Source organism: Pseudomonas pohangensis, from assembly GCF_900105995.1.
In the GTDB taxonomy this organism is placed as follows: domain Bacteria; phylum Pseudomonadota; class Gammaproteobacteria; order Pseudomonadales; family Pseudomonadaceae; genus Aquipseudomonas; species Aquipseudomonas pohangensis.
Window position 1 is genome coordinate 2,275,593 of the sequence record NZ_LT629785.1, and the last position, 55,849, is coordinate 2,331,441.

Annotated in this window: 58 protein-coding genes and 1 pseudogene (2 of these 59 only partly in view); 21 read left to right on the forward strand and 38 right to left on the reverse strand. The window is 59.7% G+C overall.

Features of this window, described 5'->3' with window-relative positions:
- Nucleotides 1-88: the 3' end of a YciI family protein gene (locus BLT89_RS10645; RefSeq protein ID WP_090194868.1), read on the forward strand. Its footprint begins 212 nt before the window's first position; only the last 88 of its 300 coding nucleotides appear in the window; the start codon falls outside the window, past its left edge; the stop codon is at nt 86-88.
- A gap of 48 nt (nt 89-136) precedes the next feature.
- Nucleotides 137-553 (forward strand): hypothetical protein, encoded by a 417-nt coding sequence (locus BLT89_RS10650; protein ID WP_090194870.1) that lies wholly within the window; start codon nt 137-139, stop codon nt 551-553.
- Here the strand turns inward: BLT89_RS10650 and BLT89_RS10655 are convergent.
- Nucleotides 546-1,118, reverse strand: coding sequence for a nitroreductase family protein (locus BLT89_RS10655; RefSeq protein WP_090194872.1), 573 nt, complete (start codon nt 1,116-1,118; stop codon nt 546-548). The two genes, BLT89_RS10650 and BLT89_RS10655, sit on opposite strands and share 8 nt — an antisense overlap.
- A gap of 150 nt (nt 1,119-1,268) precedes the next feature.
- Between BLT89_RS10655 and BLT89_RS10660 the strand changes: the two genes are divergently transcribed.
- The 3 genes from BLT89_RS10660 to BLT89_RS10670 all read left to right on the forward strand — a co-directional run bounded on the left by BLT89_RS10660 (nt 1,269) and on the right by BLT89_RS10670 (nt 4,657).
- Complete coding sequence (locus tag BLT89_RS10660; protein WP_090194875.1) at nt 1,269-2,723, forward strand: TrkH family potassium uptake protein; 1,455 nt, start codon at nt 1,269-1,271, stop codon at nt 2,721-2,723.
- A gap of 111 nt (nt 2,724-2,834) precedes the next feature.
- Nucleotides 2,835-4,289: a TrkH family potassium uptake protein gene (locus BLT89_RS10665; RefSeq protein ID WP_090194877.1), complete on the forward strand. Its 1,455-nt coding sequence runs from the start codon at nt 2,835-2,837 to the stop codon at nt 4,287-4,289.
- Nucleotides 4,290-4,450: 161 nt separating this feature from the next.
- On the forward strand, nt 4,451-4,657 hold the full coding sequence (locus BLT89_RS10670) for a DUF6316 family protein (protein WP_090194880.1): 207 nt from the start codon (nt 4,451-4,453) through the stop codon (nt 4,655-4,657).
- A gap of 72 nt (nt 4,658-4,729) precedes the next feature.
- On the opposite strand, the gene pap is transcribed toward BLT89_RS10670, so the two are convergent.
- On the reverse strand, nt 4,730-6,223 hold the full coding sequence (gene pap, locus BLT89_RS10675; RefSeq protein ID WP_090194883.1) for a polyphosphate:AMP phosphotransferase: 1,494 nt from the start codon (nt 6,221-6,223) through the stop codon (nt 4,730-4,732).
- Nucleotides 6,224-6,347: 124 nt separating this feature from the next.
- Between pap and mnmC the strand changes: the two genes are divergently transcribed.
- From mnmC to rsuA, 3 genes are all read left to right on the forward strand, one after another.
- Nucleotides 6,348-8,309 (forward strand): bifunctional tRNA (5-methylaminomethyl-2-thiouridine)(34)-methyltransferase MnmD/FAD-dependent 5-carboxymethylaminomethyl-2-thiouridine(34) oxidoreductase MnmC, encoded by a 1,962-nt coding sequence (mnmC, locus tag BLT89_RS10680; RefSeq protein ID WP_090194885.1) that lies wholly within the window; start codon nt 6,348-6,350, stop codon nt 8,307-8,309.
- A 32-nt stretch (nt 8,310-8,341) separates the two neighbouring features.
- Nucleotides 8,342-8,581 carry a YheU family protein gene (locus tag BLT89_RS10685; RefSeq protein WP_090194888.1) on the forward strand — a complete coding sequence of 80 codons (240 nt, stop codon included), beginning with the start codon at nt 8,342-8,344 and terminating at the stop codon, nt 8,579-8,581.
- Between the two features lie 91 nt (nt 8,582-8,672).
- Complete coding sequence (gene rsuA, locus BLT89_RS10690) at nt 8,673-9,365, forward strand: 16S rRNA pseudouridine(516) synthase RsuA (RefSeq protein ID WP_090194891.1); 693 nt, start codon at nt 8,673-8,675, stop codon at nt 9,363-9,365.
- Between the two features lie 96 nt (nt 9,366-9,461).
- Here the strand turns inward: rsuA and BLT89_RS10695 are convergent, their stop codons facing one another.
- The 3 genes from BLT89_RS10695 to BLT89_RS10705 form a co-directional block, all read right to left on the reverse strand.
- Nucleotides 9,462-9,890: a hypothetical protein gene (locus BLT89_RS10695; RefSeq protein ID WP_090194894.1), complete on the reverse strand. Its 429-nt coding sequence runs from the start codon at nt 9,888-9,890 to the stop codon at nt 9,462-9,464.
- Nucleotides 9,891-9,959: 69 nt separating this feature from the next.
- Nucleotides 9,960-10,562 (reverse strand): glutathione S-transferase family protein, encoded by a 603-nt coding sequence (locus BLT89_RS10700; RefSeq protein ID WP_090194896.1) that lies wholly within the window; start codon nt 10,560-10,562, stop codon nt 9,960-9,962.
- Between the two features lie 18 nt (nt 10,563-10,580).
- Nucleotides 10,581-11,771, reverse strand: a complete 1,191-nt coding sequence (locus BLT89_RS10705; protein ID WP_090194899.1) for an aminotransferase-like domain-containing protein — start codon at nt 11,769-11,771, stop codon at nt 10,581-10,583.
- Nucleotides 11,772-11,853: 82 nt separating this feature from the next.
- Here BLT89_RS10705 and BLT89_RS10710 point away from each other — a divergent pair, with 82 nt between their 5' ends.
- A complete protein-coding gene (locus tag BLT89_RS10710; protein ID WP_090194904.1) occupies nt 11,854-12,294 on the forward strand; it encodes a MarR family transcriptional regulator in 441 nt (146 codons plus the stop codon).
- Here the strand turns inward: BLT89_RS10710 and BLT89_RS10715 are convergent.
- The 4 genes from BLT89_RS10715 to pyrF form a co-directional block, all read right to left on the reverse strand.
- Nucleotides 12,260-12,913, reverse strand: coding sequence for a hypothetical protein (locus tag BLT89_RS10715; protein ID WP_090194907.1), 654 nt, complete (start codon nt 12,911-12,913; stop codon nt 12,260-12,262). The two genes, BLT89_RS10710 and BLT89_RS10715, sit on opposite strands and share 35 nt — an antisense overlap.
- Before the next feature lie 60 nt (nt 12,914-12,973).
- Complete coding sequence (locus BLT89_RS10720; protein WP_090194910.1) at nt 12,974-13,858, reverse strand: bile acid:sodium symporter family protein; 885 nt, start codon at nt 13,856-13,858, stop codon at nt 12,974-12,976.
- Nucleotides 13,859-13,927: 69 nt separating this feature from the next.
- On the reverse strand, nt 13,928-14,686 hold the full coding sequence (locus tag BLT89_RS10725; RefSeq protein WP_090194913.1) for an SDR family oxidoreductase: 759 nt from the start codon (nt 14,684-14,686) through the stop codon (nt 13,928-13,930).
- A gap of 109 nt (nt 14,687-14,795) precedes the next feature.
- Complete coding sequence (gene pyrF / locus BLT89_RS10730; protein ID WP_090194916.1) at nt 14,796-15,491, reverse strand: orotidine-5'-phosphate decarboxylase; 696 nt, start codon at nt 15,489-15,491, stop codon at nt 14,796-14,798.
- Between the two features lie 151 nt (nt 15,492-15,642).
- On the opposite strand from pyrF, the gene BLT89_RS10735 reads away from it, so the two are divergent.
- The gene (locus BLT89_RS10735) at nt 15,643-15,810 is read left to right on the forward strand and encodes a DUF2897 family protein (RefSeq protein ID WP_090194922.1); all 168 of its coding nucleotides are present in this window, start codon (nt 15,643-15,645) and stop codon (nt 15,808-15,810) included.
- Between the two features lie 7 nt (nt 15,811-15,817).
- Here the strand turns inward: BLT89_RS10735 and BLT89_RS10740 are convergent, their stop codons facing one another.
- Nucleotides 15,818-16,591, reverse strand: coding sequence for a transporter substrate-binding domain-containing protein (locus BLT89_RS10740; protein ID WP_157718854.1), 774 nt, complete (start codon nt 16,589-16,591; stop codon nt 15,818-15,820).
- 82 nt (nt 16,592-16,673) lie between these two features.
- Nucleotides 16,674-17,297 carry a TetR/AcrR family transcriptional regulator gene (locus BLT89_RS10745; RefSeq protein WP_197673561.1) on the reverse strand — a complete coding sequence of 208 codons (624 nt, stop codon included), beginning with the start codon at nt 17,295-17,297 and terminating at the stop codon, nt 16,674-16,676.
- Nucleotides 17,298-17,479: 182 nt separating this feature from the next.
- Between BLT89_RS10745 and BLT89_RS10750 the strand changes: the two genes are divergently transcribed.
- From BLT89_RS10750 to BLT89_RS10780, 7 genes are all read left to right on the forward strand, one after another.
- A complete protein-coding gene (locus BLT89_RS10750) occupies nt 17,480-19,267 on the forward strand; it encodes an acyclic terpene utilization AtuA family protein (protein ID WP_090194928.1) in 1,788 nt (595 codons plus the stop codon).
- Between the two features lie 128 nt (nt 19,268-19,395).
- Nucleotides 19,396-20,268: an SDR family oxidoreductase gene (locus BLT89_RS10755; RefSeq protein WP_090194932.1), complete on the forward strand. Its 873-nt coding sequence runs from the start codon at nt 19,396-19,398 to the stop codon at nt 20,266-20,268.
- A gap of 5 nt (nt 20,269-20,273) precedes the next feature.
- Nucleotides 20,274-21,890, forward strand: a complete 1,617-nt coding sequence (gene atuC / locus BLT89_RS10760; protein ID WP_090194935.1) for a geranyl-CoA carboxylase subunit beta — start codon at nt 20,274-20,276, stop codon at nt 21,888-21,890.
- Between the two features lie 19 nt (nt 21,891-21,909).
- On the forward strand, nt 21,910-23,070 hold the full coding sequence (atuD, locus tag BLT89_RS10765) for a citronellyl-CoA dehydrogenase (protein WP_090194936.1): 1,161 nt from the start codon (nt 21,910-21,912) through the stop codon (nt 23,068-23,070).
- Between the two features lie 104 nt (nt 23,071-23,174).
- Nucleotides 23,175-23,969 carry an enoyl-CoA hydratase/isomerase family protein gene (locus BLT89_RS10770; RefSeq protein ID WP_090194939.1) on the forward strand — a complete coding sequence of 265 codons (795 nt, stop codon included), beginning with the start codon at nt 23,175-23,177 and terminating at the stop codon, nt 23,967-23,969.
- A gap of 115 nt (nt 23,970-24,084) precedes the next feature.
- On the forward strand, nt 24,085-26,073 hold the full coding sequence (locus BLT89_RS10775) for an acetyl/propionyl/methylcrotonyl-CoA carboxylase subunit alpha (RefSeq protein ID WP_090194942.1): 1,989 nt from the start codon (nt 24,085-24,087) through the stop codon (nt 26,071-26,073).
- An 84-nt stretch (nt 26,074-26,157) separates the two neighbouring features.
- Nucleotides 26,158-26,979, forward strand: a complete 822-nt coding sequence (locus BLT89_RS10780; protein ID WP_090194946.1) for an SDR family oxidoreductase — start codon at nt 26,158-26,160, stop codon at nt 26,977-26,979.
- A 42-nt stretch (nt 26,980-27,021) separates the two neighbouring features.
- Here BLT89_RS10780 and BLT89_RS10785 read toward each other — a convergent pair whose 3' ends face one another.
- The 7 genes from BLT89_RS10785 to BLT89_RS10815 form a co-directional block, all read right to left on the reverse strand.
- On the reverse strand, nt 27,022-28,659 hold the full coding sequence (locus tag BLT89_RS10785; protein WP_231975012.1) for a mechanosensitive ion channel family protein: 1,638 nt from the start codon (nt 28,657-28,659) through the stop codon (nt 27,022-27,024).
- Nucleotides 28,660-28,812: 153 nt separating this feature from the next.
- On the reverse strand, nt 28,813-29,250 hold the full coding sequence (locus tag BLT89_RS10790; RefSeq protein WP_090194949.1) for a hypothetical protein: 438 nt from the start codon (nt 29,248-29,250) through the stop codon (nt 28,813-28,815).
- Between the two features lie 58 nt (nt 29,251-29,308).
- Entirely contained in the window at nt 29,309-30,115 is an 807-nt protein-coding gene (locus tag BLT89_RS10795) for an OmpA family protein (protein ID WP_408003044.1), read from the reverse strand.
- Nucleotides 30,112-30,423 carry a DUF4398 domain-containing protein gene (locus BLT89_RS10800; RefSeq protein WP_090194954.1) on the reverse strand — a complete coding sequence of 104 codons (312 nt, stop codon included), beginning with the start codon at nt 30,421-30,423 and terminating at the stop codon, nt 30,112-30,114. Before BLT89_RS10800 ends, BLT89_RS10795 begins: the two co-directional genes overlap by 4 nt.
- Before the next feature lie 51 nt (nt 30,424-30,474).
- Complete coding sequence (locus BLT89_RS10805; RefSeq protein ID WP_231975013.1) at nt 30,475-31,290, reverse strand: substrate-binding periplasmic protein; 816 nt, start codon at nt 31,288-31,290, stop codon at nt 30,475-30,477.
- Between the two features lie 101 nt (nt 31,291-31,391).
- Nucleotides 31,392-32,321, reverse strand: a complete 930-nt coding sequence (locus tag BLT89_RS10810) for an electron transfer flavoprotein subunit alpha/FixB family protein (protein WP_090194960.1) — start codon at nt 32,319-32,321, stop codon at nt 31,392-31,394.
- On the reverse strand, nt 32,322-33,071 hold the full coding sequence (locus tag BLT89_RS10815; RefSeq protein WP_090194962.1) for an electron transfer flavoprotein subunit beta/FixA family protein: 750 nt from the start codon (nt 33,069-33,071) through the stop codon (nt 32,322-32,324). It lies immediately after the preceding gene.
- A gap of 319 nt (nt 33,072-33,390) precedes the next feature.
- Here BLT89_RS10815 and BLT89_RS10820 point away from each other — a divergent pair, with 319 nt between their 5' ends.
- The gene (locus BLT89_RS10820; RefSeq protein ID WP_090194965.1) at nt 33,391-35,055 is read left to right on the forward strand and encodes an electron transfer flavoprotein-ubiquinone oxidoreductase; all 1,665 of its coding nucleotides are present in this window, start codon (nt 33,391-33,393) and stop codon (nt 35,053-35,055) included.
- A 52-nt stretch (nt 35,056-35,107) separates the two neighbouring features.
- Here the strand turns inward: BLT89_RS10820 and BLT89_RS10825 are convergent, their stop codons facing one another.
- From BLT89_RS10825 to BLT89_RS10900, 16 genes and pseudogenes are all read right to left on the reverse strand, one after another.
- The gene (locus BLT89_RS10825) at nt 35,108-35,677 is read right to left on the reverse strand and encodes a DUF1285 domain-containing protein (protein WP_090194968.1); all 570 of its coding nucleotides are present in this window, start codon (nt 35,675-35,677) and stop codon (nt 35,108-35,110) included.
- Between the two features lie 16 nt (nt 35,678-35,693).
- A pseudogene (locus BLT89_RS10830) lies at nt 35,694-36,591 on the reverse strand (radical SAM protein).
- Nucleotides 36,592-36,751: 160 nt separating this feature from the next.
- Nucleotides 36,752-37,390: a TetR/AcrR family transcriptional regulator gene (locus BLT89_RS10835; RefSeq protein ID WP_090194972.1), complete on the reverse strand. Its 639-nt coding sequence runs from the start codon at nt 37,388-37,390 to the stop codon at nt 36,752-36,754.
- Nucleotides 37,391-37,808: 418 nt separating this feature from the next.
- On the reverse strand, nt 37,809-38,594 hold the full coding sequence (locus tag BLT89_RS10840; protein WP_090194974.1) for a TatD family hydrolase: 786 nt from the start codon (nt 38,592-38,594) through the stop codon (nt 37,809-37,811).
- Nucleotides 38,595-38,655: 61 nt separating this feature from the next.
- Entirely contained in the window at nt 38,656-39,012 is a 357-nt protein-coding gene (locus BLT89_RS10845; protein ID WP_090194977.1) for a PilZ domain-containing protein, read from the reverse strand.
- A gap of 35 nt (nt 39,013-39,047) precedes the next feature.
- Entirely contained in the window at nt 39,048-40,034 is a 987-nt protein-coding gene (locus BLT89_RS10850) for a DNA polymerase III subunit delta' (RefSeq protein WP_090194980.1), read from the reverse strand.
- Nucleotides 40,027-40,659, reverse strand: coding sequence for a dTMP kinase (tmk, locus tag BLT89_RS10855; protein ID WP_090194983.1), 633 nt, complete (start codon nt 40,657-40,659; stop codon nt 40,027-40,029). Before tmk ends, BLT89_RS10850 begins: the two co-directional genes overlap by 8 nt.
- The gene (gene mltG, locus BLT89_RS10860; protein WP_090198945.1) at nt 40,656-41,708 is read right to left on the reverse strand and encodes an endolytic transglycosylase MltG; all 1,053 of its coding nucleotides are present in this window, start codon (nt 41,706-41,708) and stop codon (nt 40,656-40,658) included. The genes tmk and mltG overlap by 4 nt, the downstream gene beginning before the upstream one ends.
- 6 nt (nt 41,709-41,714) lie before the next feature.
- On the reverse strand, nt 41,715-42,530 hold the full coding sequence (pabC, locus tag BLT89_RS10865; RefSeq protein WP_090194986.1) for an aminodeoxychorismate lyase: 816 nt from the start codon (nt 42,528-42,530) through the stop codon (nt 41,715-41,717).
- A complete protein-coding gene (fabF, locus tag BLT89_RS10870; RefSeq protein WP_090194989.1) occupies nt 42,530-43,774 on the reverse strand; it encodes a beta-ketoacyl-ACP synthase II in 1,245 nt (414 codons plus the stop codon). Before fabF ends, pabC begins: the two co-directional genes overlap by 1 nt.
- 94 nt (nt 43,775-43,868) lie before the next feature.
- On the reverse strand, nt 43,869-44,102 hold the full coding sequence (acpP, locus tag BLT89_RS10875) for an acyl carrier protein (RefSeq protein ID WP_090194993.1): 234 nt from the start codon (nt 44,100-44,102) through the stop codon (nt 43,869-43,871).
- A 194-nt stretch (nt 44,103-44,296) separates the two neighbouring features.
- Entirely contained in the window at nt 44,297-45,040 is a 744-nt protein-coding gene (gene fabG / locus BLT89_RS10880; RefSeq protein WP_090194996.1) for a 3-oxoacyl-ACP reductase FabG, read from the reverse strand.
- Nucleotides 45,041-45,054: 14 nt separating this feature from the next.
- Entirely contained in the window at nt 45,055-45,993 is a 939-nt protein-coding gene (fabD, locus tag BLT89_RS10885) for an ACP S-malonyltransferase (RefSeq protein WP_090194999.1), read from the reverse strand.
- Between the two features lie 107 nt (nt 45,994-46,100).
- Nucleotides 46,101-47,108 (reverse strand): phosphate acyltransferase PlsX, encoded by a 1,008-nt coding sequence (plsX, locus tag BLT89_RS10890; RefSeq protein WP_090195001.1) that lies wholly within the window; start codon nt 47,106-47,108, stop codon nt 46,101-46,103.
- 3 nt (nt 47,109-47,111) lie between these two features.
- A complete protein-coding gene (gene rpmF, locus BLT89_RS10895) occupies nt 47,112-47,294 on the reverse strand; it encodes a 50S ribosomal protein L32 (RefSeq protein WP_009406838.1) in 183 nt (60 codons plus the stop codon).
- 13 nt (nt 47,295-47,307) lie between these two features.
- Nucleotides 47,308-47,835, reverse strand: coding sequence for a YceD family protein (locus BLT89_RS10900; RefSeq protein ID WP_090195004.1), 528 nt, complete (start codon nt 47,833-47,835; stop codon nt 47,308-47,310).
- Nucleotides 47,836-47,935: 100 nt separating this feature from the next.
- On the opposite strand from BLT89_RS10900, the gene BLT89_RS10905 reads away from it, so the two are divergent.
- Complete coding sequence (locus tag BLT89_RS10905) at nt 47,936-48,514, forward strand: Maf family protein (RefSeq protein WP_090195006.1); 579 nt, start codon at nt 47,936-47,938, stop codon at nt 48,512-48,514.
- Between the two features lie 19 nt (nt 48,515-48,533).
- Here BLT89_RS10905 and BLT89_RS10910 read toward each other — a convergent pair whose 3' ends face one another.
- The 3 genes from BLT89_RS10910 to rluC are packed head-to-tail and all read right to left on the reverse strand — an operon-like array spanning nt 48,534 to nt 51,108.
- Entirely contained in the window at nt 48,534-49,481 is a 948-nt protein-coding gene (locus BLT89_RS10910; protein WP_090195008.1) for a S49 family peptidase, read from the reverse strand.
- A gap of 18 nt (nt 49,482-49,499) precedes the next feature.
- Entirely contained in the window at nt 49,500-50,162 is a 663-nt protein-coding gene (locus tag BLT89_RS10915) for an HAD-IA family hydrolase (RefSeq protein WP_090195011.1), read from the reverse strand.
- A complete protein-coding gene (rluC, locus tag BLT89_RS10920; RefSeq protein ID WP_090195013.1) occupies nt 50,155-51,108 on the reverse strand; it encodes a 23S rRNA pseudouridine(955/2504/2580) synthase RluC in 954 nt (317 codons plus the stop codon). Before rluC ends, BLT89_RS10915 begins: the two co-directional genes overlap by 8 nt.
- A 577-nt stretch (nt 51,109-51,685) precedes the next feature.
- Here rluC and rne point away from each other — a divergent pair.
- The gene (gene rne / locus BLT89_RS10925; RefSeq protein ID WP_090195016.1) at nt 51,686-54,607 is read left to right on the forward strand and encodes a ribonuclease E; all 2,922 of its coding nucleotides are present in this window, start codon (nt 51,686-51,688) and stop codon (nt 54,605-54,607) included.
- Nucleotides 54,608-54,681: 74 nt separating this feature from the next.
- Here the strand turns inward: rne and BLT89_RS10930 are convergent, their stop codons facing one another.
- A complete protein-coding gene (locus BLT89_RS10930) occupies nt 54,682-55,500 on the reverse strand; it encodes an alpha/beta fold hydrolase (protein ID WP_090195018.1) in 819 nt (272 codons plus the stop codon).
- Between the two features lie 121 nt (nt 55,501-55,621).
- On the opposite strand from BLT89_RS10930, the gene BLT89_RS10935 reads away from it, so the two are divergent.
- Nucleotides 55,622-55,849, forward strand: partial view of a YqaA family protein gene (locus BLT89_RS10935; protein WP_090195021.1) — the 5' portion only. 210 nt of this gene lie beyond the right edge of the window; only the first 228 of its 438 coding nucleotides appear in the window; the start codon lies at nt 55,622-55,624; the stop codon falls past the right edge of the window.

Sequence of the window (55,849 nt, forward strand, 5' to 3'; positions counted from 1 at the left end):
ACAACGCTGGGCAGATGCCGATCCCTATCTGGCTGCCGGCGTCTACGCTCAGGTTCAGGTGAAACCCTTCAAGCTGGTGCTGCCCTGACTTCACGCTTTACCCGGCTGTCCGATAACAAAAACAATAAGGAATACCATGCATCGTTTATCCCTGACCCTGCTGCTTGTGCTCACGCCACTGTGTTCCGCGCTGCAGGCCGAAGAGTCCACCCTTGCCAGTCCGGCAGCCACGCACATCACCAGCCAGTCGAGCGCAACCCAGCGCATCCAAGAACTGGAAGCTGAACTGGGCGCCGCCGTCCAGCAACGTGACGAACTGGCCGGGCAACTCAGTTCGGGACTGGCCGATAGAGAAACTGCCCAGGTCGCGCGTCTGCGCCAGGAAAATCAGAAGCTAAAACTGCAACTGCGCGAAGCCCTTGCCAAACAGCAGCAAAGCCTGTTCACGGAAACCCAGACCTGGTATCTCGCCGGTGCAGCGACCGCCCTGCTCGGCGCGGCAATCGGCGCCCTGTTACGCGGCAACCGCAGAAGACGCCAGTGGCTCAACTGAGCGCGGCTTCATTCCAGGGCTGCACAAAGTCCTCCACTGCCAGCGCTCTGGGATTACGCCGCTCGCCTTCGACGTTGCCCAGATAAACAAAGCCGATTATCCGTTCGTTGCTCTGCAACCCCAGGCCTTTGCTGACCAGCGGGTCTTCGGCCATGGCGCCGGTGCGCCACATCGCTCCCAGACCCAGGCCGTGGGCGGCCAGCAGCAAACCGTGGGCAGCGCAGCCAGCCGCCAGCAACTGTTCCTGATGGGGAACCTTGGGATGATCCTGCAGGCAGGCAACCACCACCACCAGCAGAGGTGCCCGCAACGGGCTTTTGCGGACTTTTTCCAGCGCATCGGCCTTGACCTCGCCGGGCCGTGCAGCCAGGGCCTGGGCAAACAGGTCACCCAGACGCTCACGCGCAGCGCCCTCGATGGTCAGGAAGCGCCACGGGCTCAACTGGCCGTGGTCCGGCGCCCGCAGAGCAGCGGCAAACAGCTGCTCGCGTTGGGCCGCAGATGGTGCAGGCCCGCTCAGACGAGCGACAGATACGCGATTTCGCAGAGCATCCAGGACATCCATCAACAACCTCCGGCAGCATTCACAGTGTCGCCATTCTACCCATGCACAACTGCCAGCGCCCGTGCGCCTGCAGAATATCCCTGACTAAGCGATTTACAGCCTTGGCGTCACGAGTAGAATAAGCCCCCTTCCTTCCAGAGCCCTACGTGCATGGCCCTGCAGTCACTCCGCTCGCTTGGCTTCATCATCGGTATTTTCCTGATCACCCTGGCGGTCAGCATGCTGATTCCGATGCTGACACTGGTCCTGTTCAAGCATGAGGGGGAACTCTCTGCCTTTACCTGGTCCTGCCTGATCACCGCGCTGGCCGGCCTGGCGCTGACCTTGCCGGGTCGGCCGAAGGATTCCAACCTGCGGCCGCGTGACATGTACATGCTGACCAGCAGCAGCTGGGTGATCGTCTGCCTGTTTGCCGCGCTGCCGATGGTACTGATCCAGCACATCAGTTACACCGATGCCTTCTTCGAAACCATGTCCGGGGTGACCACCACCGGCTCGACCGTGCTGACCAATCTGGATCAGGCCTCACCGGGGCTGCTGATCTGGCGCTCCATGCTGCAGTGGCTGGGCGGCATCGGCTTTATCGGCATGGCCGTGGCCATTCTGCCGCTGTTGCGCGTCGGCGGCATGCGCCTGTTCCAGACCGAATCGTCCGACTGGGGCGAGAAAGTCATGCCGCGTTCGCACATGGCCGCCAAGTACATATTGGCGGTGTATACCGCACTGACCGTGCTTGGCTTTTTGGGCTTATGGGCCGCGGGGATGAGCGCCTTCGAGGCGATCAACCATGCCATGACCGCCATCTCCACCGGCGGTTACTCCACCTCCGACGCCTCCATGGCGCACTGGACCCAGCCAGCCATTCACTGGATTGCCGTGGCCTTGATGATTGCCGGCAGCCTGCCCTTTACCCTGTATGTCGCCAGCCTGCGCGGCAACTACAAGGCACTGCTGCGTGACCATCAGGTCCGCGGCCTGCTCGGCTTTCTGCTGGCCAGCTGGCTGGTGGTCGGCGCCTGGCTGCACCTGCATTCCCAGCTGGGCTGGATAGATGCCATACGGGTCGCGGCGTTCAATATCACCTCCGTGGTGACTACCACCGGTTACGCCCTGGGCGACTACACCACCTGGGGAAGTTTTGCCGTACTGCTGTTTTTCTATCTGACCTTTGTCGGCGGCTGCTCCGGCTCGACCGCCGGCGGCCTGAAGATCTTCCGCTTCCAGGTCGCCTTTGTACTGTTGCGCGCCAACCTGTTGCGACTGGTGCACCCGCGCGCGGTGATCAAGCAGCAGTACAACGGCCACAACCTTGACGAAGACATCGTCAGCGCGATGATCACCTTCTCGTTCTTCTTTGCCGTGACCATCTCGCTGATCGCCATCGGCCTGACCCTGACCGGACTGGACTGGATCACTGCACTCACCGGCGCCGCCACCGCCGTATGCAACGTGGGCCCGGGACTGGGGCCGATCATTGGCCCGGCGGGCAATTTTGCCACCCTCAGCGATAGCGCCAAGTGGCTGCTGACCGCAGGCATGCTGCTCGGCCGGCTGGAAATCCTCACGGTACTGGTGCTCTTCACCCGCGCTTTCTGGAAACACTAGATACCGGCTGTAGTGTGGCCTCCGGCAAAGCCGGCGCTCCCGCCCAATGGAGGATTTACAGCAGGTTCTAGCCGCGTAGAATGCAGCCCCACTTGAACAAGAGGGCGCTGCATGAGCCTGCCAACCCTGCGCATGATCGGCTTTGTCATCGGGTTGTTCCTGCTGACCGTTGCTGCCAGCATGCTGATTCCGATGATTACCCTGATCCTTCTCGATCACCAGTCGGAGTTGTCTGCCTTTGCCTGGTCCTGCGTGATTACCGCCATCGCCGGTCTGGCCCTGGCTGGCGGTGGCCGCCCCAAGCATGCCAGCCTGCGCCCGCGCGACATGTACATGCTGACCACCGCCAGCTGGATTGCGGTGTGCATCTTTGCTGCCCTGCCGATGGTGCTGGTGCATCACATCAGCTATACCGACGCCTTCTTCGAAACCATGTCCGGGATTACCACCACCGGCTCGACGGTCATCAGCGGCCTCGACCATGCCTCGCCGGGCCTGCTGATCTGGCGCTCCCTGCTGCAATGGCTGGGCGGCATCGGCTTTATCGCCATGGCCGTGGCCATTCTGCCACTGCTGCGGGTCGGCGGCATGCGCCTGTTCCAGACCGAGTCATCGGACTGGAGCGAGAAAGTCATGCCACGCTCGCACATGGCCGCCAAGTACTTTCTGGGCATCTATATCGCCTTCACCCTGCTCGGCTTTGTGGGTTTCTGGCTGGCCGGCATGACGCCGTTCGACGCCATCAATCACTCGATGACCTCGATTGCCACTGGCGGCTACTCGACCTCCGATGCCTCCCTCGGAAACTGGCAACAACCGGCTGTGCACTGGGTTGCCGTGGCCCTGATGATCTGTGGCGGCGTGCCCTTCACCCTGTATGTAGCCACCTTGCGCGGCAACCTCAAAGCCCTGTGGCGCGACCAGCAGGTACGCGGCTTTGTCGGCTTTCTGGTGATCACCTGGCTGACTGTAGGTACCTGGCTCTGGCTCAACTCGGACTACAGCTGGCTGGATGCCTTCCGTATCACCAGCCTCAGCGTGACCTCGATAGTTACCGGTACCGGCTTTGCGGTGACCGATTACAGCCTCTGGGGCGGCTTTGCCATTCTGCTGTTTTTCTACCTGACCTTCGTCGGCGGCTGCTCCGGCTCAACCACCGGTGGCCTGAAAATCTTCCGCTTCCAGGTCGCCTATGTGCTGCTGCGAGCCAACCTGCAACAGCTGGTACACCCGCGCGCGGTGATCAAACAGCAGTACAACAAGCACAACCTGGACGAGGACATTGTCCGCTCGCTGATCACTTTCTCGTTTTTCTTTGCCGTCACCATCGCCGTGCTTGCCCTTGGCCTGTCCCTCACCGGCGTGGACTGGATGACCGCCCTGACCGGCGCCGCCACCGCCGTGTGCAATGTCGGCCCGGGGCTGGGGCCGGTCATCGGTCCGGCCGGAAACTTCTCCACCTTGCCGGATGCGGCGAAGTGGATGCTGACGGTCGGCATGCTGCTGGGCCGCCTGGAGATCCTCACCGTCCTGGTGCTGTTCACCAACACCTTCTGGAAACACTGAGAACGGCAACCGCCTTGCGCTGACCCGGCGTCAATTTATACGCACAAATTCGCCGAACCACCCGCAAACGCCAAAATATCGACCATTCGTCGTACCGTCAGGCAGGACGCTGCCCAGCGCATACACTCCGAGAAGTCAGGATATATTTTGGAGATACAGCCATGTTCACTCGCCGGGCGGTTGACCCCGTAGTCGCAACCCACTACCGCAGCAAGCGCATCAGCACGGTAAATGGACAGTTTTTCTTTTCCACCCGCGAAGGAACCTTCGAAGGGCCCTACTTCACCCAGAGTGATGCCGAACGCGAGATCGCCTGCTACATACGGCGTACCCGGCAAGGTGACGACATCATGCAGCGTTCGCATTAATCGTCATCAGCCCGGCCAAACAGGAAATCGCGCCGAGGCGCGACTTCCTGTTTACTGGCAAGGCAAATCAACTCAATCCTTCTTCCGCGAAAATGCCGCTTCCAGTGCCTCGTTGATGGTGCGCAGCACCTTGACCCGGGCAAAGCGCTTGTCGTTGGCCTCAACCAGCGTCCAGTGCGCTATCTCACTACTGGTCCGATCGACCATGTCACCCACCGCGTCCACGTATTCATCCCATTTGGCCCGGTTACGCCAGTCTTCATCGGTGATCTTGAAGCGTTTGTAGCCAACTTCCTCGCGATCCTTGAAGCGCTGCTCCTGGGTATCACGGTCAATTGCCAGCCAGAACTTGACCAGCACTACACCATGACTGGTCAGACTTTCCTCGAAGTCGCTGATCTCGCTATAGGCCCTTAACCAGTCTGCCTGTGAACAAAAACCCTCGACCCGCTCCACCAGAACCCGGCCATACCAGGTGCGATCGAAGATGGTCATTTTTCCATGGGCCGGCACGTGCCGCCAGAAACGCCACAGATAGGGCTGGGCAAGCTCTTCCTGGGTCGGCGCCCCCACCTGCACTACCCGGTAGGAACGCGGGTCGATTGCTTCCGTCACCCGCCGGATCGCACCGCCCTTGCCCGCCGCATCGTTACCCTCGAATGCCACCAGTAATGAGTGACGCCGCATGCGCTTGTCACTCATCAGACCTGCCAGCCTTGCCTGCTCGCTGGCCAGCTCGGTTTTGTAGTCTTCCTTGCTCAGGCTCTGGCTCATGTCCAGCGCATCGAGCAAACCACGGTTATCCAGACTCGAAATCAACGGTGCTGCATGCGGCTGGGTTTTCGGCCGGGCTTCGGCTTTCAGTGCTGCCTGCATCCCCTCCAGCAAAGTGCGCGCTACCGTCAGGTTGCGATAATTGGCATCAGACCCTTCCACCACATACCAGGGCGCATAATCCCGGCTGGTACGGCGCAGCACCCGCTCGCCAAAGCGCACGAACTTGTCGTAAACCTTGGCCTGCTGCCACTCGAAAGGGCTGACCTGCCAGCTGCGCAGCGGGTCGGACTTGAGCAGGTCAATGCGCTTGTGCATCTGTTTCTTGGACAGGTGAAACCAGAATTTGAAGATCAGCGTGCCTTCATCACAGAGCATGCGTTCAAGGCGCTCGGCGGCCTCCGCCGCCTGATCGAAAGTTGCCGTATTGATCCTGCCCTGCACCCGGGCATTGAGCATCTGGCTGTACCAGTTGCCGAAGAAGATACCGGTCTGGCCCTTGGGCGGCAGACGCCGCCAGTAACGCCATTCCGGCGGGCGCACCAGCTCCTCGTCGGTTTGCAGGGCAAAACTTTCCACGCGGATCAGCCGCGGGTCCATCCAGGTATTTAGCAGTTTGACTGTTTCGCCCTTGCCGGCGCCCTCGATGCCATTGATCAGGATCAGCACCGGGAAACGTGCTTGTCGCTGTAATTCGAACTGTGCCTCAAGCAGGGACTCCCTCAATGCCGGGGCCATTTCATCAAAGGTTGCATCATCAATTTTGTGCCCCAACTCGGCCGACTCGAACATAATCAATCCTCAAAATGGAAGCTTAAAGACTAGCCGAGAAAATCAGCCAGAGTCGACAAACTGTACCTGCGTTGACCTCGCGCAATCGTTTAGAATCCGTCGCCTTCCCAGCAGTGACCTTGCCATGTCCGAAGTATCCCACGCCCAGCTCGACTGGGACGATCAGGGCCAGCCGTTGTCGCGCAGCTTTGACGATGTGTATTTTTCACGCGCTTCCGGTCTGGGCGAAACCCGCCATGTGTTTCTCGACAGCAACGACCTGCCCCGGCGCTTTGCCGCGCTGCAGGCAGGCGAGCAACTGTGCATAGGTGAAACCGGCTTTGGCACCGGTTTGAATTTTCTCTGTGCCTGGCAGCTGTTCGAGCAACAGGCCGCGGCGGATACCCGGCTGCACTTTGTCAGCGTGGAAAAGTATCCGCTGCAGCGCGCCGACCTGCACAGGGCGCTGGCCCTGTGGCCGGAACTCGGCGTTCAGGCCGATCAGCTGCTGGAGCAATACGTTGCCATTCATCCGGGCTTTCAGCGCCTGGTGTTTGCCGGCGGCCGTGTGCTGCTGACGCTGCTGATCGGCGATGTGCTGGACAGATTGCCGGAACTCGACGCACGCATCGACGCCTGGTTCCTCGACGGTTTTTCACCGGCGAAGAACCCGCAGATGTGGAGCCCCGGACTGTTTGCCCAGCTGGCGCGCCTGTCGGCACCAAACGCCAGTCTGGCCACCTTTACCAGTGCCGGCTTCGTCCGTCGCGGTCTGGGCGAGGCCGGCTTTGCCGTGCAAAGGATCAAGGGTTATGGGCACAAGCGGGAAATGCTGGCCGGGCACTTTGCCGGTCAAGCCGCGGCAGAAGGCAAGCCCTGGTTCAGGCGCCCCGGCTACAAGCCGCTGCAGCGTACGGCACTGGTGATCGGCGCCGGTCTGGCCGGCTGTGCCAGTGCCGCCAGTCTGGCAGCCCGCGGCTGGCAGGTCACCCTGCTCGAACGCCACGCCGGACTGGCCGCCGAAGCCTCGGGCAACCCGCAGGGCGTGCTCTATCTGAAACTCTCGGCCCACGGCACGGCGCTGTCACAACTGATTCTCGGCGGCTTCGGCTACACCCGCCGGCTGCTGCCGCAACTGCCCGAGGCCAGTGACTGGCAGGCCTGTGGCGTGTTGCAGCTGGGCTTCGATGCGGCCGAGCAGGCCCGCCAGGCCAAACTGGCTGCCGCCTTTGCCGATGATCTGCTGCAAGCCGTCGATCAGCCGCAGGCACAGGCCCTGGCCGGCGTTGCACTGGCGTCAGGCGGGCTGTTCTTTCCCGAAGCCGGCTGGGTCAATCCGCCAGCGCTGTGCCAGCTATTGGCCAGCCATCCGAACATCCGGCTGCTCCCCCGGCGGCAGGCACTTGAACTGCGCAAAACCGGCGATGGCTGGCAGGCTCTGCAAGGCGAGCAGCTGCTGGCCAGCGCAGCCGTGGTGGTGCTGGCCGGCGCCGCCGAGGTCAGCCAATTCCCGTGTACCGCGCACCTGCCACTCAAGCGCATCCGCGGCCAGATCAGCTACCTGCCGGCTACAGCCGCCAGCCAGGCCCTGCAAACCGTGGTCTGCGCCGAAGGCTACGTCGCCCCGGTCCGCCACGGCATGCATACCCTGGGCGCCAGTTTCGACTTCAAGCGCGACGATCTCGACCTGTGCGCCAGCGAACACCAGGGCAACCTGCAACTGCTGGATTCGATTTCCACAGACCTCGCCGGGCAGCTGCAGCGCGCAGAACTCGATCCCGCCACCCTGCAGGGCCGCGCTGCCTTTCGCTGCACCACGCCCGACTACCTGCCGCTGATTGGCCCGCTGGCCGATCACCAGGCATTCCTGCAGCGCTATGCCGCACTGGGAAAAAACGCACGCAAGGAGCTGGACGCCGACTGCCCCTGGCTCGACGGTCTGTACCTGAACTGTGCCCACGGCTCCCGCGGCCTGGTCACCGCCCCGCTGGCGGCGGAACTGCTGGCCGCCTGGCTGGATGACGAACCTCTGCCGCTGCCGCGCAGCGTCGCCGAAGCCTGTCACCCCGGGCGTTTTTCTCTGCGCACGCTGACACGGGGCAGTTAGACTGCCTGCCACTGCCACGATCCCGAGAAACCATGCTGATCCCGCCCGAAATGCTCGAAAGCGACACCCTGACCCGGCTGATCGAGGACTTCGTCACCCGCGAAGGCACCGACAACGGCGACGAAACCCCGCTGGAAACCCGCATCGCCCGGGTCCGCAAAGCGCTGCAGAAGAAACAGGCGGTGATCATCTTTGACCCGGAAAGCCAGCAATGCCAACTGGCCCTGCGCGACCAGGTACCCCGCGAGTGGCTGGAAGCACTGGATGACTGATTGCCGACAGGATTTGACTGGCCGGAATCCACCATTCCCGCCAGCCGGATTGACGCCAGACCGCTCAGACAGCCGCGAGAGTTTTTAATCCATGCGCCTCGACAAATACATTGCCCAGACCACCGACCTGTCTCGCGCGCTGGTGAAGCTAGCCTTGCGCAACAAGCGCGTGCAGGTGAATGGCCAACAGGTGAAGGATGCCAGCCTGAACCTGAGCCCGGCCGATACCGTTCAGCTGGACGGTGAAACACTGCGTCCGGCCGGCCCGCGTTACTTCATGCTGCACAAACCCGCAGGCTACCTGTGCGCCACAACCGATAGCCATCACCCCACGGTGCTCGACCTGCTCGACGAACCCAACCTGCACAGCCTGCAGATAGCCGGGCGTCTGGATCTTGATACCACCGGGCTGGTGTTGATTACCGATGATGGCCAGTGGAACCATCGCGTGACCTCGCCACGGCGAGAGTGCCAAAAAACCTATCACGTCAAACTGGCGACCGATCTGATCTGCGATGCCGAAGAAAAATTGCAGTCCGGCATCCAGCTGCACAGCGAAAAGCAGCTGACCAGGCCCGCCCGGCTCGAGCGCCTGGGCAGCAACGAAGTCAGGCTGACCATCAGCGAGGGCAAATATCATCAGGTGAAACGGATGTTTGCCGCCCTGGATAATCGCGTTATCGAACTGCACCGCGAGCGTATCGGCGGGATAACCCTGGACGATGCACTGCAAGCGGGTGACTACCGTCCGCTGAGCGAAACAGAAATAAACAGTATCGAGTAACCCCGCAAGCACCCGCCAGACAGGCCAGCCGGGCAAGGTGCCCAGGAACCGCCTGCGGCCGCTGCGGTGTTGTTCCCGGGGCCGCGCAGGCGACGCCTAGCCGCGCAGGCTGCCCTCGCGTTCCCAGCTGCAGCGCAGCAGCAGTTCGCCTTCATTGGGGCTGTGGAAGCCCTGTTCCGATTCCCAGCGGAAGGTGTGCATGCCGTTGAGTTCGGTTTCCAGATGGACCACTGCGCTGCCCCAGTACAGGCGCTTGAGCAGGGCTTCGAACTCCTGCACCCAGAGCTTCCACTCGTATTCGATGGCCTGGTAACTGGCGCCGAAATGGATCACCTGGGTCTGGTACAGGCCCAGACCCTGCTGCTCACAGCAGGAAAACATGTCGCGACCGATAAACGGCCAGTCGCCACCGGCCGGCAGGTTCTGCAGCACCTGACGATTGGTATCGCGGCGCTGGCGGCGGAACTCGGGGTTGTCCGTCGGCCAGTCGCGGATACACCCGTAGACAATGGACTCTATCTCCACACCGGCACTCCTGTTGGTCAGCAGGCATTCTACAGAGTGTCAGCACGCAATAGCGTGTGCCAATCGAACTCAGTCGAGCATGGACACATGCCGCGGGTGAGCGGCGACCCGCGCCAGCCAGGCATTGATCGCCGGATAGCCGGACAGATCGAAACCGCCTTCATGGGCCACATGGGTGTAGGCATAGAGGCTGACATCGGCAATGGTGTATTGCTCACCGACCAGATACGGCGTGCGCTGCAGCTGCTGTTCCATCACATCCAGCGCCTTGTAGCCGCCTCTGTGACAGTTGTCATACTCGGCCCGGCGCGCCTCGGGCAAGCCCTGATAGAGCTGGATGAAGCGGGCCACGGCGATATACGGCTCATGGCTGTACTGCTCGAAGAACTGCCATTGCAGCACCTGGGTCGCCAGACGCGGCTCGCTGCAGAGGAAGGTGCTGCCCTGGGCGAGAAAATTGAGAATCGCATTGGACTCCCACAGGCAGGTGCCGTCTTCCAGCTCCAGCACCGGAATCTTGCCGTTGGGATTTTTAGCGAGGAATTCGGGCGTCTGGGTTTCACCCTTGAGTACATCGACGGCAATCCACTCATAAGGTTGCCCAAGCAGGTTGAGCATCAGCTTGAGTTTGTAGCAATTGCCGGAACGATAATCACCGTAGACCTTGAACATGCTTGCCTCCTCCCCTGATTAGCCGGCAACGGCCGCCACGGCCTGTTCGGCAAGTTGCACCTGCTGGGCCTGGCGGATCACCCGGGTCAGGCGTTGCAGACCCTCGCCCAGCCGCTCGGGAGCGACATGGCTGAAGTTCAGCCGCAGATAGCCATGATTCTGCTCCGGATCGACAAAAAACGGCTCGCCGGGCATGAATGCCACATTCTCGGCCAGCGCCGGCTGCAGCAGGGTACGGGTATCCAGCGGCTGCTTGAGCTTGAGCCAGAAGAACAGCCCGCCCTGGGGAACCTGCCAGTCGGCCAGCTCGGCAAAATGCTCGAGCAGAGCGCTCTGCATGGCATCGCGGCGCACCCGGTAGAAATCGCGCAGCTCGGCCAGATGCTCGCGGTATTGCTGCGTACCCAGCCATTGCAGGGCCTGCCACTGGCCGATGCGGTTGGTGTGCAGGTCGGCGGCCTGCTTGAGGCGCAGCAGCAGGGGGAACAGATCCGGCGTGGCAATCAGGAAGCCGACGCGCAAACCCGGCAGCAGGGTCTTGGATACGGTGCCGGTGTAAATCCAGCTGGCCTTGCGCAGACGACTGACGATCGGCGTAGCGCTGCCGCCATCGAACACCAGTTCACGGTAGGGCTCATCCTCGATCAGCGGCACGCCGAACTCGTCAAACAGGGCGGCCACCGCATCGCGCCGGGCTTCGCTGTAGCGCACCGCAGACGGATTCTGGAAAGTCGGAATCAGATAGCCGAAAGCCGGTTTCTGCGCCAGCTGCTCGCGCAGGGCATCGAGCTGCGGACCATCGGCCTCCTGCGGCACGGCCAGGCAATCGGCGCCGAACAGCTGGAATGGCTGCAAGGCGGCCAGGTAGGTCGGCGCTTCCACCAGAACCTTGGTACCCGGATCGATAAACAGCTTGGCCGCCAGATCGAGTGTCTGTTGCGAGCCGCTGACAATCAGCACCTGGCTGGCCTCGCAGGGCACGCCAATGGCGCGCGCCTCACGGGCAATGGCTTCACGCAGCTCCGGTTCGCCTTCGCTCATGCCGTACTGGCCCATGCTCACTGGCATGGCCTGCCACTCGACCTGCGGCAGCATGGCTTGCGCCGGCAAGCCGCCGGCAAACGACATCACTTCCGGGCGCTGCGCGGCAGCCAGAATTTCGCGGATCAGGGAGCTTTTCAGGCGGGTTATGCGTTCAGAGAAGGCCATGCGCTGTCACCGGATGCAGAGGCAGGAAAATTAAGTCAAACTGATTGACTGAAATTACGCCGACTTGCACGGATACGTCAACATGATTGACCTGAAAAAACCGACCGCTCAGCAGACCGCCATGGCGGCTTTCTTCTTTGCCTATCAGGCTTTCACCGCCAAGCCCGACGAGATTCTCGCGCGCCGTGGGCTGTCGCGGGTGCACCACCGCATCCTGTTCTTCATTGCGCAGAACCCCGGCCTCAGCGTCAGTGAACTGCTCGCCTACCTTGAAGTAAGCAAGCAGGCGCTGAATATTCCGTTGCGCCAGTTGCTGGAAATGCATCTGGTACACAGCGCCACGGCGCTCAACGACAAACGCAAGCGCGAACTGGGCCTGACTGCGGAAGGCGCGAAACTCGAGCAGGCACTGCGCAAGGAACAGACGCGCCTGCTGCAACGGGCACTGGACAGCGCCGGCAGTGAAGCCATGGCCGGCTGGCTGGCGTTCAATCAGGCCCTGGCGCAGCGCCCGGAGCATTGAGCCGCTGCTCCGCCGCCCCGCGCCAGAACACCAGCAGCATTGCCAGCGAACTGCCCAGCAGCGGCACGATCGCCAGCAGCACCAGCACCACGCTGGCCATCAGCAAACCCCCGGCGATATTCAGCCAGGCCAGCAGGCGCAGCGCCGGATAGACATTTTCCACCCGCAACAGACGCAGCCCGAACCACAGCGTTGCCAGGCCATAAGCCGCCATCAGCGCCAGATAGCTGATGCCCTGCGGATTGAAGCTGCTGAACATGGCGGCGCCGTAGAGAAAATCCAGCAACTCCAGCAACAGCCCGCCAAGCACCATCAGCCACACCGGCCAGGCTAGGCCCCTGGCGGCAAAACGCGCCTCGACAAAGCCCTTGAGACACAGCAGCAGATAATTGCCCAGCAGCATCAGCGCCAACCCCAGCCAGTCGGCCAGACGCCTGCCCTCTTCCGCCAGCGCCTGTTCACCCAGCGCCAGCAACAACAGCACCAGCGAAGCGAATACCGAGAGCAGCGACAACCAGCCGAGCAGGCGCAGGTGCCCGGCACGCCAGTCCGGCAAACAGGGTGCCGGCAGGCTTTCCACCACACTGGCTTGTGGGGCTGCGTAGGGGTTTTCATCCACTGGAAACTGCTCCGTCAATAACTCCGGACTGTAACGAACATAGCAGCAGAGTCGCCGGGGTCACTCTTTGACTGACAATTCCTGCTTATGCAAGCGGTTGATCATCCAGCCAAAGGCAGCAGCGGTAAAGAACGCCAGAATGCCGTAGATCGCCGCAGGAATAGCCATGGTCGGGCTGTTCAAGAGGGCCGGGCTGAGTGCCAAAGCAATTGCCAGCGTACCGTTGTGGATGCCGATCTCCATGCCGATGGCAATCGACTGGCGCAGGTTCAGCTTCATCAGGCGAGGCACCCAGTAGCCCACCGCCATGCTGGCCAGATTGAACAGCAGCGCCAGCAGGCCGATTTCGACAAAGTGATCAAGCGCTCCCAGGCTGTCATTGGCGAAGGCCAGCACGATAATCAGGGCCAGGAACAGACCGGAAAGCAAGCGCACCGGCTTGTCCATTTTTGCCGCAAATGCCGGCTGGAAGCGTCGAATCAACATGCCGATGGCCACCGGCCCGAGCACGATGACGAACACCTGCAATACCTTGCCGAACTGCAGCGGGATGGCCTGATCGGCATCCATGAAGTACAGCAGCGACAGATTGACGATCAGCGGCATGCTCAGAATCGCCACCATCGAACTGACTGCCGTCAGGCTGATGTTCAACGCCACATCACCGTGCGCCAGATGGCTGAACAGGTTGGCACTGGTGCCACCCGGCGAGGCGGCCAGCAGCATGAAACCGACTGCCAGCGCCGGTGCCAGGCCCGCCAGCTTGAGCATCACGAAGCACAGCAGTGGCAGGATCAGCACCTGGCAACACAGGCCGATCAGTACCGGCCGCGGGTATCTGGCGACGCGGGTAAAGTCGGCCAGGGTCAGCGACAGACCAAGGCCGAGCATGATCACGCCCAGCGCGCCGGGCAGGAAGAGCGTCAGTAACGGGTCATGCATGATCGGCGTCTACTCGCAGCGGAAGATGGCCGGCGCACAGGCGCCGGCGTTCCGTTGAGGGTAGTCGCGTATTCAGAGGGTCGCGCCACCATCAACCGGCAGCGCCACGCCGGTAACGAAAGCCGCGGCATCACTGCACAGATAGAGCACCGCAGCGGCTACCTCTTCGGCCTTGCCGATGCGTCCGACCGGGTGCATCGCTGCCGCGAAGTCGGCCTTTTTCGGGTCAGCCTCATGGGCACGGCGGAACATCTCGGTATCGATCACACCCGGGCATACGGCGTTGATGCGAATATTCTTCCTGGCATATTCCACCGCTGCCGAACGGGTCAGCCCGAGCACCGCGTGTTTCGAAGCACAGTAGATACTCATTTTCGGCGCCGCCATCAGACCGGCCACCGATGCCGTGTTGACGATCGCCCCACCACCCTGCTTGAGCATCACCGGTAACTGGTGCTTCATGCACAGCCACACGCCCTTGACGTTGACGCCCATGATGGCATCGAACTCGGCCTCGTCGCCTTCGGCCAGACGGCCTTTCTCGATTTCGATACCGGCATTGTTGAAGGCGTAATCCAGACGGCCGTAAAGCTCGAGCACCCGGGCAATCAGCGCGGCCACTTCGGCATCACGGGTCACATCGCAACCCACGAAGTGCGCAACGCCGCCGGCGCCCTGGATCAGCGCAACGGTCTGTGCACCGCCATTCTCGTCGACATCCGACACCACCACCGCGAGGCCTTTGGCGGCAAACGCCAGCGCCGTGGCGCGGCCAATACCGGCGGCAGCGCCGGTAACCAATGCAACCTGTCCTGTATGCGAAACTGTCATGCAAACTCTCCCTGGAATTTGCCGCAGTCTATCCAGAACATTCCGGGGCGATCCGTATTATCTATTTCTCGCTTGGGTGACTATCGACAGCGCTGATAATGCCGGTCGCTCAGCCCAGACTGGCCACAATCGCTGCCACTGCCGCCGCCGGGTTGTCTGCCTGACTGACCGGCCGGCCGATCACCAGATAATCGGAACCGGCAGCCAGCGCCTGCTCGGGGGTGAGAATGCGCTTCTGGTCGTCTGCGGCTGTGCCGGCCGGACGAATCCCCGGGGTAACCAGCTGCAACCCGGCATGCGCGGTTTTCAGCGCTGTGGCTTCCTGTGCCGAACAGACCAGACCGTCCAGCCCGGCTTGTGCCGCCAGCCCGGCCAGGCGCATGACCTGCTCGGCCGGCGCCACGTCCAGACCGATACCGGCCAGGTCACTCTGCTCCATGCTGGTCAGCACCGTGACGCCAATCAGCAGCGGTCGCGCACTGCTGCTTTTGTCCAGTTCTTCGCGGCAGGCAGTCAGCATGCGCAAACCACCCGAGCAGTGCACATTGACCATCCACACCCCCAGTTCGGCAGCCGCCTTCACCGCCATCGCCGTGGTATTCGGGATGTCGTGGAATTTCAGATCGAGAAACACCTCGAAACCCAGAGCCTGCAAGTCCTCGACCACCGCCGGCCCGCAACGGGTAAACAGCTCCTTGCCGACCTTGACCCGGCACTGCGCCGGGTCGAGTTGCCGCGCCAGGCGCAGCGCCGCATCACGGGAGGGGTAATCGAGGGCAACGATAATCGGGGTCTGGCAGGCCATGGCTGGGTCTCGGGCAACGGGGAAATCGCGCGCATTGTAGCGGAAGCTGCAGCAGCGGTGACGACCGCCCGGGCATTCGTCAGCGGCAGGCGCGACAAGCCTGGCCGGCGAGCGTATGGTTGAATTTCAAGCGGCGGAGGAGTAACCCGTTATGCCCTGGTATGCCTGGCTGATCATCATTCTGGCGCTCGGCTCGATTGTCGGCAGCCTGCTGCTGCTGCGCGACAGCGCCACAAAACTGCCACTGAGCGCCGAACAGCTCAAGCGCATCAAGGAACGCAATATCGAGCAGAACGCCCGTGACGCCAGGGATGACTAGGCAGTGCTCAATGCTTTGCCTGCACATGATATTTGCGCAGCAGGGCGCTCAACTGTTCACTGCCATGCAACTTCAAGCACAGCTGGTGTAGCTGGTCGACGCTGATCGGGCTGCCCGGGCGCGACAGCACCTGGAACCGATAAACCTGGTCCTTGCGCTGTGAAACCAGAAACTGATCCGCCGACTGCGGATTCTGCGCTATGAAGTTATCCAGAAACGACTGGCTGACCACGGCGATATCCGAACGCCCGAACAGCACCCTGAGCAGATTGCTTTCAGGGGAATAGGAAAATTCTGCCTGATAATGCTGGCGCAGCGCGTCGCGATCCGCATTGAAGCCGGTAAAGGCATAGTGGTAGCCGGTATGCAGCGCCAGGCGTTTGCCGCTGAACGTATCGAAATAGTCCTGGTTGCGCCCTGGCTGGTTTTTCGCCACAAAGATATCCGCGTCTTCGATGGGCATGTCCATTGAATTGAGGGCAACGCCCTGCCAGCCCCAGTCCGCAGACTCGAAAAATATCAGGTCATAGCGCCCCGAATTCATGTCCTGATAACGCCGGGCGACCGAAGTCGGCACCAGCACGAAGGTAAATTCCGTCTGCTGCTGGTTGAGCAATGCCAGCAAGTCAATCAGCAGACCTTCCGGATCTTCGCTTTCTGCCTGCATGACGTAGGGCGGGAAATTGTAAGCGCCGACGTTGACCTGGGTTTGCGCAAATACCTGCTGGAGCGGCAGGACCAGCAGGAGCAGCTGCAGGAAAGCAGGGACAAGTGCGCGCATAAAGGACAACCAGAGGTGATTTCGTGCGTTCATTCTAGTGACAAACAAGCTGCACACCTTGATATGGCGCAGGCAAAGCCGTTTAACCTTCCTTGAGCACCAGGGTCAACGCCTGTTCCGCCAGCTGGTCCAGACTCATCGGGCCGTCGGGGCGAAACCAGGTCTCGGTCCAGCTCAGCGCGCCGGTCAGAAAGCGCCGCAGAATGAATGGATCAGTGCTGAAAAATCCCGCATCCCGCGCTTCACCCAGCACGTCCAGCCACAGCTGCTCATAGGTTTCGCGCAGCCCGAGAATGTACTGCTGACCCTCGTCGGACAACGAGCGCCATTCATAGACCAGAATGTTCATCGCCTCGCCGGTACCACCCATGATCGATTGCAACTCGCAGCGGATCAGCGCCAGCACCCGCTCGCGGATGTTACTGGCGTCCGCCAGGGCTGCACGCATCAGCGCGGTGTTATAGATCACGGTTTCCTCCATCACCGAACGGAGGATTTCATCCTTGCTTTTGAAGTGATGAAAAATGCTGCCCGACTGGATGCCGACGGCGCTGGCCAGATCACGCACGGTGGTGCGCTCGAAACCCTTGTTGCGAAACAGGTGGGCGGCAGTTTGCTGCAATTTGCCGCGGGCACTTTCCGGATCGGTGAGCAGGCCCTGACTGACCAGCTGGTCCATGACCTGTTGGGCCTTTTTTTCATCCAGACTCATATTTCCCACCTGTGCCGGCTCTTCGGGCAAGAGCCAATGCCGGCCCGCTGAGCAAAAATAGTAGCGCATATAATACTGAGCAAGCGCTTGGTTTAAAACTTTAGCGCAAAAGTATTGTCGACCAAGCGCTTGCTTGGTAGTGTTAAGCCATCGTAATGACAACGGGCGTCATGAGCATGAGCAAGACACTGCGTATCGGCTGCGCTTCGGCTTTCTGGGGCGACACTTCCACCGCTGCCGCCCAACTGGTCAACGGCGCCGAACTGGACTATCTGGTTTTCGACTATCTGGCCGAAGTGACCATGTCGATCATGGCCGGTGCACGCATGAAGAAGGCGGATGCCGGCTATGCCACCGACTTCGTCGAGGTGCTGACGCCCCTGCTCGGGCAGATCGCGGCAAAAAAAATCCATGTAATCAGCAACGCCGGCGGGGTCAACCCGATCGCCTGCGCCGCAGCACTGCAAGCCGCCTGTGATCAGGCCGGGGTCAAGCTGAAGATTGCCGTGCTGCACGGCGACAACCTGCAACCCAGGCTCGGTGAGTTCGCCAAGGCCGGCACCCGGGAAATGTTCAATGGCAGCGCCCTGCCACCCTTCTGTGTCTCGGTAAACGCCTATCTGGGCGCACCGGGCATTGTTGCTGCACTGGATGCCGGGGCGGATATCGTGATCACCGGCCGGGTAGTCGACAGCGCCGTGGTCAGCGCTGCGCTGGTGCATGAATTCGGCTGGGCCTGGGACGATTACGACCGCCTGGCCCAGGCCGCGCTGGCCGGGCACATCATCGAATGCGGCGCCCAGTGTACCGGCGGCAACTTTACCGACTGGGAGAGCGTGCCGGACTACGAACACATCGGTTTCCCGGTAGTGGAAGTACAGATTGACGGCAGCTTCGTGGTGACCAAACCCGCCGGCAGCGGTGGCCTGGTTACGCCGTTCTCGGTGGGCGAGCAGATGCTCTATGAAATAGGCGACCCACGTGCCTACTACCTGCCGGATGTGGTCTGCGACTTTACCCGGGTCGAACTGACCCAGGTCGGTGAACACCGTGTGCTGCTCAAGGGCGCCCGCGGCCTGCCGCCAACCACGCAGTACAAGGTCAGCGCGACCCACCCGGACGGCTTCCGCTGCTCGGCCAGTTTTTTGCTCGGCGGCATCGATGCGGTGAAGAAAGCCGAACGGGTAAGCCAGGCAATCATCAACAAAACCGAAGAAATTTTTGCCGAACGCGACTGGGGCGCCTACCGCGAGGTGAATATCGAACTGCTCGGCACCGAGGCCACTTACGGCGAGCATGGCCAACGTCGCGACACCCGCGAAGTGATCGTCAAGATCGCCGTGCGCCACAGCAAGAAAGAAGCGCTGATCCTGTTCTCCCGCGAGATTGCCCAGGCCGCCACCGGCATGGCGCCGGGCTTGTCCGGCATCGTCGGCGGCCGGCCAACGGTATATCCGGTGATCCGCCTGTTCTCCTTTCTGGCCGACAAGAGCAGTTGCACCCTGGAAGTCGAACTGCAGGGTGCACGTCTGCCGGTGGCACTGCCGCAGCTGGAAGCTTTCAACCCGTCGGCGATTGCTGCGGACATTCCGCCACCAGCAGCACAGGGCCAGGCAGATGGCAGCGTGCCACTGATCAAGCTGGCGGTGGCGCGCTCCGGCGACAAGGGCAACCACAGCAATATCGGCGTGATGGCCAGAAAGCCCGAGTATCTGGCATGGATCGCGGCTGCCTTGAGCGAGACGGCTGTGGCGCAATGGATGCAACACACGCTGGACGCGCAGACCGGCAAGGTTACCCGCTGGTATCTGCCGGGCAGCCACAGCCTGAACTTCCTGCTGGAAAATTCCCTGGGCGGCGGCGGCGTCGCCAGCCTGCGCATCGACCCGCAAGGCAAGGCGTTTGCCCAGCAGTTATTGGAGTTCCCGGTGCCGGTACCCAGGGCCCTGGCCGAACAGCTTTGATTTGATCGTTCCCACGCTCCGCGTGGGAATGCCGCCAGCGACGCTCCGCGTCGCACAGGACACCAAACGTCCGCGGATTCCGGTTCCCACGCAGAGCGTGGGAACCATCAGATGAGGACCCACCCGACATGAGCTACAACTCGGTATTCAAACCCGGCCTGTTCAGCGGCCAGACCATCATGGTCACCGGCGGCGGCAGTGGCATTGGCCGCTGCGTGGCCCATGAGCTGGCGCATCTGGGTGCCCATGTGGTGCTGGTCGGGCGCAAGCAGGACAAACTGGAAAGCACCTGCGCCGAAATCACCGAAGATGGCGGCAGCGCCAGCTGGCAGACCTGCGACATTCGCGACGAAGACTCGGTCAAAGCGATGATCCAGAACGTGGTGACCGAGCATGGACAGATTCACCATCTGGTCAACAACGCCGGCGGCCAGTTCCCCTCCCCGCTGATCGGCATCAACCAGAAAGGTTTCGAAACCGTAATCCGCACCAATCTGGTCGGCGGTTTTCTGGTAGCCAAGGAAGTGTTCCTGCAGAGCATGAGCAAACACGGTGGCAGCATCGTCAACATGCTCGCCGACATGTGGGGCGGCATGCCCGGCATGGGTCACTCCGGCGCCGCACGGGCCGGCATGGAGAACTTCACCAAGACCGCTGCCTACGAGTGGGGCCACGCCGGTGTGCGGGTGAATGCCGTGGCGCCGGGCTGGATTGCCTCCAGCGGCATGGACACCTATCCCGAGTCGATGAAGAACATGATTCGCTCGTTGAAGAACCACGTGCCTTTGCAGCGCATTGGCAGCGAGTCGGAGGTAGCCAGCGCCATCGTGTTCCTGCTCAGTCCGGGCGCCAACTTCATCAGCGGCAATACCGTGCGCATTGACGGTGCCGCCAGCCAGGGCACCCGCGCCTGGACGCTGGGCAAGACCAGCGTGCCAACCGCACCTTACAACGGCTTTCACCGGGCGTATCTGCCCGATGTATTGAAGGATCAGGAGTAATAACGATGCCGGTTATCCAATCCGAAATCGACGCCAACAGCCCCGAATTCGCGCAGAACAGAGAAGCCATGCTCGCGGCCATCGCCAGTTTTCGCGACGTCGAGCAACTGGTACTGAACAAGGCCAATGAAGCCAAGGCCAAGTTCGACAAGCGCGGGCAACTGCTGCCGCGCGAACGCCTCAACCTGCTGCTCGATCCCGGTGCGCCTTTTCTAGAACTGTCGTCACTGGCCGGCTACAAACTGCACGATGACAAGGACGGCAGCATGGCCGGCGGCGGCATCATCGCCGGTATCGGTTATGTCGAAGGCGTGCGCTGCCTGGTCATTGCCAACAACAGCGCGATCAAGGGTGGCACCATTTCGCCCAGCGGCCTGCGCAAATCCCTGCGCCTGCAACAGATCGCCCGCGAGAACAAGTTGCCGGTGCTGACCCTGGCCGAAAGCGGTGGCGCCAACCTGGCCTACGCCGGGGAAATCTTTGTCGAAGGGGCACGCGCCTTCGCCAACCAGGCACGCCTGTCGGCCATGGGGCTGCCACAGATCACCGTGGTGCATGGTTCGTCCACCGCCGGTGGCGCTTACCAGCCGGGACTGTCGGATTATGTGGTGGTGGTACGCGGCAAGGCCAAGATGTTCCTCGCCGGCCCGCCGCTGCTGAAAGCCGCCACCGGTGAAATCGCCACCGACGAACAACTGGGCGGCGCCGAGATGCACGCGCAGATCGCCGGCACCGCCGAATACCTGGCGGAAAACGATGCCGATGGTGTGCGTATCGCCCGCGAGATTCTCGCGCAACTGCCGTGGAACGCGCAGTTGCCGGTACGCAGCAAGCCCAGCTTCGCCGCCCCGCTGTACCCGGCAGACGATCTGCTCGGGCTGGTACCCAACGATGCCAAGAAGCCCTACGACGTGCGCGAAATCATTGCGCGCATTGCCGACGGCTCGCAGTTTCTCGACTTCAAGAACGAGTTCGACAACCAGACGGTCTGCGGCCACTTGCGCATCGAAGGCAATGCCTGCGGCTTTATCGGCAACAACGGCCCGATCACCCCCCAGGGCGCGGCCAAGGCGGCGCAGTTCATCCAGCTCTGTGAGCAGAGCAATACGCCGATTCTGTTCTTCCACAATACCACCGGCTTTATGGTCGGTACCGAGTCGGAACAGCAGGGGGTGATCAAGCACGGTTCGAAGATGATCCAGGCGGTGGCCAACGCCACGGTGCCCAAGCTGACCATAGTGGTTGGCGGCTCCTACGGCGCCGGCAACTATGCCATGTGCGGCCGTGGCCTCGACCCGCGCTTTATCTTCGCCTGGCCCAACAGCAAAACCTCGGTCATGGGCGGCGCCCAGGCCGGCAAGGTGCTGCGCATCGTCACCGAGGAAAAGCACCTGAAGCTGGGCCAGACCGCCGACCCGAAGATGCTCGACATGCTGGAAACTGTCACCGCGCAGAAGCTCGACAGCCAGTCAACCGCGCTGCACTGCACCGCCAACCTGTGGGACGACGGCCTGATCGATCCGCGCGACACCCGCCCGATTCTGGGCCTGTTGCTCGACCTGTGCGCCGAAGCCGAGGTGCGCCCCCTTAAATCCAACAGCTTTGGCGTAGCCCGCCTGTAAAACCTTAGGAGTTATTCAAATGATCTTTACCCAGGAACACGAAGAACTGCGCCGCACCGTCCGCAACTTTGTCGACAAGGAAATCAACCCGCATGTCGACGAGTGGGAAAAAGCCGGCACCTTCCCGATCCATGAAGTCTTCAAGAAGGCCGGCGATCTGGGCCTGCTCGGCATTTCCAAGCCGGAGAAATTCGGCGGTATGGGTCTGGACTACAGCTACTCGATCGTCGCGGCGGAAGAGTTCGGCACCATCCATTGCGGCGGTGTGCCCATGGCCATCGGCGTGCAGACCGACATGTGCACCCCGGCCATCGCCCGCTTCGGTTCTGATGAGCTGCGTGAAGAGTTTCTGCGTCCGGCGATTGCCGGTGACATGGTCGGCTGTATCGGCGTCTCCGAAGTCGGTGCGGGCTCCGACGTCGCCGGGTTGAAAACCCACGCCAGGAAAGACGGCGACGACTACGTGATCAACGGCAGCAAGATGTGGATCACCAACTCGCCATCGGCCGATTTCATGTGCCTGCTGGCCAATACCAGCGACGACAAGCCGCACGTCAACAAGAGCATGATCGTGGTGCCGATGAACAGCCCCGGCATCACCCTCAGCCCGCACCTGGACAAGCTCGGCATGCGCAGTTCGGAGACCGCCCAGGTGTTTTTCGACAACGTGCGCGTGCCCCAGCGCAACCGCGTCGGCCATGAAGGCGCCGGGTTCATGATGCAGATGCTGCAGTTCCAGGAAGAGCGTCTGTTCGGCGCAGCCAACATCATCAAGGGCCTGGAGTACTGCGTCGACAGTACCATCGAGTACTGCAAGGAGCGTAAAACCTTCGGCAATGCGCTGATCGACAATCAGGTCATCCACTTCCGCCTGGCCGAGCTGCAAACCGAGATCGAAGCCCTGCGCGCGCTGGTCTATCAGGCCGTGGAAATGTACGTAAAGGGCAAGGACGTGACCAAGCTGGCCTCGATGGCCAAGCTCAAGGCCGGCCGCCTCGGTCGCGAAGTCAGCGACAGCTGCCTGCAGTACTGGGGCGGCATGGGTTTCATGTGGGACAACCCGGTGTCGCGTTCCTTCCGCGACGTGCGCCTGGTATCGATTGGCGGCGGTGCCGACGAAATCATGCTCGGCATTATCTGCAAGCTGATGGGCACACTGCCGGGCAAAAAGAAAAGCTGATCGATGGTGCCCACGCTCCGCGTGGGAACCCATGACGGGATGCTCTGCGTCCCACGATCACGACGGTGGGCTGAAGCCCACCCTACGTCAGATGGAATTAAAAGATGTCGCTACCTGACTGCGAAACCTTACTGCTCAAGCCTGAAGCCGGCGTGCTGCACATTACCCTCAATCGCCCGGACTGCCGCAACGCCATGAGCCTGCAAATGGTGCATGAGCTAAGTGCAGTGCTCGACAGCGTGAAAGAGGATCCCGGCGTGCGCGCCCTGGTGTTGCGCGGAGCCGGCGGGCATTTCTGCGCCGGTGGCGACATCAAGGATATGGCCGGCGCGCGCAGTGCCGGGGCAGATGCTTACCGCCAACTCAACCGCGCCTTTGGCGCCATGCTGGAGCAGGCGCAGAACTGCCCGCAGGTGCTGGTCGCTTTACTGGAAGGCGCGGTACTGGGGGGCGGCTTTGGCCTGGCCTGTGTCTCGGACATTGCCATCGCCAGCAGCGAAGCCCGATTCGGCTTGCCGGAAACCACTCTGGGCATTATTCCCGCGCAGATCGCACCGTTCGTGGTCAAGCGCATCGGACTGACCCAGGCCCGGCGGCTGGCGCTGACAGCGGCGCGCTTCAATGGCAGCGAGGCCGAACGCCTCGGACTGGTGCACTTCAGCGAGACCGACAGCGCAGCCATCGAGGCACGGTTGCAGGAAGTACTGGGACAAATTCGCCAGTGCGCGCCGCAAGCCAATGCGCAAACCAAGGCATTGTTGCTGGCCACTGAAACTGAAGCCCTAGGCCCCTTGTTGGATAAAGCCGCTGGGCAATTCGCTGCCGCCGTAACCGGTACCGAAGGCGCGGAAGGCACCATGGCCTTCGTGCAAAAACGCGCACCCAGCTGGGCACAATGATCCTCACAACCTGTAGGAGCGGCCTTGGCCGCGAAGCCATTAACGCTTATCGCGGGCAAGCCCGCTCCTACGTGAGCACCGACCAGACCTTAGATCGACCAGCAGGAGCAGCCAAATGCCCGCCTTCAACAAGATTCTGATCGCCAACCGCGGCGAAATTGCCTGCCGGGTCATGCGCACGGCCAAAGAACTGGGCTACCGCACTGTGGCGGTGTACTCCGCAGCCGACGCGGGTGCCCGCCACGTGCAAATCGCTGACGAAGCGGTTTGCATTGGGCCGGCGCAGGTCAACCAGTCGTACCTGGTGATCGACAACATCATCGCCGCCGCGCAAAAGACCGGCGCCGATGCGATTCACCCCGGCTACGGCTTTCTCTCGGAAAACGCTGACTTCGCCCGTGCCTGTGCAGCGGCCAATATCGTGTTTATCGGCCCGACCGTTGAAGCCATCCACCTGATGGGCAGCAAGCGCCTGTCAAAAATCGCCATGCTCGATGCCGGCGTACCCTGTATTCCCGGCTACGAAGGCGAAGCGCAGGACGATGACAGCCTCGGCAGCGAAGCCGAACGCATCGGTTACCCGCTGATGATCAAGGCCAGCGCCGGCGGCGGCGGTCGCGGCATGCGTCTGGTGCATGAATCTGCCGAGTTGCTGGCGCAGATCCGTACCGCCCGCTCCGAGGCGCAGAATGCCTTCGGTTCCGGCGAGCTGATTCTGGAACGGGCGGTGATCAAACCGCGCCATGTGGAAATCCAGGTATTCGGCGATCAACACGGCAATATCGTCTATCTGGGCGAGCGTGACTGTTCGGTACAGCGGCGGCACCAGAAGGTGGTGGAAGAAGCACCCTGCCCGGTGATGACGCCCGCGCTGCGCAAGGCAATGGGTGAAGCCGCCGTCAAAGCGGCGGCCTCGGTGAATTATGTCGGCGCCGGCACCGTGGAGTTCTTGCTCGACCAGAGCGGCGAGTTCTTCTTTCTGGAAATGAACACCCGTCTACAGGTGGAACACCCGGTTACCGAGCTGATCACCGGCCAGGATCTGGTTGCCTGGCAGCTGCGCGCCGCCGCCGGCCTGCCCTTGCCGCTCAGGCAGGAAGAAATCCGGCTGACTGGCCATGCCATGGAAGTACGGCTGTACGCCGAAGATGCGGCAAATAACTTCCTGCCGCAAACCGGCCGCGTACTGCGCTGGGAGCCGGAGCTGCTGGAAGGCGTGCGCATCGACCACGGCCTGCTTGAAGGCCAGGAGGTCAGCCCGTTTTACGACCCCATGCTGGCCAAGGTGATTGCCTACGGCGCCACCCGCGACGAAGCCCGGCGCAAGCTGGTCCGCGCGGTGGAGGAATGCGTGCTGCTGGGGGTGAATGGCAACCAGCGCTTTCTGGCCAACCTGCTGGCCCACCCCGAGTTTGCCGCCGGCAACGCCACCACCGCGTTCATTCCCGAGCACTTTGCCGACGATCCGAGCCTGAGCCCGCAGTCGCCAGCGCCTGCCGAGCTGGCAATTGCCGCCGCCCTGCGCTACCAGAGCTCGGCCAATGCCCGCGCCCATCAAAGCGAACTGGCCGGCTGGCGTAACGCCGGCAACGCGCCCTGGCGTTTCATGTTCAAACACGGCGAACAGAAACTCGGCGTCGAACTGGAAGTGCTGATCGCCGGAAGCCAACCACAACTACTGGCCCGCAGCGGCGGCGAAGAAACCCGCCTGCAGCTGCTCGGCAGCGACGAGCGCTGGCTGGTCCTGGAGCTTAATGGCATTCGCCGGCGCATCGCCTATGCCCGGCAACAGGATCGGCTATGGTTGTATGGCCAGCGCGGCAATCTGGAACTGCTGGATGTCACCCACGAGCCGGCCAGCGGCCTGGCCGGCGCCAGCTCGGGCACCCTCAAGGCACCGATGGATGGCGCGATTGTCGAGGTGCTGGTGGCAAACGGCGCCACCGTGAGCAAAGGTCAGCTACTGGTGGTGCTGGAAGCGATGAAGATGGAGCACCCGATCAAGGCCGGCGTCGATGGCGTGATCAAACGCATCGCCATCAGCCAGGGCGATCAGGTGAAAAACCGCCAGGTGCTGGTCGAAATCGAAGCCGCCGAGGCCTGACTGAACGCGACCCGAGATGATCGTTTCCACGCTCCGCGTGGGAACCAGCCAGTCCTGCAAAGCCACACTACATTGGAGCCTGCTATGCCTCTCAACGGCAAAACCCTGTTTATCACTGGCGCCAGCCGCGGCATCGGTCGTGAAATCGCCCTGCGCGCCGCCCGCGACGGTGCCAATATCGTCATCGCGGCGAAAAGCGCCGAAGCCCATCCCAAGCTGCCCGGCACCATTCATTCGGTCGCCGCCGAAGTGGCAGCCGCCGGTGGCAAGGCACTGGCGATTCAACTGGATGTGCGCGACGAAGCGGCAGTCAAAGTAGCCATGGCGCAAGCGGCCGAACACTTTGGCGGCATCGATGCGCTGATCAACAACGCCGGCGCGATCAAGCTGGTCGGTATCGAGAAGCTCGATCCCAAGCGCTTTGACCTGATGTTCCAGATCAACACCCGCGCCGTGATGGTCTGCAGCCAGGCTGCCCTGCCCTATCTCAAACTGAGCAAGGGCCATATCCTCAGCCTGTCGCCACCGCTGAATCTCGACCCCAAGTGGTTTGCCGGCTACGCGCCCTACACCACCACCAAGTACGGCATGAGCATGCTTACCCTGGGTATGCACGAAGAGTTCAAGAAGTACGGCATCAGCGTCAATGCACTATGGCCGAAGACGGTGATTGCCACCGCTGCCATCGAATTCGAACTGGGCGGCCAGCAAGCCTTCAAGCATGCCCGCACGCCGGCAATCATGGCCGATGCGGCCTACGCCATCCTCAACAGCCTGGAGCGCAGCATCAGCGGTCGCCTGCTGATTGATGAGGAGATTCTGCGTGAGCAGGGACAAAACGAGTTTGCGCAGTACCGCTTCGACCCCGAAGGCGGCAACCTGATGACCGATCTGTTCGTTGACTAGCCGCAGGGGCTAGTCAGCGACAAGCCCTGAGCGCACAACCCATTATTCTTTCACCGGCTCTGGCTTGGCCGGTGCGGCATACCAGTTTTCCTTCATCACCAGCTTGGCCTGCTGCGGATCGGCGACGTAGTGCGGAGACATGATCTGCACACCGTATTCATTGAACACATCCTGGATATTCGCATGCAGCGCAGTCAGCAACTCTGCGCGCGGCTGCGGCTGGCTGGGAATAGCCTGGGCAACCAGCCGGTACTCGGGATAAAAATCGGTCAGCGCCGTCTGGAAAACCTGCGGGTGAGGATTGTTGAGAATGCCTTCGGTGCGCTTTGCCGCTTCAATCAGCATGGCTTCCACCTGGCGCCAGGGGGTGTCATAGCCGATGGTTACAACGGCATCCACCACATAGCCTGTACCCACCACCGCCCGCGAGTAGTTTTTGGTCACGGTGCCGGTAATCATCGAGTTGGGAATGGTCAGCACCTCGCCAAGTCCGGTGCGGATGCGTGTGGTAAATATGCCGAGATTCGTCACCGTGCCTTCATGCTCACCGATCCGCACATACTCGCCGGCACGCAAGGTGCGGGTATAGGTCAGAATCAGGCCGGAAGCGGCCTGACCAATCACACTCGAAGCACCCAGTGAAACCATCAGGCCGACCAGTACCGACAGTCCCTTGAACGCATCGGTGCCGGCACCCGGCAGGTAGGGATAGGCCATGGCCAGCGCAAACAGCCAGATGGCAATCGAAACCAGGCGCTGCGTTGGCGACAGGGTTTCCAGATTCAGCCAGCGCTCACTTCTGCTTGGCGCGGCCAGACGCCTGAGCAAGCCTTGAATGAAACCACTAAAGCCGCGCGCCAGAAAGAAAATCGCCAGTGCGATGATAAGCCCGGGTACGGCATTGACGGTGCCACGGAACAGGTACGTGGCGACTTCCAGCAGATACCCACTAAGGCTCTCGCCCCAGGGACGGGTGTAGGGAAACTGAATCAGGACAAAACTGAGCCACTCATAGGTCAGCAAGAGAATGAACAGCCAGCGCAGGACCTGCAGTACTTTGCTCACCACCGGGAACAGGTGATGCACATCCACCACCTGGGTGCCCCCCAGCTTCAGCGCTTTGACCTGGCGCTGCATGAGTCCCGGCAGCACTTGCGCCACTTTGCTACGTAAAAAGTAGATAAGCCGGATCAACCCGACAAAAATCAGCGTCGCCGCCGTGGAAAAGGCCGAAGCATTCAGCATCTGCCGCAGGTCACGGCTTTCCTGGGTTTCGGCGACCACCAGACGCAAATTTTCGGCTGCTTCATTGGCCGCCTCTGCCACCGTTTGCAGACTTTGCGTATCCACATCCATGGGTGTGACGAAGAACGCACGGCGATTATCTATCAGGATGATGTAGCCGTTCTGGATAGGGTCCAGTTTGACCTCGACAGCATCGCCGCTTTCGAGCACCTCATTGATCACCGCGTAGGCCCGCGCTGCGCGTCGTTCAGGTGTTTCGCCCAGCAGTTCGGCGCGGAACACCATGACCGCACGATTAGCCACTTTCAGCGTTGCCGGTGGTATTCCCTTGTCAATTTCTTCATCGAGAAACTCCGCCGAAAAGCCCAGCAGGGGAAACATCAGCAGCAGGACAGCCATACAGCGAGTAGCGATAAATTGTAGCGGCTTGTACATCAGAACACTCCTCGCTGGCCGGAAGCCTCAGGCCGAACAGACAGACTATCACCCACACCGGGAAAGACCGCGTAGCAGCCGGGCAACGCGGTCCTGGCGAAGCAACTTTCAGTCAATACGGCCGGCTGATTATCGTCATCAATCCCGGTGGTATCAGTTCTTGTACTCAAGTTGCACTTCAGCACCATCAATGGCCTTCACCGAGGGCCCGCCATCCAGCAGATTTTCATTGGTAAACAGACTTCCATCAAGCCTGAAGCGACTCTCTTTCTCGGCTTTATCCCCAAACAGCGGCGGTAGCAAAGGCGCGTCCTGCTCCTCGTCCAGCGGACCGTCAAAACGCAGCTCTTTCACCAACTCCGGGGGCAAACGCAGGTCTACCGAGGGCAACGGTTCGCTGGAAGAGCTTTCCGGCAAAGCCACCTTTTTCTCCACTTTGCGTGGTTGCTCAGGCAACGACTCCGGGACGGCCATAGGCATTGCGGGTTCAAGTACCGGTGGCACCTCAACCACCGGCTGAGCGGGTGGCGGATCATCCCCGCAAGCACTCAGCAGAAAGCCGAGCACAACTGGCAGGATACGCATATTCATCTGACTGACCCCATGCTGCAGCCGGCATGCAGTAGGTGCCGGCTAACCGCTATTGCGGTCAGCGGGCCGGCGGCATTTGCCCGTCTTGACCTGAAAAGACAATTTCCACCCGGCGATTCTGTGCGCGGCCACGCGTGGAGGCATTGTCAGCAATCGGATAGTTTTCACCATAGCCATCCACGACCATCCGCTGCGAATCCACGCCCAGATCAATCAGCACATCGGCAACCGACTGCGCCCGCTGACGGGACAATTCCAGATTATCCGCTTCTTCGCCATTACTGTCGCTGTAACCTTCAATACGGATAACCCGGCGCGGATTGAGCTGAAGGAATTGCACCAGTTTCAATACGGTGCGATTGGCCGCCGGTGTCAGGTTGGCACTGCCACCGGAAAACAGTACATCGCCGAGGGTCATCACCAGGCCGCGATCGGTTTCGTTGCTGTCGAGACTGACCAACTGCTCTGCTGCCCAGTCCTTGCGCTGTTGCAAAGTCAACAGCTTGTCTTCACGCAGGATCAGCTGCAGGTTCTGCAACTGCCTCTCCAGTTTTACCTGTTTCTCCTGCAGCAGTAGCAGACGGCTTTCCTGCTCGGAAATCTCGCTATAGCGCTGACTCAAATAGGCGAAATGGGCCACGTCGGCAGAAGTGCCCCAGTAGGTAGCCAGCGTCTCTGCGCGTGCCAGCGTCTCTCCGGCACGCACCACGTCCTTGGGTGCGCTGCGCAGCACCTGGGGATCATGCTCGATCTGCTGGTAACGGCTTCTGGCCTCCGCAAGCGCCTTCTCGCTACCCTGCTGGCTGCTGCAACCTGTCAGCAGCAGAAGCCCAAGACCGCCAATCAGCAGCAGATTACGCATCATTGCTGAGCCCCCAGCTGTTCGCGCAACCCGGCAATCTTGCTGCGCAACTCGGCCAGTTGTGCCTCACTCTTGGCTACCAGCACCTTGCTCTCGGCCAGCCGCGCATCCAGCTCGGCCTGTTCGGCCAGCATCCGTGCACGCTTGTAATCCTGCTCACCCATATTCTTCTGCGCCAGCGCCAGCTTGTCCTGTGCCAGTTTCATCTCCGCCAACTGATTGTCCGCACCCACCGAAGCGGCCTGGGCTACAACTTGCTCGGTCAATTGCAACTGGGCGTTTGGCGCCGGTGCGTTAGCGCAACCGGTCATGGCCAGTCCGGCAAGGGTGCAAAGCAAAAGGGGATTGTTCACGGAATTATCCTAATCTTTCAGAATTGCCTCGACAGGTACCTGCTGTGCCTGCCAGCGCTGCACGTTGCTCTTCAACAAAGCTTCCGGAGCAGCGGAATCAACCAATTCTGTCATTTTTCTGGCCAGTTGTCCGCGCAGCTCCACATCGTTACAGGCCGAATTGTGTGAGAGCGCCAGATACAACTGCGTGCCGGAAACTGCAGGACCACTTGCATCCAGCTGTTCGCTGATACCCAGCTGAGCGGCCACCAACTGTCCCGGATAACCCTCTGCCAGCACATAATCGATACGCCCCAACAGGAGCTTCTGGAAAGCCTTGGCCAATCCCTGCGCCGGCTGCAACATCAGGCTCTGGCGGGCAAAACTGTCGAACTCCGGGCTCAATGCGGTAGCCGGAGTTGTTTCGCCGGAACGGCCCAGCAGGTCATCCCAGCCAGCATAGGGAAACGACCGGGCCTTTTGCATCCAGACCCGGGTGTAGGTCCTGTGCATGGCCGGATGCACATAATCCATCTGTTCAAGCTGTGGCAGATTCTTGCGGGTTGCCAGCAACAGATCGGCCCGGCCGGCGCGCACATCTTCCTCGGCCTCAGCCTGAGTACCGGCGTAGATAACTTCAATCTTTACACCAATCTGCTCGCCGATCTGCTTGAGTAAATCAGCATCAGCGCCGATCAGCTTCCGGGTATTCGCCGGATCACGCCACAGATAGGGGGGATAGTCGGGATTACCCGTGGCTATCAGTTTTTCGCAGCTGGGCGCAGCGCTCGCCTCTACGGCCAGCACGCCCATCAACACAAGGAAAACCAGCGAACGCAGAACCATGGACTCTCTCAATCAGTACAGAATTGCGAAAACTCCGCAAATCAATGCGGTGATAGCAAAAAGCCCGCTGTTCAGCGGGCTTTTTGTTGAAGCAGAAACGCTTAAACCAGCGTTTCCAGCTCCGGTACTGCGTCAAACAGATCAGCGACCAGACCGTAGTCTGCAACCTGGAAGATCGGGGCCTCTTCATCCTTGTTGATCGCAACAATGACTTTCGAGTCCTTCATCCCTGCCAGATGCTGGATCGCGCCGGAAATACCGACGGCGATATACAGCTGAGGAGCAACGATCTTGCCGGTCTGACCGACCTGCATGTCATTCGGTACAAAGCCCGCATCCACGGCAGCACGCGATGCGCCAACCGCGGCACCAATCTTGTCAGCCAGGGTGTAGAGCAGCTTGAAGTTATCGCCATTCTGCATGCCGCGTCCGCCAGAAACGACGATCTTGGCAGCGGTCAGCTCAGGCCGGTCCGACTTGGCCAGCTCTTCGCCGACAAAGCTCGACTTGCCGGCATCAGCGGCACCGCTGACAGCTTCAACTGCAGCCGAACCACCTTCAGCGGCAACGGCATCAAAGCCTGTAGCACGCACAGTGATCACCTTGACCGCAGCCGAGGACTGCACGGTAGCAATGGCGTTACCGGCGTAGATCGGACGCTTGAAGGTGTCGGCGCTTTCTACGCTGATGATTTCGGAAATCTGGTCGACATCCAGCAGCGCAGCAACGCGTGGCAGGATGTTCTTACCGTTGGAAGTGGCTGCGGCCAGAATGTGGCTGCAACCTTTGCCCAGCTCCGCGACCAGCGGAGCAACGTTTTCCGGCAACTGGTGAGCGTAAGCTGCGTTCTCAGCCAGCAATACCTTGGCTACACCGGCTACCTTGGAGGCAGCTTCGGCAGCAGCAGCGCAAGCAGCACCGGCAACCAGTACGTGAATGTCACCACCGATCTTCTGTGCAGCGGCCACGGTATTCAGGGTGGCTGGCGCAAGGGCGGCATTAGTGTGTTCAGCGATTACCAGGATAGTCATTTAGATTACCTTCGCCTCGTTCTTGAGTTTCTCGACCAGTTCAGCCACCGACTTGACCTTGATGCCAGCGCTGCGAGCAGCCGGCGCTTCCACTTTCAGGGTCTTCAGAGTCGAGGCAGTAGCAACACCCAGTGCGTCCGGGGTCAGCACTTCCAGTGGCTTCTTCTTGGCTTTCATGATGTTTGGCAACGATGCATAACGCGGCTCGTTGAGACGCAAATCCGTCGTCACGATTGCCGGCAGGTTCAATGCAACAGTCTGCAGACCACCATCGATTTCCCGGGTGACATTGACCTTGTCGCCGGCCACTTCCACCTTGGAGGCAAAAGTACCCTGCGCGTAACCGCTCAATGCCGCCAGCATCTGGCCGGTCTGGTTGTTATCGCTGTCAATCGACTGCTTGCCAAGAACCACCAGTTGCGGTTGCTCCTTGTCGACCACTGCCTTGAGCAGTTTGGCCACGGCCAGCGAATTCAACTCTTCGGCGGACTCGACCAGAATCGCGCGGTCTGCGCCCAGAGCCAATGCGGTACGCAATTGCTCCTGCGCAGTGGTCGGGCCGATGCTGACCACGACGATCTCGGTGGCAACGCCCTTTTCCTTCAGACGAACAGCCTCTTCTACGGCAATTTCGCAGAATGGGTTCATCGACATCTTGACGTTGGCCAGATCAACGCCGGAGTTATCCGCCTTGACGCGAACCTTGACGTTGTAGTCAACAACTCGTTTGACAGCTACAAGAACCTTCATGAATTCCTCGGCACTTTCCGGTGAATAAAGATGTCGCCAAGTCCAGCTTGGCCGCTCCGCTGATCCGCAGAACACATATGCCAGCCATTGTGGCAGAGGTGAAACGGGCGCCTATCTTGACCGCAACCTTTTGCAGGGTCAATACATTGGCCGTTCTGCAGTTACCCGCAGCGCCCTGCGGCACATGGCTTGCGCAAAAATTCAAACGAACGTTTGGATTGTACTGACCAAGCATGCACATTAGAATCGAGCCGTCCTGCATTAGACAGGTCCACTTACCCCTAGTGAAAAAGTACAAGTCCTGAGCAGGAGATCGTCTGTGGAACGCGAATACATGGAATTCGACGTTGTTATCGTTGGTGCCGGACCATCCGGCTTGTCTGCCGCATGCCGCCTGAAACAAAGGGCCGCCGAAGCTGGCAAGGAAATCAGCGTCTGCGTCGTGGAAAAAGGCTCCGAAGTCGGCGCACATATCCTCTCGGGTGCCGTTTTCGAACCTCGCGCGCTGAACGAGCTGTTCCCGAACTGGAAAGAACTCGGCGCGCCACTGAACACCGCGGTCAAGCGCGACGATATCTATTTGCTCAAGGACAAGGATAAAGCCAGCAAGATTCCAAACTTCTTTGTGCCAAAAACCATGCACAACGAAGGCAACTACATTATTTCCCTGGGAAATTTCTGCCGCTGGCTGGCTCAGCAGGCGGAAAATCTGGGTGTGGAAATCTACCCGGGCTTTGCCGCTCAGGAAGCCCTGATCGATGATAATGGCGTTGTGCGCGGCATCATCACCGGTGACCTGGGTGTGGACCGCGAGGGCAATCCCAAAGAAGGCTATTACACGCCCGGTATGGAATTGCGCGCCAAGTACACGCTGTTTGCCGAAGGCTGCCGCGGCCACCTTGGCAAGCAACTGATCAAGAAGTACAACCTGGACTCCGAAGCAGATGCCCAGCACTACGGCATTGGCATCAAGGAGATCTGGGACATCGATCCGGCCAAACACGAAGAAGGCCTGGTCATTCACACGGCCGGCTGGCCTTTGTCGCTGACCGATAGTGAAAACACCGGCGGATCTTTCCTCTACCACATTGAGAACAATCAGGTCGTGATCGGCCTGATCGTGGATCTGTCCTACAGCAACGCTTTCCTTTCGCCGTTCGACGAATTCCAGCGTTACAAGCACCACCCGGTGGTTGCCCAATACCTGGAAGGCGGCAAGCGCGTGTCCTATGGCGCACGTGCCATTTGCAAAGGCGGCCTGAACTCCCTGCCGAAGATGGTCTTCCCGGGCGGCGCTCTGGTTGGCTGTGACCTCGGCACGCTGAACTTTGCCAAGATCAAGGGCAGCCATACCGCCATGAAGTCCGGCATGCTCGCTGCCGATGCCGCTGCCGACGCGCTGCTGGCCGGCAAGGAGGGCGGTGACCAGCTGACCGGCTATGTCGATGCGTTCAAATCCAGCTGGCTCTACGACGAACTGTTCCGCAGCCGCAACTTCGGCCCGGCCATCCACAAGCTCGGCGTGTTTTTTGGTGGCGCGTTCAACTTTGTTGACCAGAACATTTTTGGCGGCAAGATTCCCTTCACCCTGCACGATCTGACCCCGGACTACGCCCACCTGAAGCCGGCAGCCGAATGCACACGCATCGACTACCCGAAGCCGGACGGCAAGCTCAGCTTCGACAAGCTGTCTTCGGTGTTCCTCTCCAACACCAACCACGAAGAAGAGCAGCCCTGTCACCTGCGCCTGACCGATGCCAATATTCCGCTGGAGCGCAATCTGCCACTCTACGACGAACCGGCCCAGCGCTATTGCCCGGCGGGCGTCTATGAAATTGTCGTCAATGAAGATGGCGAGAAAAAATTCCAGATCAATGCGCAGAACTGCGTGCACTGCAAAACCTGTGATATCAAGGACCCATCACAGAACATCACCTGGGTAGCCCCGGAAGGCACTGGCGGCCCGAACTACCCCAACATGTGATCCGGTAACAATAAAAAAGGCTCCCCCGGGAGCCTTTTTTAATTCCCCCGATTTACTCCGGAGACAACCCGATCGGGAAGAACTGTCCACCGCTCCAGACACCCAGCCAATCCCGACCATCCCGGGTCTCGGTGACAGCCATATCGACCAGCTGGTAGAACACGTTCCGATGGATCAGGGCCTCAAGATTAACCCGCACATGCAGATAGGGCGCTGGCTCACCCGTTAGCGGGTCTGTCTCGACCCTGAGCGGGTGCTCTGCCCCGGCAACCACCCGGTCATCGACATTGGTGGTGAAGGTCAGCAGCTGTTCCTGCCCCTCCCCTTCAACCGACAGCGTAACGGCAACAAACGGTGCGTCATCGACGGTAATACCGCACTTTTCCACGGGAGTGACCAGAAAGTAGTCATCGCCATCACGCCGGATGATGGTGGAAAACAGTTTTACCATCGGCTTTCGCCCGATCGGCGTACCCATGTAATACCAGGTACCGTCACGCGCAATCCGCATATCGATATCGCCGCAGCACTCCGGATTCCACAGATGTACCGGCGGCAAGCCCTTTTCCTTGCTCCTGGGAATTTGACCCAGCAGATCGCCTACCTTGCCTATATCAGTCATTCTGCAGTTTCCTCCGTCATAAGCCCCGCTGCCACTCCTGCCGCAACCCCGCCAGCTGTGGCTGCTCTATGGCACGACGCACCTGCCCGAGCATCTGTGCCTTGTCCGCGCCAAGGTTGCCCTTGAGCACCAGATAGTTCGACGCATGGTCGCTGCGGAAAACCGTGTCTTTCAGTTCAAGCCCTTGCAGCATTCGCTCAACCTCCAGGAATAGCGAATGCTGGTCCAGCTCTTCGAAATCGGCAAACGACTGGCGAAACCGCTCGGATCCGCCCGGAAAACTGACCACCAGCGTGGACAGAAACTCCGGCTGGGCAGCATTCATCAGGCGTGCCGAATTATCCGCATGCTGTTCACTCAAACGTTTGCCACCGAGCCCGTTGAGGATCATCACCGAGCGGGTTATGCCTGCCGCCCCGAGTTTGTCCAGGGCACTCAGGGTCGAGTCGAAAGTCTCCCCCTTGTTGACCCTGCTCAGCACCTCATCATCGCCCGACTCTGCGCCGACATAGACCATCTGCAAGCCGGCATCGGCAAGCTCCTTGAGCTCCTCTACAGATTTCTTGCGCAAGTTGCGTGGTAAACAATAGCTCGAAACCCTGGTTACCTCCGGCAGCTGTTCGCGGATGGCCCGCAGAATGGTCAACAATCGATGGGTTGGCAGCACCAGCGCATCGCCATCGGCGAGAAATACCCGTTGCACAATCAAGCGCTCGCCGCATCGACGGATTTCTTCCAGCACATCGGCTTCAGCGCGGGCACGAAAGCGCTTCTGCTCGGCAGTGTACATTTTCGCAGAAAGTGCATTTGTTCCACGAACAACCGTTGGTCACGGGAAGAATCAGTGAATGGGCTTCGCTCGGCGGGCGAAATACCGGCTCAATGTAGTCAATGGGAAATACCGGGTTGGCCATGGTCCCCTCCAACAGGAAAGATGTTCAGACGCCAAGTCCTGATAATCCGGACGCTGGACTAACGGCTGCCAGATGTCAGCACGCACCGGCCGGTGCAGAGCGGCTCACGGGCCGACACGCAACACTGGCGAAGCGCCTGGCCCACACCGGACACCATGACTCAGCTTGCGGGTTGCTCGCTGTCACGTTTGCGCCGGTTACCCATGCGCACGCCGATGTCCATGAGGAACTGGAAGAATCGCTCCTGATCTTCCATCTGCTCACTCCAGAACGGCGAGTGATACAGGCCCACCGCACCATGCACCAGCGCCCATGCCGCAAGCACATGAAAATTGGGCGGTACGTCCTCCAGTTTCCCTTCGGCAATCCGGCCTTTCACAAGCTGGTTCAGGTAGTTCAGGTTGGAGGCACGGATCGCGTGCAACTCGGCAATCATGGTCGGTAACTGGTTTACCTTGACAACCTTTTCTTCAAGTCTGGAGAACAACCGGTAACGCTTGGGATCCCGCATGCGGTATTCGAAGTACGCGCGCGAAAGAGCATCCTTGTCGCGGTCATAGTCCACTGCCTGCAATAGCGCATTCAAGTCACGCTCATAGTCCAGCATCAGTCGCAAATAGATTTCCGATTTGGACTTGAAATGCTTGTATATGGTGCCTTTCCCGATGCCCACTGCATCGGCGATCATTTCGACCGTGACGCTGTCTTCACCTTCCTCAAGAAACAGCTTGAGCGAAGTATCGAGAATTTCCTGCTCTCGGCGGCGAAATTCTCTGATTTTGCGGGGTTCTGTCTGCATGGCTGTACTGCACGGTAAATAGCAAGACCTCCTATTATCCCGATTCAGTACCAAATTGCACGAATCACTCAAGCAACCCAACATTATCAGCAGGTTAGCGACGGAGTTGGCTCAACGTAGCGCTACACACGGCGGCCCCCGTGAAGATGAAGGCGCAATACGGGGAACCAGGCACGAAGCCAGATGCTTTGGGCATGAGTGCTCAACAGCCCCTCGGGTATTCCAAATACGTTTAAAAATTAGTGCTGGCCCGGCTGGAAGTTCACTGGAACTGAACAATACTTTCAGTTACCGGCGTGTAGTGCTCCCCCCCAAGCGCTCCGCTGGTATCAGGTACCGTGGATTGTGTACCTTTGTGTTACTCCTAATGGTATTGCCCGGATTCCCCCCTGAGTCCGGGTTTTTTTTTGTCCAGGCGTCAGCCTCCAGATACCGTGAGCGGGAATAAACGCTGAAAATTGGCTCCCGTCTGGCTAGTAATCGTCTCGTAACTGACACCCCTCAGCTGGGCAATAAATTCCGCCACATCGCGAACATATTCAGGCAGGTTCGATTTGCCACGATGCGGCACAGGGGCGAGATAAGGGGCATCGGTTTCCACCAGCAAGCGGTCGGCCGGAACGCGCCTGGCCACGTCGCGCAGCGAGTCGGCGTTGCGAAAGGTGACAATGCCCGACAGCGATATGTAAAAGCCCATATCCAGCGCAGCGGCTGCAGTGGGCCAATCCTCGGTGAAACAGTGCAACACCCCCGCCTGCGGCAAGTCGGCTTCCCGCAACATTCCAAGCGTATCAGCCCGCGCTTCGCGGGTATGCACAATGACCGGTTTTCCAGTGATCTGCGCCGCTTCCAGATGCAGGCGAAAGGATTCCTGCTGCAGCTGTGCCGCTTCCGGCTGGTAGTGGTAGTCCAGACCTGTTTCACCGATGGCGACCACGCGCGGGTGATTCAACTCTTCCAGCAACCAGCTCAGAGCCGGAACAGTATCCGTTGCGGTATCCAGCGGGTGCACACCGATGGTGCAATACACATCGGTATAACGCTCGGCTAGCGACTTGACCGCTGCAGCGTTAGCGGTACTGACACCGATACAGAGAAATCGCTCGACGCCCCGCGCTCTGGCCGCCGCAAGGGCCTTGTCCAGCGACCCTTCATGGGCTGACAGGTCAAGGCGATCGAGATGGCAGTGGGAGTCGATCAGCATGCTTTCACTAGACAGGGTTGAATAGCCGGACACAAGCCGGCCAAGAGAACTGGATTACACATTACATCGTATGGGTAGGTCGATCCGACTTCAGGGCGCCGGCCAGATAGGTTTCTATCTTGTTGCGGGCAGTCGGGTCGCCATCATTGAACTGCACCCCCACCCCGGCAGCGCGGCTGCCCTGGGCACCTTTCGGCGTAATCCAGACAACCTTGCCGGCAACCGGAATTTTCTCCGGCTCCTCCATCAGGCTGAGCAGCATGAACACTTCATCGCCCAGCTTGTAGTTTTTATTGGTTGGAATGAACAAACCGCCATTTCTGATAAAAGGCATATAGGCCGCATAGAGCACCGATTTGTCCTTGATGGTCAGAGACAACATGCCGCTACGCGGACTCATGTTAGGTGACTGGCTCATGCAACCTTCCCGACTAAGTTATTCAGCGTCTGATTCTAGCTCGGACGAGGGAGGCTTGCCCACTGCACGAGCAATGCCTCGAGCAACAGATTCCGATTGAGGTTGGCGCGACCTATGACCTTTTGCCGCTGCAACAGCAACCAATCCTGCAGCACCAGCACTTTCGACTGCGCCGCCTTCTCGGCGAGGTATTGCAAGACCGCACGCATATCTTCCAGACCCAGCTCAGCCTGATCGGCGGTGAGCTGATAGCGCAGCAATACCTGTGACCAGTCGCAAAACCAGTCAAACAGCAACGGCAACGGAACCGCATTCCAGCTTTCAGCCAGCTGACTGGGCGAAACCTGCTGCTTGAGCAGCTTCTTGATGCCCTCGACCACTTTTGCACGCAAACCGACCACATCCAGATCGAACAAGCGTAAAGCCGTCAGCGGCGAGCCACCGGCCAGGGCAAGCAGCTCGAAGGCTTGCTGACTGCTTAGCTGCGGATGTTTCTCCTGTATCCAGGCCAGGCTTTGTGCCTCGCCGGGCAAAGGACAGTTCTGCTGGACGCAACGACTTTTGATGGTAGGCAGCAAGCGGCTGGGCTGATGGCTGATCAACAACATCACCGTATTGCCAGCTGGCTCTTCCAGGCTTTTCAACAGGGCGTTGGCCGAATTCGGGTTCATTGCTTCGGCAGGTTCGAGCACCACCACTTTGCGACCTGCAAGATGGGCGGTCTGCACCACAAAATCGACCAGTTCGCGCACCTGATCAACCTTGATCGCCTTATCCACCTCTTCAGGCTGCAACACGTAGAGATCCGGATGGGAGCCAGCCGCCAGCAAGTGGCAGGACTTGCAATCCCCGCAAGCAGAAAGCGCCTGTGGCTGCAGGCATAGCAGGCGTGCCGCCAGCTGATCGGCAAGCACCCGCTTGCCGATACCGGAAGGACCTTGCAGCAGATAGGCATGGGCATGTTGCTGGCGCGACACCAGTTGCTGCCAGAGCGTCTGCTGCCATGGATAAATATCAAGCAAGGCAACGCTCCAGCAACTCGGGCAACAGCTGATCCAGTGCCTGTTGCACCCGTGCCAGGTCCTGACCTGCATCGATCACCCGGTAGCGCGAGGGTGCGGCGGCGGCACGCTGCAGATAGGTATTGCGTACCGCCTCGAAAAATCCGCGCCCTTCCTGTTCAAAACGGTCCAGCCGGCCTCGCGTGGCAGCCCGGCTCAAGCCGACCTCAACCGGCAAATCAAAAACCAGCGTCAGATCCGGGCGCAATGCCCCCTGAACGAAATCCTCAAGAATCCCGATACGCTCGAACGACACCCCTCTGCCGCCGCCCTGATAGGCGTAGGTCGCATCGGTAAAACGATCACACAAGACCACCGAGCCCTTGCGCAAGGCCGGTCGGATCACCGCCTGCAGATGCTGGGCGCGGGCAGCAAACATCAACAGCAACTCGGCATCAGCGCACATGGGCTCGTCTGAAGGTGCCAGCAGCAATTCGCGAATGCGTTCTGCCAGAGGGGTACCTCCGGGTTCACGGGTGAGCAACACTTCGATACCACGTGCCCGCAGGCATTCAGCCAGATACTCACGATTGGTGCTTTTGCCAGCGCCTTCCGGCCCTTCCAGGGTAATAAACAGACCGCTCACTGGGTTTCCTTGGTTGATTTTGGCGCCGGACTGGATCGGTAATCCGCTCTGCGTTTGAGTTGATATTCACGCACGGCTTTATTGTGTTCGCTCAGGGTTTTCGAGAATACATGGCTGCCATCCCCGCGGGCGACAAAATACAGGGATTCCCCATCAGCCGGGTGCAAAGCCGCGTGGATGGCCTCGCGACCGGCGAGCGCAATGGGAGTGGGTGGCAGTCCCGGGTTCAGGTAGGTGTTATAGGCACTCGCCTCACGCAGATTGGCCCGCGTAAGGTTGCCCTTGTAGCGTTCACCCAGCCCATAAATGACCGTCGGATCCGTCTGTAGCAGCATATTCAGCCGCAAGCGCCGCACAAAAACACCGGAAATCTGCTCGCGCTCAGCGCCTACACCGGTCTCTTTTTCGATCAGGGAGGCCATTATCAGCGCCTCATAGGGATCGCTGTATGGCAAATCCGGCGCGCGCTCCTGCCACTCTTCGGCCAGAACCTGTTGCTGGCGCCTGGCCGCCTGCTCCAGCAGATCGACGTCTCGCATGCCGCGCACATACTTGTACGTATCAGGGAAAAACCAGCCTTCGGGATGCGCATCCGGCCAACCAACCGCCGCCATCACCTGCTGGTCACTGAGTTCAGTCAGGGTTTGCTCGAGCTTCTCTTGTTGAGCCAACGCAGCGCGCAACTGGCGAAAATTCCACCCCTCGATAAACGCCACGCTGTACTGCACCACTTCGGCGCGCTGCCACAGACTCAGCAGGTCCCGAGCCGTCATGCCTTTGAGCAGCCGATACTCGCCACTGTGCAGGGATATTTCGTCAAGATTGAAGCGCCAGTACTGACGCAACCAGAAGGCACCAGTCAAAACCTGCTCGGTTTCAAGCCGATTCAACAAACCGCCGGGTGTGGCGCCGGGAGAAACGTCGAGCAGATACTCGCCGCTGATCTGTAACGGCTGCTGCAGTGCCTGCCGCTGCAACCAGATGCAGGCGAGCAGAAGCAAGCCTGCCAACAGTAATCCGGTCTGCAGTAACAACAGTAATTTGCGCATCATCGTTCAGCCGCCCAGCAAATCATGCAGATTATTTTGCAAAATGCGCGTCAACTCACCGCGTTCCCAAACACGCCCTGCCAGCTCTCGTACCGGCCAGATGCCAAAGAGGCTGTTGCAAAGAAAAACCTCATCGGCTTCCATCAGCTCTGCAAGACCTATATCTCGCACTGCACAGGTGATACCCAGACGTTCTGACTGTTCGATGATTTCTGCACGCATCACGCCGGCAACCCCGCAGCGCTGCAGAGCAGGAGTCAGCAACTGACCAGCGTCGACCATGAACAGGTTACTGGAAACGCCCTCGATCACTCTGCCCGAGTGGTCCTGCATCAGCCCCTCGGCATAGCCCGGGTCCTGCCACTCTGCCCGGGCAAGGACTTGCTCCAGACGATTAAGGTGTTTGATGCCAGCCAGCAAGGGCTGTTCGGCCAGCCGCGTTGCGCAGGAAAACAGCTTCACACCCTGCTCTGCATGCGCTGCCGGATAATCCGGCAATGGTGAACCCTGCAAAATCCGGAGGGCTTGCTGCGGCTGTGGAAAGGCGTAGCCGCGCATGCCACTGCCACGGGTGACAATCAGTTTGGCCACCCCATCGCCGACTTGCATGGCAAAGCTGGATATTTCCGCTCGCAGCGAATCGATCCCCAGCGGTATCTGCAAGCGCTGACAACCAAGTTGAAGCCGTTGCAGATGGCGATCCAGCAAACGCGCCCGGCCCTGCCTGACGCTTATGGTTTCGAAAAGGCCATCACCATAAGCCAGCCCGCGATCCCGTACCGGAACCCCTTCGGCTGGTACGCCGTTGACCCAGCATGGCATCAACCAGCAAACCGTCTGAATACCAGCGAACCGTTGGTACCACCGAACCCGAAGGAGTTGGACAGCACGGCATCAATGGTCATGGGTTTGGCCTGATGCGCTACAAAGTCCAGATCACAACCTTCATCCGGATCCTGCAGGTTGATGGTCGGTGGCGCGACCTGATCGCGAATCGCCAATACACTGAAGATAGCCTCAACAGCACCCGCCGCTCCGAGCAAGTGGCCAGTCATCGACTTGGTTGAGCTTACCGCCAGCTTGTAGGCATGATCGCCAAACACGCTCTTCACCGCCGTAGCCTCGGCAATGTCTCCTGCCGGGGTAGAGGTACCGTGGGCGTTGATGTAGTGAATTTGCTCGGGATTGAGCCCGGAATCGCGCACGGCATTGGCCATACAGCGCGCAGCGCCTGCACCATCCGCCGGTGGCGAAGTCATATGATAGGCATCACCGCTCATGCCAAAGCCAACCAGCTCGGCATAGATGGTGGCACCACGGGCCTTGGCATGCTCCAGCTCTTCAAGCACCAGGGCACCTGCCCCATCCGAAAGGACAAAGCCATCGCGACCCTTGTCCCAAGGCCGACTGGCAGCTTGAGGATCATCATTGCGGGTGGACAACGCACGTGCTGCGCCAAAACCGCCAATGCCCAGGCCGCAAGTCGCCATCTCCGAGCCACCGGCAATCATCACATCGGCTTCGCCGTAAGCGATATTGCGCGCTGCCATACCTATGCAGTGGGTGCCCGTGGTACAGGCAGTGGCAATGGCATAGTTCGGGCCCTGCACACCCAGATGAATCGAAAGAAAGCCGGAAATCATGTTGATGATCGAGCCGGGCACCAGGAACGGCGAGATACGCCGGGGCCCTTGCTGGTTGAGCACAACCGCATTGTTCTCGATGTTGGTAAGGCCGCCGATACCGGAGCCCAAGGCCACACCGACACGCTCGCGATTGGCATCGGTAATTTCCAGTCCCGAATCACGAACCGCCTGAAAACCGGCAGCAAGCCCGTACTGAATGAACATATCAAGCTTGCGGGCTTCTTTGACAGACAGATATTGCTCGACGTCGAAACCCCTGACCGAACCGCCAAAACGGGTGCCATGGGCAGACAGGTCAACATGTTCTATCAGGCCGATACCGCTGCGCCCGTCAAGAACCCCCTGCCATGAACTGGCCACATCAACACCCAATGGAGACAACATGCCAAGACCGGTGACAACGACACGTCTTCGGGACACAGCAACATCCTCTTTTTGTTCTACAGCTAAAGAAAAGCCGCACGGCTTCATCAGACGTGCGGCTTTTGCAGATCAGAAATCGACGACTACAGGATTACCCGTGAGCGTTGATGTAATCGATAGCTTCCTGAACAGTAGTAATCTTCTCTGCTTTGTCGTCCGGGATTTCGGTCTCGAACTCTTCTTCCAGAGCCATCACCAGCTCAACGGTGTCAAGCGAGTCGGCACCCAGATCTTCAACGAAGGAAGCACTGTTGGTGACTTCTTCTTCCTTGACGCCCAGCTGCTCGGCAACGATTTTCTTGACGCGCTCTTCGATGGTACTCATACGTTGTTTTCACTCCTATGGATAAAACCGGAACCGCAATGATGTGTTAAGTGTATAGACATGGATTTGCGCTTTTCAAGCCAGAAGGTGTTTCGACCCTCTTTCTCTTCAATCGTATGACTATAAACCAATTGCTTTTTTATAACGGAAACATGGTTATCAAATGTATGACAGTCCAAAGCTATCCGCCAGATTCAACTCATGTACATGCCGCCGTTAACCGGAATGGTAGCGCCAGTTACATAGGCAGCGCCATCAGAAGCGAGAAAAGCGACCACTTTTGCAATTTCTTCAGCCTGCCCGAGCCTCCCCAACGGGATCTGCGCCAGCAACGCTTCGCGTTGTGCTTCGGGCAGTTCACGGGTCATGTCGGTATCGATAAAGCCGGGCGCCACAGCATTCACCGTAATGGCGCGCGAACCTACTTCCCGGGCCAGCGCACGGCCAAAACCTTCCAGACCGGCCTTGGAGGCAGCATAGTTGGCCTGACCACCGTTGCCCATTGCACCTACCACCGAACCGATATTGATAATTCGGCCCCAGCGTGCCTTGGTCATGCCGCGCAGTACCGCCTTGGATAGCCTGAACAGGCTGTTCAGGTTGGTATTGACCACATCAAACCACTCGTCGTCCTTCATGCGCATCATCAGGTTGTCACGGGTAATGCCGGCGTTGTTCACCAGAATCAACGGCTGCCCCAGATGCTGTTGTATATGCTCCAGCGTTGTTGCGACCGATTCGCTACTTCCTACATCCAGTACCAGACCGGCACCCTGAATGCCATTTTCCTTGAGCGTTTCGGCAATTTTTTCAGCTCCGGAAGGTGAAGTGGCAGTGCCAATAACAACTGCGCCCTGACGTCCCAGCTCCAGCGCTATCGCCTGGCCAATTCCTCGAGTGGCTCCGGTAACCAGTGCAACCTTACCTTGCAGACTCATGGGTTATCTCCTTTTCAGGCCAATGCTGCCAACGTGGCAGCAAAAGCATCCGGGGTTTCCAGACTGTATGTGTTTATACCTTTGACACAGCGCTTGTTCAGACCGCCAAGCACCTTGCCAGGCCCGCATTCAACCAGATTGGTAACGCCCTGACCGGACAGGCACACCATCGACTCAACCCAGCGAACCGGGCTGTAAAGCTGCGCCAGCAGGTCGCTCTTGAGGGTAGCCAGATCCGCCACAATCGAGGCACTTACATTCTGCACCAAAGGAACCTTGGGAGGCTGCCAGGCAATTGCCTCCAGCGAGACGGCAAAGCGTTCGGCTGCCGGCTTCATCAAGGCACAATGCGAAGGCACACTGACCGGCAGCGACATTGCACGCTTTGCTCCACGTGCCTTGCAAGCTTCGATAGCGCGCTCAACAGCTGCTGCAGAGCCGGCAATAACCACCTGGCCGGGGGCATTGAAGTTGACCGCGCTGACAACTTCATCCTGTGCCGCTTCGGCACAAGCCGTCGCGACATCCGCATCTTCCAGCCCAAGAATGGCCGCCATGCCGCCTTGCCCGGCCGGTACAGCCTGCTGCATCAACTGGCCTCGCAGCTCTACCAGACGCAATGCATCAGCAAAACCTAGACTGCCTGCGGCCACCAGAGCCGAGTACTCGCCAAGGCTGTGCCCTGCAACATAGGCAGGCACAGCGCCACCTTCAGCCAGCCACAGACGCCAAAGGGCAACGGAAGCCGCCAGTATTGCTGGCTGGGTTTTGTCGGTTTGATTGAGAAGCTCTTCCGGACCCTGCTGGGTCAAAGCCCACAGGTCATAGCCAAGGGCTGCGGAAGCCTCACTGAAGCATTCCACAATCAATGGCTGCTTTTCACCTTGCTCGGCCAGCATGCCAAGGGACTGGGAGCCTTGTCCGGGAAAAACAAATGCGGTGGAGGTGGACATCAAATACATCTCCTGGTGAGCGGGTTATCTGCCAAATTGCCCTGCAAAGCCAGCAGAAGCAAGAAACTGAGCCTTGGATGGACTTTTAGCAGCAGGCGTCACAAGTTTTACAACAGTTCCTCAAGCCTGCCATGCAGTTTTTCCGGCAGATTTTCACGAACCTCCACCAATGCCAGCCTGATGGCACTCTGAAAACTGTCCTGATCGGCAGCACCATGACTCTTGATCACAATACCCTGCAGTCCCAGCAGGCTAGCACCGTTATGGGTTTCCGGAGCCAGGTCCTTATGCAGACGTTTCAGAAACGGCAAGGCGAGCCCGCCGACCATTCGTGAGCCGATACTTTCCGAAAACAGTGTCTCGACACGCTCGGCAATCATTGCCGCCAAGCCTTCGCTGGACTTCAACAGAACGTTGCCAACAAAGCCATCGCAGACCACAACATCCGCCTTTCCGCGGTAAAGCCCGTCGCCTTCGACATAGCCGATATAGTTCAGCCCTGATGCCTGCTGGAGCATTGCAGCGGCCAATTTGACCTGCTGGTTACCCTTGATGTCCTCGGTACCGACATTGAGCAGGGCTACTCGCGGGTTGGGGACACCCAAAGCCTCGACGGCTACCGAGCCCATAACTGCAAACTGGTAAAGATGTTCCGCAGAGCAATCAACATTGGCACCCAGGTCAAGCAGGTGGCAAAAACCGTTAGCCGATGGAATGGCGCTGATCATTGCCGGACGGTCAATACCAGGCAGAGTCTTGAGCAAATAGCGTGACAACGCCATGAGCGCGCCGGTATTGCCTGCGCTGACGCAGGCATTGGCGCGACCGCTGCGTACCAGCTCCAGGGCAACACGCATTGACGAATCAGGCTTGCTGCGCAACGCCTGTGCTGGACGCTCGTCCATGCCAATGATCTCGTCGGCGTTTTCGATTTTCAGGCGCGAACGATCAACCGCAGGCATGCCGGCAATCAATTCTTCAAGCAGGGAGGATTGGCCGACGAGGACCAGATGTAACGAGGGGAACTCAGCCAGACAGGCAATACTGGCCGGAACAATGCAGCGGGGACCAAGGTCCCCGCCCATTGCATCAATCGCGATGACTGGAGCGGACAAGGATTACTCGTCAGCGCCCTTGTCAATCACTTTGCGACCACGGTATACGCCTTCTGGCGATACATGGTGACGCAGGTGAACTTCACCGGTGGTTTTCTCAACCGACAGAGCGTTAGCCTCGAGAGCATCGTGCGAACGACGCATATCACGGGCAGAGCGGGATTTTTTGTTCTGCTGAACAGCCATAACTGATTAACTCCTAAACGTTTGGGTCACGCTTTAACTGTGCCAGTACATCGAACGGGTTGGACCGCTTAACCTCGTCCTGCGGCTGATCAGACTCATCAAAGCCCGCCAACTGCTGGCAATTTTCTCTGTCGTGAAGAGGTACGATGGGCAATGCGAGCAACAGCTCGTCTTCCGCCAACGTCAGCAAATCCAGCAACTCTTCACCAACTTCAAGTGCTTCATAACCTTTTGCTACCGCACTGTCCGATGCGCCTTCCCTGATTATCTGAAAAGCGCTTTCAACATGAACAGGCAATACCGCCAGCTCAAGACAACGCTGGCAAACCATCTTGACCTCGGCATCAAGCTCGCAACGAATCACTGCGACCCTGCGCTCTTCCCGCTCGAAAACGAACTTCGCGCGAACGACACCGGTACGCTCTTCCAGTTGCTCACTGAAACGCGGCAAACTACTGAAAGGCAACTCACCCTCCAGGGTAGCAGCCCGATCAGCCAGCTTGCGTGGATCAACCTGAGGTGGAATAGGGCCTTTCAACATAGGCGCGGTATTCTATGGATGTGCCCCTTTGCTGTCAAAACAAATTCCAACCTTGCATGCCGGCAGACTGGCTTGCAGAACGAACCGACAGGAAATACCGATGCTGCCGCTTGTCCTTGCTTCCAGCTCTGCTTACCGCCGCGAACTGCTGCAGCGCCTTAACCAGCCTTTCACTTGCTGCAGCCCGGAAATTGATGAGCAAAGACAATCGAACGAAAATGCCAGCCAACTGGTAACCCGCCTGGCGCAAGAAAAGGCCATGGCCGTGGCAACCAGCCATCAGCAGCATCTGATTATCGGCTCAGACCAGGTAGCGGTACTCGGCGAGGAGATTCTCGGCAAGCCACACACGCTGCAACGGGCAACCGCTCAATTACATGCAGCCAGCGGCCGCAGCGTGACCTTTCTTACCGGGCTGGCCCTGCTGAACAGCCAGACCGGCCACTGCCAGGTCGACTGCATACCCTTTACCGTGCATTTTCGCGAACTGGACGAATCACAGATCCGCCGCTATCTGGAAGCAGAACAACCTTTCGACTGTGCCGGCAGCTTCAAAGCGGAAGGGCTGGGCGTCAGCCTGTTCCGTGGCACCGAAGGCAGCGATGCAACCAGCCTGATCGGATTACCCCTGATCAGACTGGTCGATATGCTTGACAAGGAAGGGATAAAAATCCCCTGACGCCCGCCGGTGTTACCGATCAGCGCAGTGCCGGCCCCTGAAAGCCCATCCAGATAGCCATATTTTCCGCAACACTGGCACCAATACGCTTGGCAAAACGGTCAAACGGATTGTCCTGAACGGTGTAATCGACCATTTCCTTCTCGCCAATCACATCACGTGCAACCTGACTGGCGTTGCCATAAGCGTCAATCAGACCCAGCTCTAATGCCTGCTCACCAGACCAGATCAAGCCACTAAACAACTCGGGATGGCCCTCCACCTTGAGACGGTCGCCCCTGCCCAGCTTTACGCTGGCAATGAATTGCTTGTGAGTGGTATCGAGAACACCCTGCCAAAAGACTGTTTCATCTTCTTTTTGCGGCTGAAACGGATCGAGAAACGCCTTGTGCTGGCCCGAGGTGTAGATGCGTCGATCAACGCCCAGCTTTTCCATGACCCCGACAAAGCCGAAACCGGAGGCTGTAACTCCGATGGAGCCCACCAGGCTGCTCTTGTCTGCGTAGATCTGATCCGCCGCACTGGCAATGTAGTACGCACCCGACGCACCCAGGTCGGTAATTACTGCATAAACCTTGATCCCGGGATGCTCGCCACGCAGGCGGCGTATCTCGTTAAACACATAGGATGACTGCACCGGACTGCCGCCAGGACTGTTGATGCGTAACACCACACCCTTTGTTTTAGGGTCTTCGAAGGCGGCACGCAGGCTGGTGATGATGTTGTCTGCGCTGGCCTCCTCCTTGTCGGCAATCATGCCGCGAATTTCGATCAGCGCCGTATGATTCTCACTGCGCGCCGCCTGCTTCTGGAAATCCATCACCGGCGAAAACAGCGCAAGGGCAATAAAAAGATACGCAAAGGTCAGTATCTTGAAGAAAATCCCCCAACGCCGCGCCCGCCGCTGCTCCTGCACACCTGCAAGAACCGCCTTCTCCAGCAACTGCCAGCTTTTGTCATCGGACATACAAAACCCTCTTCAAGGTTATTCCGCGCCCCGGCCCAGCCAGGCACGCAACTCGTCAAAATGATTGATCGCCAGATCCGGCGACTCCGCCTGCAACAGCTCCAGCGGTTGGGCGCCGTGGCCCACCGCCACGCTACAGACCTTCGCCCGCCGTGCCATCTGCAGATCAAACAAGGAATCGCCAACCATCAGCGCTTGCTCCGGACGCTTCCGGCAATGCGCAAGAATCTCGTGCAACATCAACGGATCCGGCTTGCTGGCGGTTTCGTCAGCACAGCGGGTTACATCAAAAAAATCCAGCCAGCCACGCCCTTCAAGTACCTTGTGCAAACCACGGCGACTCTTTCCGGTGGCCACTGCGAGCTGATAGCCATCTTCACGAAACGCCTCCAGCGCCTCAAGCACACCCGGAAAAAGTGTCGATGGCTGTCTTTCCAGCGCCAGATAATGCTCGCCATAGGCGCCACGAAAATGTTCAGCCAGCACAGACTCGCGCAAACCGGGATAAAGGCTGTCAATCGCCTCGGCCATACCCAGGCCGATAATACCCTTCAGGCGCGTTTCATCCAGTTGCGGCAGGCCGCAAACATCCGCTGCATGCCGCAGCGAAGTGACGATTCGCCCGATCGAGTCAACCAGCGTACCATCCCAGTCAAAAATCAGCAGCTGATAGTCACGCACCCAGACGCTCCAGGGTACGCGCCCAGATCTCGTCCACCGGTGCCTCAACACTCAGCATTTCGCCGTCCGGCAGCTTGACCCGCAACGAGTGCGCATGCAGAAACAGACGCTTGCCGCCCAGCTCACGGATTTCGCGGGTGAACTCTTCGTCACCGTACTTACTGTCACCGGCAATCGAATGCCCTGCATGCTTGGCATGCACACGAATCTGGTGGGTGCGCCCGGTAATCGGGCTGGCTTCGACCAGCGTGGCGAAATCGCCAAAACGGCGCAGCACCCGAAAGGTGGTCAACGCTTCCTTGCCTTCAACGTTCACCTCGACCATGCGCTCACCCGAACGCAGGTTGTTTTTCAACAACGGTGCATTGACCTGCTTCTTTGCTGTCGGCCAGCTGCCGCGCACCAGCGCCAGATAGCGCTTGTCGACACCGTCGCCGCGCAAAGCCTCATGCAGATGGCGCAACATGCTGCGCTTTTTGGCGATCATCAACAGGCCGGACGTATCCCGATCCAGACGATGAACCAGTTCGATTTCCTTGGCGTCCGGGCGCAGCTGCCGAAAAGCCTCGATAACCCCGTAATTCAGCCCGCTGCCACCGTGCACGGCAATCCCGGCAGGCTTGTTGAGCACAATCAGGGCTTTGTCTTCGAAAACAATCGCGGCCTCCAGACGCGCCAGCAACCCCTGCGCCAGCGGCTCGGGGGCGTCACGCTCGGCCAGGCGCAAGGGCGGCACACGCACCACGTCACCGGCCTGCAGTTTGTATTCGGGCTTGATCCGCCCCTTGTTCACACGCACTTCGCCTTTACGCAAAATCCGGTAAATCAGGGTCTTGGGTACGCCTTTGAGCTGGGTGCGCAAAAAGTTGTCGATACGCTGCCCGGCAAGCTCCGGAGCGACTTCGAGTAACTGCACACCGGTGATCGGAGCATCGGGATTATTCATCCGCCGATGATAACAATTTTTAGGTAATTGAAGCACTTAATGATTACTGCTATATTCCGATGCGCTGCCAAAAGCAGCCAGGTTCGCGGATATGTGCCAATCGTACTGCCCCCGCCACCTGCAAGCCATTCAGGACGCCTGGCCGTCCCACGGAAAATCCGCCGAACTGTCGCGAAATTCCGGAAAACCAGCCTTAAGCAATGACGCGCGACACTCAACGGAGTGATTGCGATAAATGTAACCCGCTACGGATTCTGCGAGCGGCACCCGATTTTCAATGGATACGTGTAGGGTGGAGATGCACAACTGTCGGACTGCGTAGCACAGGCTTTATCAAGACGCTTTATCTCGTCCGCTACCGACCGTTGATTCCTCCTCCTGACTGATTTTGCTTCTGTTTGTACAACTGTTTTGTGTGCAACAGATTGCAGGAGCTGCTGTCGCGAACCGGCCCTGGAGGCCGCCTCTCGCTAGACCCGGAAGTGGCATGCCACTTCTGCTGCGCACCTGACACCGACCGCGAAAGTCGTGTGTGCCAACCGCCGTTTCCGGCAGCCCCGGAAACCATTGGTACAACATGAAAAGAATGCTGATTAACGCGACTCAACCCGAAGAGTTGCGTGTTGCTCTGGTAGATGGCCAGAAGCTCTATGACCTGGATATCGAATCCGGCGCCCGCGAGCAGAAAAAATCCAACATCTACAAAGGCAAGATTACCCGCGTAGAACCCAGCCTCGAAGCGGCTTTCGTCGACTTCGGCTCCGAGCGTCACGGCTTCCTGCCCCTCAAGGAAATCTCCCGCGAATACTTCTCCAAGGCTCCCGAAGGCCGCGTCAATATCAAGGACGTGCTCAGGGAAGGTCAGGAAGTCATCGTCCAGGTCGAGAAAGAAGAACGTGGCAACAAGGGCGCAGCCCTGACCACCTTTATCAGCCTGGCCGGTCGTTATCTGGTGCTGATGCCGAACAACCCGCGCGCCGGCGGTATCTCTCGCCGCATCGAAGGCGAAGAACGCAACGAATTGCGCGAAGCGCTGAACGGTCTCGACGTCCCCGCCGACATGGGCCTGATCGTACGTACCGCCGGCCTGGGTCGCTCCAGCGAAGAAATGCAGTGGGACCTGGATTACCTTACCCAACTGTGGAAAGCCATCAAGGAAGCCTCCCAGGAGCAGAAGGCGCCGTTCCTGATCTATCAGGAATCCAACGTGATCATCCGCGCTATCCGTGACTATCTGCGCCAGGATATCGGTGAAGTGCTGGTCGATAGCGTCGAAGCCCAGGAAGAAGCCCTGAGCTTCATCAATCAGGTGATGCCGCAGTACGCCAGCAAGATCAAGCTCTACGAAGACAGCGTGCCGCTGTTCAATCGTTTCCAGATCGAAAGCCAGATCGAAACCGCCTTCCAGCGCGTTGTCCAACTGCCTTCCGGCGGCTCCATCGTCATCGACCCGACCGAAGCCCTGGTGTCCATCGACATCAACTCGGCGCGCGCCACCCGCGGCGGCGACATCGAGGAAACCGCACTCAATACCAACCTCGAAGCGGCTGAAGAAATTGCCCGGCAACTGCGCCTGCGTGATATCGGCGGCCTGATCGTCATCGACTTCATCGACATGACCCCGCCAAAGAACCAGCGCGCCGTGGAAGATCGCGTGCGTGAGTGCCTGGAAGCCGATCGTGCGCGCATCCAGGTCGGCCGCATATCGCGCTTCGGCTTGCTGGAAATGTCCCGTCAGCGCCTGCGTCCATCGCTGGGCGAAAGCAGCGGTATCGTCTGCCCGCGCTGCTCCGGTCAGGGCATCATCCGCGATGTCGAGTCGCTGTCGCTGGCGATTCTGCGCCTGATCGAAGAAGAAGCACTGAAGGATCGCACTGCCGAGGTTCGTGCCCAGGTGCCGATTCCGGTTGCCGCCTTCCTGCTCAACGAGAAGCGCAACAACATCACCAAGATCGAACTGCGGACCCGTGCGCGTATCGTCATCCTGCCGAATGACCATATGGAAACCCCGCACTTCGAAGTGCAGCGCCTGCGCGACGACAGCCCGGAAGTTCAGACCGGCCAGTCCAGCTATGAAATGACCCCGAGCGAAGTGGAAGAGGCTCAACCGGCCAGCGCCACACGCACACTGGTACGTCAGGAAGCGGCCGTCAAAACTGTCGCCCCTGAGCGTCCGGCACCCGCCGCGACTGCGGCCGCCCCGCTCGCTCCGGCGCACAAGCCTGAAGCCAGCCTGTTCAAGGGCATGATCAAATCGCTGGTCAGTCTGTTTGCCGGAAAGCAGGAAGAAGCAGCCCAGCCGGTAGCCGCGGAAAAGCCAAGCCGTGAACGCGCCCCGCGCGGAGATCGCCCGCGTGGCGAGCGCCAGCAGGGACGTCGTCGCGACAACCGCAACGAAGGCCGCAATCGTGATGAAGAGCGCAAGCCTCGCGAAGAGCGCCCTGCCCGTGAAGCCAAGGAAGCGCAGGAGCCACGTCGCGAGCGCGCCGAGCGTCCGCCACGCGAGGCCCGTGAGCCCCGCGCGCCACGTGAAGAGCGGCAACCACGCGAACTGCGTGAGCCACGCGAACCACGCGAAGAAAGCCCGGCAGCAGAAGGGCAACAGGCACAGGCACCACGCCGTGAGCGCGGCGAACGTCCGCCACGCGAACTGCGCGAGGCCCGTCCCGAGCAGGCTGCAGCCGCAACCCAGGACGAGTTGCCAAACGAAGAACTGCTGCAGGATGAAGCCACCGAAGCTACTGACGGTGCAGAAGGCGATCGCCCACGTCGTCGCTCGCGCGGTCAACGTCGGCGCAGCAACCGCCGTGATCGCCAGCGCGAGGCCGGTGTAGAAGGCCCTGAAGATGATGCCAAGGCACCGGTAGCCGAAGCTAACGAGCCTGCTGCCGCCGTCGTTACCACAGTCGTCACCGGCGCTGTCGCTGATGCCGTTCTGGCTGACGATGGCCAAAACGCAGCTGAACCGGCAGAAGTCAGCGAAAGCGCGGTGAACACTGCGCCAGCAAGCGAAGCTGTTAAGCCAGAGGTTGCCGAAGTTGCTGCTGTTGAAGCGCCCGCCGAGCCACCCGTCGAGGCTGCCGTTGCAGCTGAAGTGATCACGCCGGTTACCGCGGAAGTTACACCTGTCGTTGAAGCGGCAGCTGCCACTCAACCAGCTGCATCTGCAATCGATCCGGATACCGGGCGTGCGCTGAACGATCCACGTGAGCGCCGGCGCCAGCGCCTGGAAGCCGAGCGTCTGGCACGCGAGGCTGCTGCACTGGCAGAGGCGGCCCCCGCCGCCCCTGAAACCGTTGTAGCCGAGGAAGCTGCCGAGCCCGCAAGCGAGTCGCATGCCGAGCCTGCACAAGCAACTCCTGCAGCAGAGACGCAGACCGAAGCGGAACCTGGTGTCAGCCCGGTTGTCGAGCAGACCGCGCTGGAACTCGACAGCGAGCCGGCAACCCCGGCCAGCGAAGAAAAAGCGGATGAGGCAGACGCCAAGCCACAAGTCTGATCTGCTCCAGCAACAAGCGAAGGCCCGTCAAGTGACGGGCCTTCTGCTTTCTGCCGGAAACACAATACTGGTCGTCAGCCTCGAGCAGCACCAATCGCAGCGCAGACTTCGGGAACCACCTGTTGCAGGCAGGAGTAGTGGGACAGTCCGGGCAGGATGGTTACCTGCTCACAACCCGGCAAGGCAGCACCCAGATACCCGGCCATGGCAGTGGGCGACCAGTTGTCCTCGGCACCATGCCAGATACGGGTTGGCGTCTTGATTGCACCAAGGCCGGCCGACCAGGGCTGCACATAAGACTGCACATCTCGCAGGTAACCGGGCAGCTGGCCAACAAAACAGTGACGTAACTGCACTATGCATTGCTGGCGAAACTGCGAACTTGCCAGCAACTGGCGATCAGCTGCCTGCGCTGAGGCAAACAGCATCCTGAATAACAATCCGGGAGCAAAGCGCGCCAGCCAGCCTTGCCAGGTGGAAAGCAGGCGAAACAGCAGCGGCCATTTGCCGGCCAGCAGGAAGACCTGTTGGCCGGCCATGTCCGGCAGGAAATTGCCGACCTGCAGCGGTGCCGCTGCAGAAATCAGGTCCAGACTGGCAACCCGACCCTGCATGTGTCGGGTCGTCTGCAGGGCGACAAAGGCTCCAATCGAAAAGCCGACGAAATGCACCTGGCCAGTGCCAGCACAGGCGAGTATCTCGCTGGCCAGTGCGCGAAAATACCCTTCACCTTGCAGCGAAGCTTCGGCAGCAAAGCGATCCAGACTGACAACAGTCAAACCGTCAGCCTGAGCGTAGTGGTCAAACAGCGAACACTCTTCCGGCGCGCCCGGTGCGCCGTGAAAATAGATCACCAGACGGCCATCTGCTGCACCACAACTGAACAACTTCAAAGGTTAGTCTCCCGATAGACAGCGCTGGCAGCACAATAGCAGTCGGCATTGCATGACTAATAAAGCCCGGGCGGTAATACTGCAATCCGTCTTTGCCCCCTGGTCACAAGAGCCGTCCTGATTGCTGGAAATCTCCGCCTACCTCGGCCTGTTTATCAGCGCCTTTGCTGCCGCAACCATCCTGCCGCTGCAATCAGAAGCACTGCTGGCCGGCCTGCTGCTGCATGATCGTCAGGCGGTCTGGCTGCTGCTCGCCATTGCCAGCAGCGCCAATGTACTGGGCTCCATGCTCAACTGGTTGCTGGGTCGCTATCTGGCTAACTTTCAGGACCGGCGCTGGTTTCCCGCC

Bases quoted from the DNA above. Each gene is read 5' to 3' on its own strand.
- BLT89_RS10650 (WP_090194870.1), top strand. From the start codon at position 137: ATGCATCGTTTATCCCTGACCCTGCTGCTTGTGCTCACGCCACTGTGT.
- BLT89_RS10655 (WP_090194872.1), bottom strand. From the start codon at position 1,118: ATGGATGTCCTGGATGCTCTGCGAAATCGCGTATCTGTCGCTCGTCTG.
- BLT89_RS10660 (WP_090194875.1), top strand. From the start codon at position 1,269: ATGGCCCTGCAGTCACTCCGCTCGCTTGGCTTCATCATCGGTATTTTC.
- BLT89_RS10665 (WP_090194877.1), top strand. From the start codon at position 2,835: ATGAGCCTGCCAACCCTGCGCATGATCGGCTTTGTCATCGGGTTGTTC.
- BLT89_RS10670 (WP_090194880.1), top strand. From the start codon at position 4,451: ATGTTCACTCGCCGGGCGGTTGACCCCGTAGTCGCAACCCACTACCGC.
- pap (WP_090194883.1), bottom strand. From the start codon at position 6,223: ATGTTCGAGTCGGCCGAGTTGGGGCACAAAATTGATGATGCAACCTTT.
- mnmC (WP_090194885.1), top strand. From the start codon at position 6,348: ATGTCCGAAGTATCCCACGCCCAGCTCGACTGGGACGATCAGGGCCAG.
- BLT89_RS10685 (WP_090194888.1), top strand. From the start codon at position 8,342: ATGCTGATCCCGCCCGAAATGCTCGAAAGCGACACCCTGACCCGGCTG.
- rsuA (WP_090194891.1), top strand. From the start codon at position 8,673: ATGCGCCTCGACAAATACATTGCCCAGACCACCGACCTGTCTCGCGCG.
- BLT89_RS10700 (WP_090194896.1), bottom strand. From the start codon at position 10,562: ATGTTCAAGGTCTACGGTGATTATCGTTCCGGCAATTGCTACAAACTC.
- BLT89_RS10705 (WP_090194899.1), bottom strand. From the start codon at position 11,771: ATGGCCTTCTCTGAACGCATAACCCGCCTGAAAAGCTCCCTGATCCGC.
- BLT89_RS10710 (WP_090194904.1), top strand. From the start codon at position 11,854: ATGATTGACCTGAAAAAACCGACCGCTCAGCAGACCGCCATGGCGGCT.
- BLT89_RS10725 (WP_090194913.1), bottom strand. From the start codon at position 14,686: ATGACAGTTTCGCATACAGGACAGGTTGCATTGGTTACCGGCGCTGCC.
- pyrF (WP_090194916.1), bottom strand. From the start codon at position 15,491: ATGGCCTGCCAGACCCCGATTATCGTTGCCCTCGATTACCCCTCCCGT.
- BLT89_RS10735 (WP_090194922.1), top strand. From the start codon at position 15,643: ATGCCCTGGTATGCCTGGCTGATCATCATTCTGGCGCTCGGCTCGATT.
- BLT89_RS10740 (WP_157718854.1), bottom strand. From the start codon at position 16,591: ATGCGCGCACTTGTCCCTGCTTTCCTGCAGCTGCTCCTGCTGGTCCTG.
- BLT89_RS10750 (WP_090194928.1), top strand. From the start codon at position 17,480: ATGAGCAAGACACTGCGTATCGGCTGCGCTTCGGCTTTCTGGGGCGAC.
- BLT89_RS10755 (WP_090194932.1), top strand. From the start codon at position 19,396: ATGAGCTACAACTCGGTATTCAAACCCGGCCTGTTCAGCGGCCAGACC.
- atuC (WP_090194935.1), top strand. From the start codon at position 20,274: ATGCCGGTTATCCAATCCGAAATCGACGCCAACAGCCCCGAATTCGCG.
- atuD (WP_090194936.1), top strand. From the start codon at position 21,910: ATGATCTTTACCCAGGAACACGAAGAACTGCGCCGCACCGTCCGCAAC.
- BLT89_RS10770 (WP_090194939.1), top strand. From the start codon at position 23,175: ATGTCGCTACCTGACTGCGAAACCTTACTGCTCAAGCCTGAAGCCGGC.
- BLT89_RS10775 (WP_090194942.1), top strand. From the start codon at position 24,085: ATGCCCGCCTTCAACAAGATTCTGATCGCCAACCGCGGCGAAATTGCC.
- BLT89_RS10780 (WP_090194946.1), top strand. From the start codon at position 26,158: ATGCCTCTCAACGGCAAAACCCTGTTTATCACTGGCGCCAGCCGCGGC.
- BLT89_RS10785 (WP_231975012.1), bottom strand. From the start codon at position 28,659: ATGTACAAGCCGCTACAATTTATCGCTACTCGCTGTATGGCTGTCCTG.
- BLT89_RS10790 (WP_090194949.1), bottom strand. From the start codon at position 29,250: ATGAATATGCGTATCCTGCCAGTTGTGCTCGGCTTTCTGCTGAGTGCT.
- BLT89_RS10795 (WP_408003044.1), bottom strand. From the start codon at position 30,115: ATGATGCGTAATCTGCTGCTGATTGGCGGTCTTGGGCTTCTGCTGCTG.
- BLT89_RS10800 (WP_090194954.1), bottom strand. From the start codon at position 30,423: ATGACCGGTTGCGCTAACGCACCGGCGCCAAACGCCCAGTTGCAATTG.
- BLT89_RS10805 (WP_231975013.1), bottom strand. From the start codon at position 31,290: ATGGTTCTGCGTTCGCTGGTTTTCCTTGTGTTGATGGGCGTGCTGGCC.
- BLT89_RS10810 (WP_090194960.1), bottom strand. From the start codon at position 32,321: ATGACTATCCTGGTAATCGCTGAACACACTAATGCCGCCCTTGCGCCA.
- BLT89_RS10815 (WP_090194962.1), bottom strand. From the start codon at position 33,071: ATGAAGGTTCTTGTAGCTGTCAAACGAGTTGTTGACTACAACGTCAAG.
- BLT89_RS10825 (WP_090194968.1), bottom strand. From the start codon at position 35,677: ATGACTGATATAGGCAAGGTAGGCGATCTGCTGGGTCAAATTCCCAGG.
- BLT89_RS10835 (WP_090194972.1), bottom strand. From the start codon at position 37,390: ATGCAGACAGAACCCCGCAAAATCAGAGAATTTCGCCGCCGAGAGCAG.
- BLT89_RS10840 (WP_090194974.1), bottom strand. From the start codon at position 38,594: ATGCTGATCGACTCCCACTGCCATCTCGATCGCCTTGACCTGTCAGCC.
- BLT89_RS10845 (WP_090194977.1), bottom strand. From the start codon at position 39,012: ATGAGCCAGTCACCTAACATGAGTCCGCGTAGCGGCATGTTGTCTCTG.
- mltG (WP_090198945.1), bottom strand. From the start codon at position 41,708: ATGCGCAAATTACTGTTGTTACTGCAGACCGGATTACTGTTGGCAGGC.
- pabC (WP_090194986.1), bottom strand. From the start codon at position 42,530: ATGCCATGCTGGGTCAACGGCGTACCAGCCGAAGGGGTTCCGGTACGG.
- acpP (WP_090194993.1), bottom strand. From the start codon at position 44,102: ATGAGTACCATCGAAGAGCGCGTCAAGAAAATCGTTGCCGAGCAGCTG.
- fabG (WP_090194996.1), bottom strand. From the start codon at position 45,040: ATGAGTCTGCAAGGTAAGGTTGCACTGGTTACCGGAGCCACTCGAGGA.
- fabD (WP_090194999.1), bottom strand. From the start codon at position 45,993: ATGTCCACCTCCACCGCATTTGTTTTTCCCGGACAAGGCTCCCAGTCC.
- rpmF (WP_009406838.1), bottom strand. From the start codon at position 47,294: ATGGCTGTTCAGCAGAACAAAAAATCCCGCTCTGCCCGTGATATGCGT.
- BLT89_RS10900 (WP_090195004.1), bottom strand. From the start codon at position 47,835: ATGTTGAAAGGCCCTATTCCACCTCAGGTTGATCCACGCAAGCTGGCT.
- BLT89_RS10905 (WP_090195006.1), top strand. From the start codon at position 47,936: ATGCTGCCGCTTGTCCTTGCTTCCAGCTCTGCTTACCGCCGCGAACTG.
- BLT89_RS10910 (WP_090195008.1), bottom strand. From the start codon at position 49,481: ATGTCCGATGACAAAAGCTGGCAGTTGCTGGAGAAGGCGGTTCTTGCA.
- rluC (WP_090195013.1), bottom strand. From the start codon at position 51,108: ATGAATAATCCCGATGCTCCGATCACCGGTGTGCAGTTACTCGAAGTC.
- rne (WP_090195016.1), top strand. From the start codon at position 51,686: ATGAAAAGAATGCTGATTAACGCGACTCAACCCGAAGAGTTGCGTGTT.